The sequence below is a fragment of the Aeromonas bivalvium genome, from assembly GCF_046078285.1.
In the GTDB taxonomy this organism is placed as follows: domain Bacteria; phylum Pseudomonadota; class Gammaproteobacteria; order Enterobacterales; family Aeromonadaceae; genus Aeromonas; species Aeromonas bivalvium.
The window spans coordinates 56,776-103,757 of the sequence record NZ_JBGXBV010000011.1; the positions used below are offsets into that span (position 1 = coordinate 56,776).

Annotated in this window: 42 protein-coding genes and 1 tRNA gene (1 of these 43 running past the window's edge); 24 read left to right on the forward strand and 19 right to left on the reverse strand. The window is 61.6% G+C overall.

Features of this window, described 5'->3' with window-relative positions:
- The 6 genes in view from truD to rpoS are tightly spaced (at most 46 nt apart) and all read left to right on the forward strand, a layout consistent with a single transcriptional unit that may run on beyond the window.
- Positions 1–30: the 3' portion of a tRNA pseudouridine(13) synthase TruD gene (gene truD / locus ACEUCR_RS18510; protein ID WP_408775874.1), read on the forward strand. Its footprint begins 1,041 nt before the window's first position; the window shows 30 of its 1,071 coding nt (coding positions 1,042–1,071); its start codon lies off the left edge, out of view; it ends in the stop codon at positions 28–30.
- Between the two features lie 44 nt (positions 31–74).
- Complete coding sequence (gene surE, locus ACEUCR_RS18515; RefSeq protein WP_408791770.1) at positions 75–821, forward strand: 5'/3'-nucleotidase SurE; 747 nt, start codon at positions 75–77, stop codon at positions 819–821.
- A gap of 4 nt (positions 822–825) precedes the next feature.
- Positions 826–1,443, forward strand: coding sequence for a protein-L-isoaspartate(D-aspartate) O-methyltransferase (locus tag ACEUCR_RS18520; protein ID WP_041995358.1), 618 nt, complete (start codon positions 826–828; stop codon positions 1,441–1,443).
- Positions 1,440–2,021 carry a YqaA family protein gene (locus ACEUCR_RS18525; protein ID WP_041995360.1) on the forward strand — a complete coding sequence of 194 codons (582 nt, stop codon included), beginning with the start codon at positions 1,440–1,442 and terminating at the stop codon, positions 2,019–2,021. The genes ACEUCR_RS18520 and ACEUCR_RS18525 overlap by 4 nt, the downstream gene beginning before the upstream one ends.
- Before the next feature lie 10 nt (positions 2,022–2,031).
- Positions 2,032–3,093: a peptidoglycan DD-metalloendopeptidase family protein gene (locus ACEUCR_RS18530; RefSeq protein WP_111874691.1), complete on the forward strand. Its 1,062-nt coding sequence runs from the start codon at positions 2,032–2,034 to the stop codon at positions 3,091–3,093.
- Between the two features lie 46 nt (positions 3,094–3,139).
- Positions 3,140–4,117 (forward strand): RNA polymerase sigma factor RpoS, encoded by a 978-nt coding sequence (gene rpoS, locus ACEUCR_RS18535; protein ID WP_111874690.1) that lies wholly within the window; start codon positions 3,140–3,142, stop codon positions 4,115–4,117.
- Between the two features lie 97 nt (positions 4,118–4,214).
- On the opposite strand, the gene tsaD is transcribed toward rpoS, so the two are convergent.
- Positions 4,215–5,228 (reverse strand): tRNA (adenosine(37)-N6)-threonylcarbamoyltransferase complex transferase subunit TsaD, encoded by a 1,014-nt coding sequence (gene tsaD, locus ACEUCR_RS18540; RefSeq protein WP_111874689.1) that lies wholly within the window; start codon positions 5,226–5,228, stop codon positions 4,215–4,217.
- 179 nt (positions 5,229–5,407) lie between these two features.
- Between tsaD and rpsU the strand changes: the two genes are divergently transcribed.
- The 5 genes from rpsU (at position 5,408) to ACEUCR_RS18565 (ending at position 10,289) form a co-directional block, all read left to right on the forward strand.
- The gene (rpsU, locus tag ACEUCR_RS18545; RefSeq protein WP_005309452.1) at positions 5,408–5,623 is read left to right on the forward strand and encodes a 30S ribosomal protein S21; all 216 of its coding nucleotides are present in this window, start codon (positions 5,408–5,410) and stop codon (positions 5,621–5,623) included.
- A 14-nt stretch (positions 5,624–5,637) separates the two neighbouring features.
- A complete protein-coding gene (locus ACEUCR_RS18550; RefSeq protein ID WP_041995368.1) occupies positions 5,638–6,081 on the forward strand; it encodes a GatB/YqeY domain-containing protein in 444 nt (147 codons plus the stop codon).
- A gap of 87 nt (positions 6,082–6,168) precedes the next feature.
- Positions 6,169–7,953 carry a DNA primase gene (gene dnaG / locus ACEUCR_RS18555; protein ID WP_408791772.1) on the forward strand — a complete coding sequence of 595 codons (1,785 nt, stop codon included), beginning with the start codon at positions 6,169–6,171 and terminating at the stop codon, positions 7,951–7,953.
- A 168-nt stretch (positions 7,954–8,121) separates the two neighbouring features.
- Entirely contained in the window at positions 8,122–10,032 is a 1,911-nt protein-coding gene (rpoD, locus tag ACEUCR_RS18560) for an RNA polymerase sigma factor RpoD (RefSeq protein ID WP_258955577.1), read from the forward strand.
- Between the two features lie 180 nt (positions 10,033–10,212).
- Positions 10,213–10,289, forward strand: a tRNA-Ile gene (locus ACEUCR_RS18565).
- 389 nt (positions 10,290–10,678) lie between these two features.
- Here ACEUCR_RS18565 and ACEUCR_RS18570 read toward each other — a convergent pair.
- The gene (locus ACEUCR_RS18570; RefSeq protein WP_408791774.1) at positions 10,679–11,605 is read right to left on the reverse strand and encodes a LysR family transcriptional regulator; all 927 of its coding nucleotides are present in this window, start codon (positions 11,603–11,605) and stop codon (positions 10,679–10,681) included.
- Between the two features lie 74 nt (positions 11,606–11,679).
- Here ACEUCR_RS18570 and ACEUCR_RS18575 point away from each other — a divergent pair, with 74 nt between their 5' ends.
- Positions 11,680–12,567 carry an NmrA family NAD(P)-binding protein gene (locus ACEUCR_RS18575; protein ID WP_408791776.1) on the forward strand — a complete coding sequence of 296 codons (888 nt, stop codon included), beginning with the start codon at positions 11,680–11,682 and terminating at the stop codon, positions 12,565–12,567.
- A gap of 91 nt (positions 12,568–12,658) precedes the next feature.
- On the opposite strand, the gene ACEUCR_RS18580 is transcribed toward ACEUCR_RS18575, so the two are convergent.
- From ACEUCR_RS18580 to purH, 5 genes are all read right to left on the reverse strand, one after another.
- Positions 12,659–13,180, reverse strand: a complete 522-nt coding sequence (locus tag ACEUCR_RS18580; RefSeq protein WP_041995376.1) for a cytochrome b/b6 domain-containing protein — start codon at positions 13,178–13,180, stop codon at positions 12,659–12,661.
- Positions 13,161–13,535 carry a cytochrome b562 gene (locus ACEUCR_RS18585; RefSeq protein WP_408791778.1) on the reverse strand — a complete coding sequence of 125 codons (375 nt, stop codon included), beginning with the start codon at positions 13,533–13,535 and terminating at the stop codon, positions 13,161–13,163. Before ACEUCR_RS18585 ends, ACEUCR_RS18580 begins: the two co-directional genes overlap by 20 nt.
- A 285-nt stretch (positions 13,536–13,820) precedes the next feature.
- On the reverse strand, positions 13,821–16,394 hold the full coding sequence (locus ACEUCR_RS18590) for an alpha amylase C-terminal domain-containing protein (RefSeq protein ID WP_408791780.1): 2,574 nt from the start codon (positions 16,392–16,394) through the stop codon (positions 13,821–13,823).
- A gap of 267 nt (positions 16,395–16,661) precedes the next feature.
- A complete protein-coding gene (purD, locus tag ACEUCR_RS18595; RefSeq protein ID WP_111874676.1) occupies positions 16,662–17,951 on the reverse strand; it encodes a phosphoribosylamine--glycine ligase in 1,290 nt (429 codons plus the stop codon).
- A gap of 68 nt (positions 17,952–18,019) precedes the next feature.
- A complete protein-coding gene (gene purH / locus ACEUCR_RS18600; RefSeq protein WP_408748231.1) occupies positions 18,020–19,612 on the reverse strand; it encodes a bifunctional phosphoribosylaminoimidazolecarboxamide formyltransferase/IMP cyclohydrolase in 1,593 nt (530 codons plus the stop codon).
- A gap of 454 nt (positions 19,613–20,066) precedes the next feature.
- Here purH and zntR point away from each other — a divergent pair, with 454 nt between their 5' ends.
- Positions 20,067–20,507: a Zn(2+)-responsive transcriptional regulator gene (zntR, locus tag ACEUCR_RS18605; RefSeq protein WP_041995386.1), complete on the forward strand. Its 441-nt coding sequence runs from the start codon at positions 20,067–20,069 to the stop codon at positions 20,505–20,507.
- A 145-nt stretch (positions 20,508–20,652) separates the two neighbouring features.
- A complete protein-coding gene (locus ACEUCR_RS18610; protein ID WP_041995388.1) occupies positions 20,653–20,892 on the forward strand; it encodes an alternative ribosome-rescue factor A in 240 nt (79 codons plus the stop codon).
- A gap of 90 nt (positions 20,893–20,982) precedes the next feature.
- On the opposite strand, the gene hemW is transcribed toward ACEUCR_RS18610, so the two are convergent.
- From hemW to ACEUCR_RS18625, 3 genes are all read right to left on the reverse strand, one after another.
- Positions 20,983–22,128, reverse strand: coding sequence for a radical SAM family heme chaperone HemW (gene hemW, locus ACEUCR_RS18615; protein WP_408791782.1), 1,146 nt, complete (start codon positions 22,126–22,128; stop codon positions 20,983–20,985).
- Between the two features lie 133 nt (positions 22,129–22,261).
- Entirely contained in the window at positions 22,262–22,858 is a 597-nt protein-coding gene (gene rdgB, locus ACEUCR_RS18620; protein ID WP_041995391.1) for an RdgB/HAM1 family non-canonical purine NTP pyrophosphatase, read from the reverse strand.
- A 120-nt stretch (positions 22,859–22,978) separates the two neighbouring features.
- Positions 22,979–23,668 carry a metallophosphoesterase gene (locus ACEUCR_RS18625; protein ID WP_408791783.1) on the reverse strand — a complete coding sequence of 230 codons (690 nt, stop codon included), beginning with the start codon at positions 23,666–23,668 and terminating at the stop codon, positions 22,979–22,981.
- Between the two features lie 172 nt (positions 23,669–23,840).
- Between ACEUCR_RS18625 and ACEUCR_RS18630 the strand changes: the two genes are divergently transcribed.
- Both ACEUCR_RS18630 and ACEUCR_RS18635 read left to right on the forward strand, forming a co-directional pair.
- Positions 23,841–25,007, forward strand: coding sequence for a multidrug effflux MFS transporter (locus ACEUCR_RS18630; protein WP_162625878.1), 1,167 nt, complete (start codon positions 23,841–23,843; stop codon positions 25,005–25,007).
- 508 nt (positions 25,008–25,515) lie between these two features.
- Positions 25,516–25,803, forward strand: a complete 288-nt coding sequence (locus tag ACEUCR_RS18635) for a hypothetical protein (RefSeq protein ID WP_111874721.1) — start codon at positions 25,516–25,518, stop codon at positions 25,801–25,803.
- Between the two features lie 65 nt (positions 25,804–25,868).
- Here ACEUCR_RS18635 and ACEUCR_RS18640 read toward each other — a convergent pair whose 3' ends face one another.
- Together ACEUCR_RS18640 and ACEUCR_RS18645 are read right to left on the reverse strand one after the other, a co-directional pair.
- Positions 25,869–26,429, reverse strand: coding sequence for a GNAT family N-acetyltransferase (locus ACEUCR_RS18640; RefSeq protein WP_041995397.1), 561 nt, complete (start codon positions 26,427–26,429; stop codon positions 25,869–25,871).
- A complete protein-coding gene (locus tag ACEUCR_RS18645; protein ID WP_392444313.1) occupies positions 26,429–26,983 on the reverse strand; it encodes a GNAT family N-acetyltransferase in 555 nt (184 codons plus the stop codon). Before ACEUCR_RS18645 ends, ACEUCR_RS18640 begins: the two co-directional genes overlap by 1 nt.
- A gap of 354 nt (positions 26,984–27,337) precedes the next feature.
- On the opposite strand from ACEUCR_RS18645, the gene ACEUCR_RS18650 reads away from it, so the two are divergent.
- Positions 27,338–29,107 carry a M4 family metallopeptidase gene (locus ACEUCR_RS18650; protein ID WP_408791786.1) on the forward strand — a complete coding sequence of 590 codons (1,770 nt, stop codon included), beginning with the start codon at positions 27,338–27,340 and terminating at the stop codon, positions 29,105–29,107.
- Positions 29,108–29,160: 53 nt separating this feature from the next.
- On the opposite strand, the gene ACEUCR_RS18655 is transcribed toward ACEUCR_RS18650, so the two are convergent.
- Positions 29,161–30,060 (reverse strand): LysR family transcriptional regulator, encoded by a 900-nt coding sequence (locus tag ACEUCR_RS18655; RefSeq protein WP_041995403.1) that lies wholly within the window; start codon positions 30,058–30,060, stop codon positions 29,161–29,163.
- Between the two features lie 94 nt (positions 30,061–30,154).
- Here ACEUCR_RS18655 and mdtH point away from each other — a divergent pair, with 94 nt between their 5' ends.
- Positions 30,155–31,348, forward strand: a complete 1,194-nt coding sequence (mdtH, locus tag ACEUCR_RS18660) for a multidrug efflux MFS transporter MdtH (RefSeq protein ID WP_111874668.1) — start codon at positions 30,155–30,157, stop codon at positions 31,346–31,348.
- 74 nt (positions 31,349–31,422) lie between these two features.
- On the opposite strand, the gene ACEUCR_RS18665 is transcribed toward mdtH, so the two are convergent.
- From ACEUCR_RS18665 to aspA, 3 genes are all read right to left on the reverse strand, one after another.
- A complete protein-coding gene (locus tag ACEUCR_RS18665) occupies positions 31,423–32,505 on the reverse strand; it encodes a porin (protein WP_408791788.1) in 1,083 nt (360 codons plus the stop codon).
- A gap of 206 nt (positions 32,506–32,711) precedes the next feature.
- A complete protein-coding gene (locus tag ACEUCR_RS18670) occupies positions 32,712–34,031 on the reverse strand; it encodes an anaerobic C4-dicarboxylate transporter (RefSeq protein ID WP_392444310.1) in 1,320 nt (439 codons plus the stop codon).
- Between the two features lie 128 nt (positions 34,032–34,159).
- Positions 34,160–35,602, reverse strand: coding sequence for an aspartate ammonia-lyase (aspA, locus tag ACEUCR_RS18675; RefSeq protein WP_041995412.1), 1,443 nt, complete (start codon positions 35,600–35,602; stop codon positions 34,160–34,162).
- A 444-nt stretch (positions 35,603–36,046) separates the two neighbouring features.
- On the opposite strand from aspA, the gene ACEUCR_RS18680 reads away from it, so the two are divergent.
- Positions 36,047–36,511, forward strand: coding sequence for an FxsA family protein (locus ACEUCR_RS18680; protein ID WP_111874666.1), 465 nt, complete (start codon positions 36,047–36,049; stop codon positions 36,509–36,511).
- A 103-nt stretch (positions 36,512–36,614) separates the two neighbouring features.
- Here the strand turns inward: ACEUCR_RS18680 and ACEUCR_RS18685 are convergent, their stop codons facing one another.
- Entirely contained in the window at positions 36,615–37,940 is a 1,326-nt protein-coding gene (locus tag ACEUCR_RS18685; protein WP_244911330.1) for an MATE family efflux transporter, read from the reverse strand.
- 248 nt (positions 37,941–38,188) lie between these two features.
- Between ACEUCR_RS18685 and ACEUCR_RS18690 the strand changes: the two genes are divergently transcribed.
- The 5 genes from ACEUCR_RS18690 to ACEUCR_RS18710 all read left to right on the forward strand — a co-directional run bounded on the left by ACEUCR_RS18690 (position 38,189) and on the right by ACEUCR_RS18710 (position 42,942).
- The gene (locus tag ACEUCR_RS18690) at positions 38,189–38,482 is read left to right on the forward strand and encodes a co-chaperone GroES (RefSeq protein WP_041995438.1); all 294 of its coding nucleotides are present in this window, start codon (positions 38,189–38,191) and stop codon (positions 38,480–38,482) included.
- 39 nt (positions 38,483–38,521) lie between these two features.
- Positions 38,522–40,159, forward strand: a complete 1,638-nt coding sequence (gene groL, locus ACEUCR_RS18695; RefSeq protein ID WP_041995418.1) for a chaperonin GroEL — start codon at positions 38,522–38,524, stop codon at positions 40,157–40,159.
- Between the two features lie 94 nt (positions 40,160–40,253).
- The gene (locus ACEUCR_RS18700; protein WP_408791789.1) at positions 40,254–40,751 is read left to right on the forward strand and encodes a molybdopterin-binding oxidoreductase; all 498 of its coding nucleotides are present in this window, start codon (positions 40,254–40,256) and stop codon (positions 40,749–40,751) included.
- A 124-nt stretch (positions 40,752–40,875) separates the two neighbouring features.
- Positions 40,876–42,693: a putative bifunctional diguanylate cyclase/phosphodiesterase gene (locus ACEUCR_RS18705; protein ID WP_244911329.1), complete on the forward strand. Its 1,818-nt coding sequence runs from the start codon at positions 40,876–40,878 to the stop codon at positions 42,691–42,693.
- A 102-nt stretch (positions 42,694–42,795) separates the two neighbouring features.
- Complete coding sequence (locus ACEUCR_RS18710) at positions 42,796–42,942, forward strand: hypothetical protein (RefSeq protein WP_244911325.1); 147 nt, start codon at positions 42,796–42,798, stop codon at positions 42,940–42,942.
- A gap of 73 nt (positions 42,943–43,015) precedes the next feature.
- On the opposite strand, the gene rluA is transcribed toward ACEUCR_RS18710, so the two are convergent.
- Positions 43,016–43,672, reverse strand: coding sequence for a bifunctional tRNA pseudouridine(32) synthase/23S rRNA pseudouridine(746) synthase RluA (gene rluA / locus ACEUCR_RS18715; protein ID WP_408791791.1), 657 nt, complete (start codon positions 43,670–43,672; stop codon positions 43,016–43,018).
- A gap of 115 nt (positions 43,673–43,787) precedes the next feature.
- Entirely contained in the window at positions 43,788–46,655 is a 2,868-nt protein-coding gene (gene rapA, locus ACEUCR_RS18720) for an RNA polymerase-associated protein RapA (protein WP_408791793.1), read from the reverse strand.
- Positions 46,656–46,982 lie beyond the last annotated feature (327 nt).

A 46,982-nucleotide genomic window follows, 5' to 3' on the forward strand; every position in this document is an offset into this window, starting at 1 on the left:
GGCAATGATCTGCAACCTGCGCAGTCATGACGATGCGGCAGGCAGCCTTGTTTATGGTTTCAGGAAGGGCATAGATGCGCATTCTGGTGAGTAATGACGACGGCGTGCATGCCGAGGGGATCCACGCCTTGAGCGAGGCGCTGCGCGCCTGTGGCGAGGTGACGGTGGTAGCGCCGGATCGCAACCGCAGCGGGGCGAGCCACTCCCTGACCCTGGAGGTGCCGCTGCGGGTCAGCCGCATCCCGCAAACCGGCTATCACTCGGTCAAGGGCACGCCGACCGACTGCGTGCATCTGGCGGTCAACGAGCTGCTGAGCCCTGAGCCCGACATGGTGGTGGCAGGGATCAATCATGGCGCCAACCTGGGGGATGATGTCATCTATTCGGGCACGGTCGCCGCGGCGACCGAGGGGCGCCACCTCGGCTTCCCCTCCATTGCCATCTCCATGGTGGGCAAGACCCATTTCGCCTCGGCGGCCCATTATGCGGTGCAGCTGGTGAAGGGGCTGATGCAGTTTCCCCTGCCGGCCAACCAGATCCTCAACGTCAATGTGCCCGACCTGCCTCTTGACGAGATCAAGGGGATCAAGATCACCCGGCTCGGCAACCGTCATCGGGCCGAGGCGGTGATCCGCACCGAGGATCCCCGGGGTCAGCCCATCTACTGGATAGGACCGCCCGGCTCCCAGCAGGATGCGGGGGAGGGCACGGATTTCGCTGCCATCGAGCAGGGATATGTCTCCATTACCCCTCTGACCATAGATATGACTGCCTACGACAGTCTGGCGGGTCTGGGGGCATGGCTGGATCTGCAGGGATGAAGGTGTGATAGTGCAACGCCTTTTAAATCAACTCATCGCCCAGGGGATCAGCGATTTTCGTGTGCTCGCGGCCCTGGCCAAGGTACCGCGTCAGCTGTTCGTGGATGAGGCCATGGCCCACAAGGCCTGGGACAATACCGCCCTGCCCATCGGCCAGGGCCAGACCATCTCCCAGCCCTACATAGTGGCGCGGATGACAGAGCTGCTGATGCAAAACGATCCCGCCCACGTACTGGAGATCGGCACGGGCTCCGGCTATCAGACCGCCGTGCTCGCCAATCTGGTGGAGCGGGTCTATACGGTGGAGCGGATAAAATTGCTGCAATTCCAGGCCAGGCGCAGACTCAGGCAGCTGGATCTGCACAATGTGTCGGCCAAGCACGGCAATGGCTGGCTCGGCTGGCCCAGCAAGGGCCCTTTCGATGCCATCCTGGTCACGGCGGCGGCAAGCGAAGTACCGACCGCGCTGACGGATCAACTGGCCGATGGCGGCCGCATGATATTACCCGTGGGGGACAGTCATCAGACCCTGCAACTCATCGAGCGCAATGGTTCCCAGTTGACCAGTCGAGTCCTGGAGCCGGTGCGTTTCGTCCCCCTTGTCGATGGAGATGTTGAGTGAAGTTGTTTTCTCGCCTGTATGTGTTGGTGATGCAGTGGGCCCGCCATAAATATGCCCCCTATTACCTCTCGATCACCGCCTTCATCGAGTCGGTATTCTGGCCCATTCCGGTCGATGTCATGCTGGCGCCCATGGCGCTGGCCAAGCCGGAGAAGGCCTGGCGTTATGCGACCCTGGCGACCCTGTTCTCCGTGCTGGGGGCCGTGGTCGGTTATGGTCTGGGCTATGCGCTCTGGGAGCCGGTGGTGCAACCCCTGGTGGTCTCCGTCGGCTATGAGGACAAGATAGCCCTGGCCCAGCACTGGTTCGAGCAATGGGGCATCTGGGTGATTTTCATCGCCAGCTTCACCCCCATCCCCTACAAGGTCTTTACCGTCACGGCAGGTTTGCTCCATATGGCGCTCCTTCCCTTCATCGTGACCTCCATCATAGGGCGGGGCATGCGCTTCTTCCTGGTGGCGGGTCTGATGCGCTGGGGAGGGGAGAAGATGGAGCGCAAGCTGATGCACTATGTGGATGTGCTCGGCTGGATCTGTATCGTCCTGGCCGTGGCGGCCTATTTCTGGTTTAGTCGTTGAGGATGTCTCTATGAATGGGCACATATGGCGAGGGTGCGCCGCCACCCTCTTATCCGGTTTGCTGGCGGCCTGTTCCTCCAGCACGACGCCGGCCCCGGTGCAGGGCCTGTCCAATGATGGTTTCGTCCGTGGTGTGCCAAGCCGGCAGAGTGGTGCGAGCAAGCCGAGCATCCAGGGACGCAGCTACACGGTCAAGCGCGGCGATACCCTCTACTCCATCGCCTTCAACTCGGGCAACGATGTGCCCTCCCTGGCCAGGCTCAATGGCATCAGCCCCCCCTACGGGATCTACCCTGGTCAGGTGTTGCGCCTGGACGGGGGCGCTGCCATGGCGCCGATCAGCGCCAGCAGCATGAGCAGCGGGGCCGCCCGTACCTATCAGGTCCGCCGTGGTGATACCCTGAGCAGCATTGGTCGCCAGTTTGGCGTCTCCAATCAGACCCTGGCTCAGCGCAACAATCTGAGCGCCCCCTACAACCTGAATGTGGGCCAGACCCTCAATGTGGGCGGGGCGGCCGCGACCAGCATGCCTGTGGTGACGGCGTCGACCAGCCGCCCCCTGACCACGGCCAGTTCAGGTACGACCAGTGCGTTCGTCACCAATAAAAGCGTTGCCCAGCCTGCGTCAAAAGCATACGCTGGCACGGCAGTACAAAATAACAACAGTGTCATACAGAACAATAACAATGCCTCCTCATCGCACCTCGCCTGGCATTGGCCCGCAAAGGGCCGCATTGTGGAAGGCTTCTCTGTTGCGGAGCAGGGGAACAAGGGCATAGACATCGCTGGCACCAAGGGGCAACCCGTCTACGCGGCCAGCGGCGGTAAAGTGGTCTATGCCGGAAGTGCCTTGAGAGGCTACGGCAAGCTCGTGATCCTCAAACATGACGACGACTATCTCTCGGCCTATGCGCACAACGATGCGCTGCGGGTACGGGAAGGGGATGTGGTCAAGGGAGGAGCCGTCATTGCCGATATGGGAAGCACGGATGCGCCGGATGTGCGCTTGCACTTTGAAATCCGGTACCGAGGCAAGTCAATCAATCCTATGGGATACTTGCCAAAGCGTTAACCCCAGAGCGTAGTGCTAACTCTGGTTCAGGTCAGGGAGACACACCATGAGCCAAGAAGAACTGGTTATGCAGGATGCAGAGTTCGATGAGGAACTGGAGGTTGAAGAGGCGGAGGTAGTCGAGGCGGTCGCAGCCGAGCCCGAGGAGGTCCTCTCCGAGGAGCTGTTGGCACCGGATCTGCACAAGGTGATGGATGCGACCCAGCTCTATCTGGGAGAGATAGGATTCTCTCCCTTGCTCACCGCCGAGGAAGAGGTCTACTACGCCCGCCGCGCCCTGCGTGGCGACAAGGCGGCACGCAAGCGCATGATTGAATCCAATCTGCGTCTCGTGGTCAAGATTGCCAGACGCTACAACAATCGCGGTCTGGTTCTGCTCGATTTGATTGAAGAGGGTAACCTCGGCCTCATCCGCGCCGTGGAAAAGTTCGACCCGGAACGAGGGTTTCGCTTCTCGACCTATGCGACCTGGTGGATCCGCCAGACCATAGAGCGAGCCATCATGAATCAGACGCGTACCATTCGCCTGCCCATTCACGTGGTCAAGGAACTCAACGTTTACCTGCGTACCGCCCGTGAATTGTCCCATCGCCTCGACCATGAGCCGACCGCCGAAGACATCGCCTTCGCGCTGGATCGTTCGGTCGATGACGTCAACCGCATGCTCAAGCTCAACGAGAAGATCACCTCGGTCGATACGCCGATCGGGGGCGATCGCGACAAGGCCCTGCTGGATGTGCTCTCGGACGAGCGCGGCATGGGCCCCGAGCTGGAGTCTCAGGAAGATGACATGCGCAGCAGCATTGTCCACTGGCTGGAGGAGCTCAATCCCAAGCAGCGCGAGGTGCTGGCACGTCGTTTCGGCTTGCTTGGCTACGAGCCCGCCACCCTGGAAGATGTCGGTGCAGAGATAGGCCTGACCCGGGAGCGGGTACGCCAGATCCAGGTCGAGGGGCTGCGTCGTCTGCGGGAAATCATGGTGGGCCAGGGGCTCTCCATCGAGGCTCTGTTTCGCAGCAGCTGATGCTTGCACCGTAACAGAACTATGCTGTGCCGTTGCCATCGTCAGAGGGGCGGATGCAAGAAGGGGCCCGCAGGCCCCTTCTTCATGGTGGTGATGTTCAAACGGGATCAAGGGTATCGAGCGGCCAGCGTGGCACCGCCTTGACCTCCAGCGGTTCGAATACCCCAGCTTTCAGGCGTTGCATGCCGGCATAGGCGATCATGGCGCCGTTATCGGTGCAGTATTCGGTGCGTGGGTAGAAGACGTCACCGTTCAGACTCTCCATCAGCTCGGCCAACTGGGCGCGCAGATGGCGATTGGCGCTGACGCCGCCGGCGACCACCAGGCGGTTCAGCCCCGTCTCTTTCAGCGCACGACGGCACTTGATGGCCAGAGTGTCGACCACCGCATCTTCAAATGCACGGGCGATATCGGCACGAGTCTGCTCATCATCACCGTTGGCGGCTATGGTGTTGGCGGCAAAGGTCTTGAGTCCGGAGAAACTCATGTCGAGCCCGGGCCTGTCGGTCATGGGGCGGGGGAAGTGGAAACGTCCCGTGGTCCCCTTCTCGGCCAGACGGGAGAGCAGCGGGCCGCCAGGATAGTCGAGTCCCATCAGCTTGGCGGTCTTGTCGAATGCCTCGCCGGCGGCATCATCAATGGATTCGCCCAGCAGCTGATAGTGGCCGATGCCATCCACCCGTACCAGCATGGAATGGCCGCCGGAGACCAGCAGCGCCACGAAGGGGAACTCGGGGGCCTGCTCTTCCAGCATGGGGGCAAGCAGGTGGCCTTCCATATGATGCACCGCCACGGCAGGTTTGCCCCACGCCATGGCCAGGGAACGACCTATGGTGGCGCCTACCAGGATGGCACCCACCAGACCCGGTCCGGCCGTGTAGGCGATGCCGTCTATGTCATCCTTGCCCAGGCCAGCCTCTAGCAATGCGGCCTGGATCAAGGGGATCGTCTTGCGGACATGATCCCGGCTGGCGAGCTCGGGGACGACGCCACCGTAGTCCGCATGCAGCTTGACCTGGCTGTATAACTGATGGGAAAGGATCCCTTTTTGATCATCGAAGATCGCGATCCCGGTTTCGTCACAGGATGTCTCTATGCCCAATACACGCATTGCTAAAAATTTTCACTGCTAAAATGAGACGGCTATGGTAACCTTCGCGGGTTTTTTAAACCAGAGCGATCTCTGCGGGTTTACTTTCATTCCCTGTCCAGAGTATAATTTCGCACCATTTTAAGACATGCTGATCGAATGATGGTCAGCTAACAATTTATCACTGAGGTGAAAGGCACATGCCAGTAATCAAAGTCCGTGAAAATGAGCCGTTTGACGTTGCTCTGCGTCGCTTCAAGCGTTCTTGCGAAAAGGCCGGTATCCTGTCTGAAGTTCGTAGCCGTGAGTTCTACGAGAAGCCGACTACCATTCGTAAGCGCGCCAAAGCGTCCGCCGTCAAGCGTCACGCCAAGAAGCTGTCTCGCGAAAACGCTCGTCGTATCCGCCTGTACTAATTAGAGTTTCAGCCGTGTCTCTGAAAGATCAGCTCAAGGATCAACAAAAACTCGCCATGCTGGCCAAGAACAAGGCCCGCCTGGGGACGATCCGTTTGTTGATGGCCGAGATCAAACAGCGTGAAATTGACTCCCGTATTGAGCTCAATGATGAGGATATCCTCGCTGTCGTGACCAAGATGGTCAAACAGCGCCGTGATTCCATCAGCCAATATGAAGTAGCTGGTCGCCAAGATCTTGCCGATGTCGAAGCCGCCGAGATCCAGGTGCTGCAGGAGTTCCTGCCGCAACAGCTGACCGCTGCCGAAATTGATGCCCTGATAGAGCAAGCCATCGCCCAGAGCGGTGCTGCCGTCATGGCCGATATGGGTAAAGTCATGGCTGTCTTGAAGCCAAACATTCAGGGGCGTGCCGATGTCGGCGCCGTCAGCGCGTTGGTGAAAACCCGCCTGGCGTAACAGGCTGTGCTCTTGTTGGTCGAAGAAGCCGTGCTTCCCTGGGAATGCGCGGCTTTTTTCTTTTTCTTCTTATGAATCAGGATGGTTATGGCAGGCAGGATCCCGCAATCCTTCATCGATGATCTGCTCGCTCGTACCGATATTGTCGAGTTGGTCGACTCACGGGTGCGATTGAAAAAGGCCGGCAAGAACTACCAGGCCTGCTGCCCCTTCCATAACGAAAAGAGTCCCTCCTTCACCGTCAGTCAGGAGAAGCAGTTCTATCACTGCTTCGGTTGTGGCGCCCATGGCAATGCCATCGGTTTTGTCATGGAGTATGACGGCCTCGAATTTCCCGACGCCATCGAAGAGCTGGCCAGCATGCAGGGCATGCAGGTGCCTCGTGAGCAGAGCCAGGGGGGGGCCGGCAATTCTCAACCGGCCGTCAGCAAGGATCTCTATGAGCTGATGAACCAGATCGCCCGCTTCTACGAGAGCCACCTCAAGAGCGCTACCCACGCGGTGGAGTATCTCAAGGGGCGCGGCCTCACCGGGGAAGTGGTCAAGCGTTTCAACATAGGCTATGCCCCGGGGGACTGGGATCAGGTGCGGCGCCGTTTTGGCACCAGCCGGGAGCACGAGCAGCTGCTCATCACCGGCGGCATGTTGATCCCCCGCGACAGCGGTCCCGGCAGCTATGACCGCTTTCGCGATCGCATCATGTTCCCCATCCGCGACAAGCGAGGCCGGGTCATCGGCTTCGGTGGCCGAGTGCTGGGTGATGGGACACCCAAGTATCTGAACTCGCCGGAGACCCCCATCTTCCACAAGGGGCGGGAGCTGTTCGGCCTCTTTGAGGTGAAGCAGGCGCACAAGGATCCTCGCCGGATCCTGGTGGTGGAGGGCTACATGGATGTGGTGGCGCTCGGCCAGTACGAGATCGACTATGCGGTGGCGGCGCTTGGCACGGCGACCACCAGCGATCATATCCATACCCTGTTTCGCACCACCGCCGAGGTGGTCTGCTGCTACGACGGTGACAATGCCGGTCGGGAAGCGGCATGGCGGGCACTGGACAATGCCCTTCCTCACTTGCAGGATGGCCGCGAGCTCAAGTTCGTGTTCCTGCCCGATGGCGAGGATCCCGATTCTCTGGTGCGTCAGATTGGCAAGGAGGGGTTTGAGGCCTTGCTGGACGAGGCGCAGCCCTTCGCCGATTTCATGTTCGAGCGCCTCGCGCGGGATGCGGCCCTGACCGGCGAGGCGGGCAAGTTCGAGGTGGCCAACAAGGCTGCCGATCTGATCCGCCGGGTGCCGGAAGGCTTCACCCGGGAGGGACTGATCACCCGGCTCTCCAGCATGATGCGCTGGGGCGAGAACCGGCAGCGTATTACCGAGCTGTTTGCCCGTCATAGCCAGCCGAAGGTGGAACAGGCCAAGCCACAGCGCGGCAAGCTGACCCCTCTGCGCCGGGCGCTGGCGCTCATGGTGCAGTATCCCGGGGTGACCGCTGAACTGCCCGCCATGCCGGAGCTGGCCGGGCTCAAGTTGCAGGGAATTGGGTTTCTGCTCAAGCTGCACCAGCAGATCCTGGCACAGCCCGGCATCACCACGGGGATATTGCTCGAACACTGGCGTGGCACCAAAGAGGGAGAGATCCTGGCTCAGTTGGCCATGCACGACTTGTTCGAGATCCAGCTCGAGCGTGAGCCGGACATCTTGGGCGAGTTGCAGGATACCTTCGTCGGCTTCATCAACCAGTTCTTGAAGCAGCGCATCGAAGAGTTGCAGGCCAAGGTGGCCCTGCAAGGACTGAGCGCCGAGGAAACCAAGGAGCTGATGATGTTGATCCGGGAAGTACAGAATGAGAAAAGAAATGACATTGGGGCTTGATATCTGAGTGGTTAGTCCCAATATAAACAGAGTTGCCCGAATCGACGGGAATTAGATGCAAAAACCTATAACCACCTGGCCCCGACAAACAAAGCGGGCAGGGGTTTCTCAGACCGACGCCGCAACCAGACATAGCATGTCTGGCGGTTTTCTATTAGAATTGGCTATTTGCGCACCAGCGCATCGCTCGCGCAACCTAGCAACACCAACCGGATGAGTTCTATGGAGCAAACCCCGCAGTCTCAGCTTAAACTCCTCGTTGCCAAAGGTAAAGAACAGGGCTACCTGACTTATGCCGAGGTGAACGATCACCTCCCTCAAGAGATCGTTGACTCTGATCAGATCGAAGACATCATTCAGATGATCAACGACATGGGTATCCAGGTAGTGGAAAACGCACCGGATGCCGATGACCTTATCATGGCCGAAGGCGGCACCGCCGACGAAGATGCCGCCGAAGCAGCGGCTCAAGCATTGGCCTCTGTTGAATCTGAAATTGGTCGCACCACGGACCCGGTCCGCATGTACATGCGGGAGATGGGTACCGTCGAGCTGCTGACCCGTGAAGGCGAAATCGACATCGCCAAGCGTATCGAAGACGGCATCAACCAGGTACAGAGCTCGGTGGCAGAGTACCCGGAAGCCATCACTTATCTGCTTGAACAGTACGATAAATTTGAAGCCGAACAGCTGCGTCTGTCCGACATCATCTCGGGTTTCATCGATCCCAACGAGGCCGACGATGTGGCGCCGACGGCGACCCATATCGGTTCCGAGCTCAGCGAAGACGACCTCGCCGACGAGGATGAGGACGAAGACGAAGACGAAGACGAAGACGGCGACAGTTCGGATGACGACGGGGACGGTGGTCCGGATCCCGAAGTCGCCCGCGAGAAGTTTGGTGAACTGCGTGCCCAGTACGAAGTCACCCGCCTCTCCATCCAGAATAACGGCCGTGCTCACGACGAAACCCAGGCCGCCATCGCTCAGCTGGCCGACGTGTTCCGTCAGTTCCGTCTGATGCCCAAACAGTTCGACCGTCTGGTCAACAACATGCGCGAGATGATGGAGCGTGTGCGGGTACAGGAAAGGATCATTCTCAAGCTCTGCGTTGAGCAGGCCAAGATGCCGAAGAAAACCTTCGTCGCGGCCTTCACCAACAACGAGTGCGAAACAGCCTGGTTTGAATACCAGAAGCAGGCTGGCAAGTCCTGGTCTCCCCGTCTGGTCGAGATGGACGAAGACGTGCTGCGCGCCATCGGCAAGCTGCAGCAGATCGAAGAAGAGACTGGCCTGTCGATTGCCCAGATCAAGGATATCAACCGTCGCATGAGCATAGGTGAGGCCAAGGCTCGCCGTGCCAAGAAAGAGATGGTCGAGGCGAACCTGCGTCTGGTTATCTCCATTGCCAAGAAGTACACCAACCGTGGTCTGCAGTTCCTGGATCTGATCCAGGAGGGCAACATAGGTCTGATGAAGGCGGTGGACAAGTTTGAATACCGTCGTGGCTACAAGTTCTCGACCTATGCCACCTGGTGGATCCGTCAGGCCATTACCCGCTCCATCGCGGATCAGGCCCGTACCATCCGTATCCCGGTGCACATGATCGAGACCATCAACAAGCTCAACCGTATCTCCCGTCAGATGCTGCAGGAGATGGGTCGTGAACCGAACCCGGAAGAGCTAGCCATGCGCATGGGCATGCCGGAAGACAAGATCCGCAAGGTACTGAAGATCGCCAAGGAGCCCATCTCCATGGAGACGCCCATCGGTGATGATGAAGATTCCCACCTGGGCGACTTCATCGAAGATACCACCCTGGCCCTGCCGGCGGATGCGGCCACCAGCGAGAGCCTGCGCAACGCCACCCGCGAAGTGCTGGCCGGTCTGACCGCCCGCGAAGCCAAGGTGCTGCGGATGCGTTTCGGGATCGACATGAACACCGACCACACCCTCGAGGAAGTGGGCAAGCAGTTCGACGTCACCCGTGAGCGTATTCGTCAGATCGAGGCCAAGGCTCTGCGCAAGCTGCGCCATCCGAGCCGCTCGGAAGTGCTGCGCAGCTTCCTGGACGAGTAGTCCTGAGGCATTGGCCCCGGCCATCCCCCCAAAGCCCCGCCACGCGGGGCTTTGTTTTATTTATGTCAGAGGGATCACGCACTTGGGGAGCGAATGGACAAAATGTCGCCAAGTGATTGATCTGGCTATGGACTAGGGCTTTTCCATCCCCTATAATCCACGCCGCAAACCAACGCATACGGCCCCTTAGCTCAGTTGGTTAGAGCAGTCGACTCATAATCGATTGGTCGCCCGTTCAAGTCGGGCAGGGGCCACCAATTCCAGAGGGCTGGCGAGTTATTACTCGCCAGCCCTCTTTTCGCTAGGATACCTACAGGATATTTCAACCAGCAGGTCATCCACTCCAGAGCGGCTCTCTCCCTCTCCAAACTGTTTTTCTCCTTCAGTGAGAAAATGCACATGCCTCCTCAAGAAGGCATGTGTTAGATGACATTGAAATGTTTTACCACCCCAAGCGCCGGCACGGTTTCAACAATGGACTATCGCCAGTGGCGTGTGAAAGCAATATGCCGAACGTCTCAACAGCGTCTAGAGAAGATTGGGCGATTCACCTCTATAGCAGATAACCCATAAAATAAATGTCTATTCAATGAGTTAGATGACCTTCACGAGTGGCCATCGAACCATGAAGGCAAATCAAGACCTGTTACACGATACGGGCAATTTCAAGAATCTGGTTGCGAAGCCATTTGTGTGCAGGGTCATAGTGTTGTCTCTCATGCCAAATAATAGATGGCGTGAATGGCGGCATATCCATCGGCAGAGCGAGTATTTCAATGCTGACTGACCCGGCAATTCGGTGGGCCAGTCTACGTGGAAGACAGAGAATCAAATCGCTCTTGGCCACCATGTTGGGAGCAACCAGAAAGTGAGGGGTCCGTACCGCAATTCTGCGGGTGAGCCCACGCTGTGCCAGCGCTTCATCCACGGCACTTCCTCCGTGGCCCGTGATGATCACCGCAAGATGCGGCCACGAGACAAAATCTTCGAGTGTCAGTGGTTCGGCGAGGATCGGATGGCCTTGGCGAACCACACAGACCAAATCTTCATCATAGAGTGGCTTGCGGTAAAACCGTGCAGGCAGCCCCTCGAAAGAGCCTACTGCCAGATCCGCGCCCCCCTGAGCAATTAAATCGACGTTGTCACCCGCGGGTGCCGACATGACCAGATCGATCCCGGGTGCCAAGGAGGCAAGTCTAGAGACCAGCTCAGGCATTAATAAAAGGGCCAAGTGATCCCCAGTGGCAATCGTAAATCGCCCCGATGCGCTGCCTGGATGAAATTCTGAAGGGGAGACAATGGCGCGAGCATCATCAAGCAACCTGGTCACCGATGCCGACAACGCGAGCGCTCTTGGCGTTAATTCCCATCCATTGGCCGTTCGCACCAGAATCCGGTCGTTCAACAACCGACGCAAGCGTCCTAAAGCCCGACTCGCGGCGGGCTGGCTAAGCCCTAATCGTGTGCCCGCACCTGTGACGCTGCCTTCTTTGAGCAGGGCGTCAAACAACTTGAGAAGGTTGAGGTCGACCTCACCTATATCCGGCTTGTGCATGTTTGAAATAACCTGCATGCATTTTTCATATGTAGATGAACTCTATAGCATTCCTCATGACGAATCCATCAAGCTTCTTAACGGGAGGAATAATGAGTGCTAACGAATTGTATGTTGTAACAGGTGTCACAGGCCGCACGGGATCTGCTGCTGCAAAGACATTGCTCGATGCTGGAAAGCGCGTGCGGGTTGTCGTGCGAGATGAGCCAAAAGGGGAAGTGTGGGCGGCTCTCGGGGCTGACGTTGCTGTGGCTGATTTCTCTGATTTCGCTGCCCTGTGCAAGGCCTTTTCTGGTGCGGACGGTGCATACATCGTCAGCCCCCCGCAGTATTCGTCAGAGCATCTCTTTTCACAGGCTGGCGCGATGGCTCGCTCCATTGCGAAGGCGGCAAAACTGGCGAACTTGTCCAGGCTGGTTGTTCTCTCGTCAATCGGCGCAGAGCAACCCGAGGGAACTGGCTGGATTGCCATGAATCGTATGCTTGAGGAGTCATTGAGCGATACCAGGCTGCCAGTAACATTTCTTCGTGCAGCCTACTTCATGGAAAACTGGGCGCCGCTCGTTAAAATGGCGGTGCGCCAGCGTCAATTACCCAGTTTTTTGTCGCCGTTGAATCAAGAGTTTCCGATGATTGCCGCAGCCGATATCGGCCGCATGGCGGCCGAAGCCCTCTGTGAAAACTGGGACGGTGTGCGAGTGATTGATCTGGAAGGTCCTGCCCGGTATTCCCCGAACGATATTGCGGAGCACTTGTCTTTGACACTCGGAGAAGCGATATCGCCTTGCTCGATACCTGAGTCAGACTGGGCACAGTCGATCGCGGGTCGAGGTTTTTCATCGGCGGCCATCTGCGGATTTATTGAAATGACTCAAGGGATTAACACTGGCCATATAGCGTTTGATGACTTGTTGAGCGTTGAGCGACGCCAGGGAACCATCACGCTTGATGTGGTGATGGATACATTGGCTGCGGGGTAAGCCTGTATCACTGAATCCCGATGCAACAGACCCGCCATGGGGCGGGTCTGTTGTGGGCCATCACGGCTGCGTCATGGCGTGGCAAAGGGGCTCAGTGCGCCTTGCCCGGCAGCATGCGCCGCAGCAGGTTGCTGCGCTGGCGCCAGGAGGTGAACACCAGGGCCGTCAGGTGCAGGGCGATCAGCCCTTGCAGCCCCCAGGTACACCAGGTGTGCCAGTCATAGGCTTCCAGCTCGAAACCGAGTTCCGTGTTCTGAAACCAGCCGGTGAAGCCGGTGGCGAGCACGGTCAGCCAGATGGCCCAGACCGCCAGCTTGCCGCTGCCATGATGACCGGGGGAGGCGGGTAGCCGCTCGCGCATCTCCCGTGCCTGCTGGCGAAAGTCCTCGCGGCTGGGGAGCAGGGCGCCCAGCCGGGCATCGCCTCTGGCCAGGGTCAGCCCCCACAGCAGGCGCAGCCCGATGAGGGACATGGCGAGGTAGCCCAGCCACTCGTGCCACTCCTCCCCCGACTCGTTGAGCCAGAGGTTGGCGATACAGGCGACGGCCAGCCCCCAGTGCGTCAGACGTACCAGAGGATCCCAGCGAAAGGGATCAGCCCTTCTGCTTGGCATATTTGTGGTACTCCTTCTTCAGGTCATTCACCTTGGCCAGGTGCTCACGGGCCTTGGCCTCGTCACCCGCCTTGAGGGCAGCCAGGCTGGCATCCAGCTCGCTCTGCACCTCGGTGAGGCCCTCCAGAAACTTCTCTTTCTTGGCCGTCGGCATCTGGCGTGTCTTGGCTTCATCGATCTCGGCGCGCATCTGGTAGATGTGTTTCTCCATGGTGGCCGGATCGCTCGCCTTGGTGGCCTGCTTGTAGTTGAAGCCCATCTTCTTCATCGGCTGCTCCAGATCACCTGCCAGGGCGGGCAGGGTGAAGAGGCCGAACATCAGCGGCAGCAGCAGGGGGCGAACGGTATTCAACATGGGATCTCCTTATTCGATAACGACATGCTTAGGTTGCAATTGAGCCCCTGTTTGGGTTCTTACCCTGCATGATGCCATGAGGTACCGTGAACCGTTTGTGAATAGTTGGTTTTTTTGTGACAAAAGGTGACAGGGGGTTAACGGGGTGGCACGACTTGCCGGCAGTGGCGTGCGCCTGGGTGGGGACGACACGCCCTGAATACAGGGCAATAAGAAGGGCCCGCTGGGGCCCTTTGTCATGGTGGCGCATTGGCATCCTGCTCCCGGAAGCATGGCTGCGCCCTGTTACTGGGGGGTCAGGCTGTAGGCGAGGCTCTGGTCATGGAAACGCACCAGATGAAGCCCGGTTGCCTGGGAGCCTATGTCTGCGCCGCCCGGCTCGGCGGTGCCGTCCCCATTGCTGTCACCATAGCCCTGGGTCCAGTCTCCCTTGACGTCGAACTTGAAGCGTTGGCCGCCGTTGGTATCGCCAGCGCCGGTAAAGTCGACGCTGGCCTGCCACAGATGGTCGCCGACCAGGGTCATGGTCGTGTTGCCCCAGCCGTTGACAGTGCCCCGCAGGTTGAGTGTGGGGAAGGTGCTGGCGAAGCCGCCGATCGGGCTCAGGCTGTATTGCAGGGTCTGATCGTTGAAACGTACCCGGTACTGGCCGATGACCGGGGTGAGGATGTCACTGCCGGTCAGCTCGGCCACGCCGTCCTTGTTGGTGTCGCCGTAGTTCTGGGTCCAGTCCCCCTTGACGTCGAACTTGAAGCGCTGGTTGGTCTGACCGTCGAAGGTGACCAGGGCTTCCCACTGATTGTCGGCGACCAGCGTCATGGCAAGGGAGCCCCAGGCATTGGGGGTGCCGCGGAAGTTCAGGGTGGGCAGTACGCTGGCGTAGGTGCCGTTGTCGTCGGTGACGGTCACGGTGGCGCTGGCACTGGCGGTCAACCCTTCCGCATCGGTCACGGTGACCATCACGGTATGGGTACCCGGGGTATCGAACCGGACTGTCTCCGTAGGGGCGGTGCCCCCGCTGGACCAGCTGTAGCTCACCACGCCGCCGTCATCGCTGGAAGCGGAGGCGTCGAACACCCGGCTCTCCCCCGCCTTGACGCTGAGGGTTTTGGGGGAGAGGACGGCGACCGGCGCCTGGTTGCTGGTGAGGGGGGTGACCGTGTAGCGCAGATCGCTCTCGCTCAGGGTGATGCGGTAGCTGCCCGCCCCGCTGACCAGGATATCCTTGCTGCTGCCCTTGTCGGCGATGCCATCCCCTTCGTTGTCGCCGTAGTGCTCGGCCCAGTTGCCGAAGACGTCGAACTTGAAGCGCTGGGCACCGGTGGCGTCACCGTTGCCGGTCAGGGTGAGGGTGGCGGACCAGACACGGTTGGCATCGACGGTCATGGGGGTGTTGCCCCAGGCGTTGTGGGTGCCGCGCAGGTTCATGCTGCTGAACTTGTTGCCCGGCAGGACGGAACCGCCACAGGGGCTGGCCTTGGTGCAACCGGCGATGATGGCGGCCGCCTTCATGGCGGGGACGTTCAGGCTGGCCTTGCCGCTGCCGTCGACGGTGACATAGCCGCCGCTGCAGTAGTCGTTGCCCCCCAGCAGGTTGCAGTACTCGCCGGCCGGCAGGCCGGTCTGCACCGAGGCCACCAGGCTGCCGCTCTCGTTGTTGATGGCGACGAAGCCCTTGTCACCGCGGCCGAAGGCTATCTGGTTGTTGCCGTTGTCCCACCAGTTGCTGACGGGCTGGCCTTCGGTCCGGTTGTGGAACAGGGCCATGTTCATGATGGTCGGTCGGCGCTGTTCGCAGTTCCACTGGCTGTCCGTGCAGGGCGTGCTGCCCGGCGCCCCCTTGTCGGTTTCATAGGTGCCCATGTTTTCGAAGCGATAGCCCGACATCACCTGCTTCCAACCATAGGGCCAGGCCATCATGAAGGTGTTGGCCAGATCGTAGCGGGCGCCGCTCATGAAGGTGAGCATGCCGCCACCGCCGTGGCCCCGCTCGCGGTCGTGGTTGACCACGAAGACGAAGGCCTTAGCGGAGGGGAGCAGGCCCCAGCTCTCGCCCAGGGTCTTGAGGTGCTTGATCTGGCCGTTGAAGTTGGCGGCGAGATCGGTGCCGTATTTGAAGTCGGTGACGGTGTCGATATGGGTGTAGCGGCCCGGCTGAATGTCGGGGGACTCCCCGCCTGCGCCGATCACCTCCAGGTAGGCCCTGGGGCTGCCCGCCTTGTCGAGGATGGCCTTCACATCGGCCGGCGCCATGTGCTTGGCCGCATCGATGCGAAAGCCCGCCACGCCCCAGCCGAGCAGGGTCTTCATGTAGGTGGCGATCTGATCCTGGACGTAGGATGAGCCGGTATTGAGATCCGGCATGCCGTAGAGGGCGCCGTTCCAGACGTTGTTGCTGTCACCGTAGTTGGTGATGTCGCCGCTGTGATGGAAGTCGTTGTAGCCGAACTGGGGATACTGGTACTGCCCCGAGTGGTAGCTGCCGCCGCCGGTGGCGGTGCCCGAACCCGATGCCAGCTGGTTGAAGACGGCGTCGGCATAGACCTTGACCCCGGCCGCGTTGCAGCGGGCGATCATGCTTCTGAGCTCTGCCTCGCTACCGCCGAAGCTGTTGAAATTCTTGAAGCTGACCGGTTGATAGACGGTCCACCAGACCTGGCTGCCCTGCTTGTGCTCGGCAGGCGGGGTGATCTGGACGCCGCCGAACCCCTTGGGCCCGAGCACGGTCTCGCACTCGTTGGCGATGTCGTTGAACTTCCATTGGAACAGGTGAACCATGACCCCTTCGGCGCTGGCAGTGTGGCTGAAAGAGCCGAGTGCCGCCGCCAGCAGGGCGGTTCGAGACAGTGTGCTGTGCATGACGATTTTCCCTTCGATCTTGTTATTGGCTTGTCACAGTCGTTTGTCGAACGGACATCGAACCATCCTCGTTCGAGTAATCAGCATTGATGAAATAGCGGGGCGTGAAAATAGAAGGGAGGGAATAAGTTGAGAAGTGTGAGTGAAAATGCTTTCAACGGCAGAGAAGATCCGCGATCCGGTGACAAAGGCTGAAAGCGGTTTCTTGAGGGGCGACAGGAGGTAAAATGGAAGGGCCCGCAGCGGCGGGCCCTTCGGGGATGGCGGTTACTCGCCCTGCTCGCGCGCGATGGCGCGCCAGCCGATGTCCCGGCGGCAGAAGACGCCCTGCCACTGTACCTGATCGGCCAGCTGGTAGGCGCGGGCCTGGGCCTGGGCTACCGTCTCCCCCAGGGCGGTGGCGCACAGCACCCGCCCGCCGCTGGTGACGACGGTGTCGCCCTCGAAGCGGGTACCGGCATGGAACAGCTTCTCGCCCGGCACCTCTTCTTCTGGCAGGCCGCTGATGGGCAAGTCCTTGGCGTAATCGCCAGGATAGCCGCCGGCCGCCAGCACCACGCCGATAGCGGCGCGGGGATCATAGACGGCCTCCTTGCCTGCCAGCTCGCCGGCGCAGGCCGCGAGGCAGAGCGCCACCAGATCGGATTGCATCCGCAGCATGATGGGCTGGGTCTCGGGGTCGCCGAAGCGGCAGTTGAACTCGATCACCTTGGGGTTGCCTTCGGCATCGATCATCAGGCCGGCGTAGAGGAAGCCGGAATAGCGGTTGCCTTCCGCGGCCATGCCGCGCACCGTCGGCATGATCACCTGCTCCATGGCACGCTGGTGCACCAGGTCGGTCACCACGGGAGCGGGGGAGTAGGCCCCCATGCCACCTGTGTTGAGACCGGTATCGCCATCGCCGACCCGCTTGTGATCCTGGCTGGTGGCCATGGGCAGCACCTGTTCGCCGTCCACCATGACGATGAAGCTGGCCTCCTCGCCGGTGAGGAACTCCTCGATCACCACACGGGCACCGGCGTCGCCGAAGGCGTTGCCGGAGAGCATGTCACGCACCGCCGCTTCTGCCTCTTCGAGGGTCATGGCGACGATCACTCCCTTGCCCGCGGCAAGACCGTCGGCCTTGATGACGATGGGGGCACCCTGCTGGCGCAGGTAGGCCAGGGCCGGCTCCACTTCGGTGAAGTTCTGGTAGGCGGCGGTGGGGATGGCGTGGCGCGCCAGGAAATCCTTGGTGAAGGCCTTGGAGCCTTCCAGCTGGGCGGCGGCGGCGGTAGGGCCGAAGATGGTCTGCCCCTCGGCGCGAAACGCATCCACCACCCCTTTCACCAGGGGGGCTTCCGGGCCGACGATGGTCAGCCCTATCTGCTGCTCCTTGGCGAAGGCCAGCAGGGCCGGGATGTCGGTGGCCTCGATGGCGACGTTCTCGACGCCCGGCTCGAGGCGGGTGCCCGCATTGCCGGGGGCCACGAACACCTGGCTCACCAGGGGGGATTGTTTGGCCTTCCAGGCCAGGGCGTGTTCACGACCGCCATTACCAATTACCAATACTTTCATGTCTGGGCTCTCGCATAGGGATCAGGGGCGGATCCGAGAGGGCTGCCTGGGCAGCCCTCTTCTGATGATCAGTGGCGGAAGTGGCGCATGCCGGTGAACACCATGCACATGCCGTGTTCGTCGGCGGCGGCGATCACCTCGCTGTCGCGCATGGAGCCACCGGGCTGGATGACGCAGGAGATGCCCGCGGCGGCGGCGGCATCGATGCCGTCGCGGAACGGGAAGAAGGCGTCGGAGGCCATGACGGAACCCGCCACGGTCAGCCCCTCATCGGCCGCCTTGATGCCGGCTATCTTGGCCGAGTAGACGCGGCTCATCTGACCGGCGCCGACGCCTATGGTCTGGCCGTCTTTGGCGTAGACGATGGCGTTGGACTTGACGAACTTGGCCACCTTCCAGCAGAACAGCAGGTCTTTCAGCTCCGCCTCGGTCGGCTGGCGCTTGCTGACCACGGTCAGATCTCCCAGGGTGACCATGCCGTGATCCCGCTCCTGCACCAGCAGGCCGCCGTTGACGCGCTTGAGGTCAAACCCTTGCGCCGGCGCCGTCCACTGGCCGCACTCGAGCAGACGCACGTTCTGCTTGGCGGCAACGGCGTCGCGGGCGGCCTGGCTGATGCTGGGGGCGATGATCACCTCGACGAACTGGCGCTCGACGATGGCGGCGGCGGTGGCGCCATCCAGGTCTCGGTTGAAGGCGATGATGCCGCCAAAGGCCGAGGTGGGGTCGGTCTGGTAGGCGCGATCGTAGGCAGCCAGCAGGTCGTCACCGATGGCGACGCCGCAGGGATTGGCGTGCTTGACGATGACGCAGGCCGGTTCGCTGAACTCCTTCACGCACTCCAGCGCCGCGTCTGTGTCGGCGATGTTGTTGTAGGAGAGGGCCTTGCCCTGCAGCTGGATGGCGCTTGCCACCGAGCCCGGCGCAGCCTGCTCTTCGGCATAGAAGGCGGCGGCCTGGTGGCTGTTCTCGCCGTAGCGCATGTCCTGCTTCTTGATGAACTGGGCGTTGAAAGTGCGCGGGAAGCGGGACTCCTCGTCACCTTCCTTGTTGTCGCCGTAGGAGGGCACCAGGGTGCCGAAGTAGTTGGCGATCATGCCGTCGTAGGCGGCGGTGTGCTCGAAGGCGGCAATGGCCAGATCGAAGCGGGTGGCAAGGGTCAGGCTGTTGCCGTTGCCATCCATCTCGGCGATGACGCGCGCGTAATCGGCCGCCTTGACGACGATGGTGACGTCCTTGTGGTTCTTGGCGGCGGAGCGCACCATGGTCGGGCCGCCGATGTCGATGTTCTCGACGGCGTCAGCCAGGGTGCAACCGGGCTTGGCCACGGTAGCGGCGAAGGGATAGAGGTTGACGACGACCATGTCGATGGGGGAGATAGCGTGCTGGGCCATGATGGCGTCATCCTGGTCGCGACGGCCGAGGATGCCACCGTGAACCTTGGGATGCAGGGTCTTGACCCGGCCGTCCATCATCTCGGGGAATCCGGTGTAGTCGGAGACCTCGGTCACCGGCAGGCCGGCGTCGGCCAGCAGCTTGGCGGTGCCGCCCGTCGAGAGCAGAGCCACGCCGCGCTCGTTGAGTGCCTTGGCAAATTCCAGTATGCCGGTCTTGTCAGAAACACTCAGCAGTGCACGGCGAATGGGCCTGGCTTGTTCCATCACTCTATCGTCCTCAGGGTGCGGGGACTTCCATGCAGGCTGTGTAAGCACCATGACACAGAGAGTCCCCAAATAAATGGATGTGGGGGTATTTCGCAAACCACTCTGGGCCCGGCGGGGCAAGAGTGGTTTAGGAAATGCCCGCTTGGTGCGGCGCTCTCTTGTGGGCGCGTATTCTACACAAAAAATGTGAGCCGTGGTGGATTTTTTGTCGCGGCAACCCCTTGTGCCACAAGGGGCTAAACGTTTTTCTGTGGCTTTTTGGTAAACGTTTTTATTTTTAGTGAGTTAGGGGTAAAAGCCGAGGCGGCCAGGGTGCTCCCATGTTGTTTCCGGCCCTTGGCTGGCAATTTGGCGGCAAAGGCGGGATAGTGACAAGGTTTGGCTTCAAATGGATTTTTGAGGGCCTGGGTTCATGACATCGGTCGATGGGGGCCGGATTGAGGGGGGAGACATGTACCGGATTGGAGAGCTGGCCAAGGCATGCGGGGTCAAGGCCGACACCCTGAGGTTTTACGAAAAAAGCGGGCTGATCGCCCCCAGCATCCGCAACGAGTCCGGCTATCGGCTCTATGGCGAGCAGGACAGACGGCGGCTGGAATTCATCATCCGCGCCAAGTCGGTGGGCTTCTCCCTGATGGACATAGGGGAGTTGCTCAACCTCGATACCAACAAGGCCAAGGTGACCTGCCAGGAGGTGAAGGCAGTGGCCGATGCCAAGCTGGTACAGGTGGAGCAGAAGATATTGGAGCTGACCCGTTTTCGGGAGAACCTGAAGGCGCTGTCCGACATCTGCTGCGGCGGCCCCCGCTCGGCCCAGCACTGCGCCATCCTCGAGACCCTGGAGTCCGGCGCCCCTTCCCGCCACGAGCATCATGATCATCGCCATGAATAGGGCCGAGGGGGTAGGGGCAGCCCCCTTGCCCCGGCGGCGATTCGGTGACAGAATCGCCGGGTTTTTGACCGGTTCGGGTTGCCGGGCGCGGCTTGCCGAGGCCGCCTCAACCCCTTGATGAAGAGAGTGACAGTGAGGAGCCATCATGGCCAGGAAGAAGAAGGATGACGTCATCATGGCGTCTGTGATGACAACCCGGGAGCCGGGTTATGCCCATCAAAGGGGCGAGATCAAGGATAACCACCTGCAGGCGCTGCTGACGGATCCGCTGTTTCGCAGCCGGGTCGAGCCGAGCAGGAAGGGCAAGGGGAGCTACCAGCGCAAGGCCAAGCACGGCAAGCGGTGGGAGCCCGGTCAGCAGCAGAGGGTAAGCGTCTGCTGCTGAGCGGGTTTCTGCCGGCCAAGTGGGCCAGATGACAAAGGGGCGCCATCGGCGCCCCTTTGTCATGGTGAAGGAGGAAGGCGCCAAGCCGCCTCATTCATCCATAAAGAGCTCGAGCAGCACGTTGAGGTAACGATGGCCGAGGGCCGTCAGTTGCCAGTGATCCCCATGATCGTCGATCAGCTCCTTGCTGTGGGCGATGTCGAGCATGGTCTCGACCCGCTCCAGGGGCAGACCGGTATAGGCTTCGAACTCCCACTTGGGCACGGGCTCGAACAGGCGGAAGCGGTTCATGAAGTATTCCAGCGGCAGATCCGCCGCCTCCACCTGCCACTGGCTGTCGAGATACTCCCGCGCCGGATCCAGATAGCCCTTGGGGTGTTTGACCTTGGCGCTGCGCAGTACCCGCTGTCCCGCCAGATCCGTCACCTTGCCATGGGCGCCGCAGCCTATCCCCAAGTAGTCGCCAAAGCGCCAGTAGTTGAGGTTGTGGTGGCACTGGTAACCCTCCCTGGCATAGGCCGATATCTCGTACTGGCGATAGCCCCGGGCGGTGAGCAGGGCATGGCCCCGCTCATAGATGTCCCACAGGATGTCGTCATCGGGCAGAGTGGGCGGCTTGGAGGCAAACGCCGTGTTCGGCTCTATGGTGAGCTGATACCAGGAGAGGTGGGGCGGCGCGCAGTCGATGGCCTGCTGCAGATCATAGAGGGCATCGTCCAGGCTCTGATCCGGCAAGCCGTGCATCAGATCCAGGTTGAAGGTGGGAAGTTTGATGGCGTGGGCCAGGGCGGCGGCCTTGCGCGCCTCCTCGGGGCCGTGGATGCGACCGAGCCGGGTCAATTTCTCCTGCTGGAAGCTCTGCACCCCGATGGAGATGCGGTTGATGCCGGCCCGCTGGAAGCCGGCGAACTTGTCCGCCTCCACAGTGCCGGGGTTGGCTTCCATGGTGATCTCGCAGTTCGCCATCAGGGGAATGCGGGCTCGCACCCCGTCAAGCAGCGCCTGCATTGCCTCGACACTCAATAGACTCGGTGTCCCTCCGCCGATAAAGATGGAGGAGAGCGCCCGGCCCTGGGCCCACTTCAGATCCTGGCTCAGGTCCTCCAGCAGGGCGGCCACATATTCCATGTGCGGCAGCGCCCCCTTCTGGGCATGGGAGTTGAAGTCGCAATAGGGGCACTTCTGGACGCACCAGGGCACATGGATATAAAGGGAGAGGGGCGGCAGTTGCAGCATGGGATTTCCACTGTTCAAACATCAAAAGGGGTCGGGTTGCCCGGGTTGCCGATGACAACGGGCCGGGGCGCCGCGAACGAAACGGGGGCCGACGGCCCCCATTGTAGATGACAACGCGGCGAGAGACAGCGCTTTAGTTGACCGCCGCCAGGGCGGCTTTCAGCTTGGCCAGGGCCTGGCCGCGGTGGCTGAGCCGGTTCTTGAGCTCCGCCGGCATCTGGGCGGCGGTGCAATCCTCGTCGGGCACGAAGAAGACGGGGTCATAGCCAAAGCCCTGTTCACCGCGGGGCGCATCCAGGATGAGCCCTTCCCAGCTCGCCTGACAGATGATGGGCGTGGGATCGTCGGCGTGGCGCATATAGACCAGCACGCACCAGAAGCGGGCGCTCTTGAGGTAGTCGGGGGCACCGTTGAGCTCGGTCAGCAGCTTGTCGATGTTCTCCCTGTCGCTGGCCTTATCCCCGGCGAAGCGAGCGGAATAGACCCCGGGGCGACCGTGGAGCAGATCCACTTCCAGACCGGAGTCGTCGGCCACGGCGGGCAGGCCGGTGAGGCGGGCGGCGTGGCGCGCCTTGATGATGGCGTTCTCGACGAAGGTGGTGCCCGTCTCGTCGGCATCGGGCACGGCAAACTCGCTCTGGGGGATCACCTGGATCTTCATATCGGCCAACATGGCGGCCAATTCCTTGACCTTCTTCTGGTTTCCTGTTGCCAGGACAAGCTTGTTCATCGTGCACCTCCGCAAAAATAACCTGCGCATTCTACGGGCAGGCCCGCGCCAATCAAAGGGGCAATTGTCGAGTTTGTGGCGCCCGGGAGCGGGCGCTGCGCCGACGTGCGCCATGCGGGCTCACAGGGTGAGGCCGTCTGGCTCGAGCAGGGTGAGCGCGCCGCCATAGACGGCTCCCGTGTCTATCCAGCAGAGGTTGCCGTGGCGCCACCAGCCAGCACGCAGCGGGGTGTGGCCCATCACCACCAGGTCGATATGGGCGATCCGCGTCTGGGGCTGGGCGGGGTCTTGCAGCAAACGCAGCAGGCGGCCGCGCTCCCACAGGAGAGTCTCCCTGTGCCTGGCCAGGAAAGCCGGGGTGAGTGCATCCCAATCGTCCGCCACCGGATCGGCATGCACCAGGCCGATGCGCCGACCCAGGGCCGTCTGCAGGGTGAGGGCCAGGGGCAAGCGGGCCAGCTGGGGCAGTCGCGCCCGGATCCTGGCCTGCTCCCGGGCTGGGAGGGCATCAAACCAGGTGCCCCCATTGCGGCGCCAGTGCGAGCGGGCCAGGGGATCGGCGCCGATCAGGGCGCTGTGCAGCATGGCTTCGTGATTGCCGAGCACCGCATGAAACCAGGGTTGATCGAGCAGGGCCAGGCAGCCCGGGCTATCGTCGCCCCGGTCGATGAGATCCCCCACCGAGCAGAGCCGGTCCCCGGCCGCCGGATCAAAGTCGAGGCGCGCCAGGGCCTGGTTGAGCTGGGCCAGGCAGCCGTGCAGATCTCCGACGATCAGGGTGCGGCCGGGGATGGCGATGAGAGGGGGCATGGGACCTCTGGGTGTCGGTTATTCAGGTGATGACAGGGTGTCGCGGGGGAGTAATTTCTCATATGGAATAACATTAGTGAGTAAATACCATTTCTGTTCATTTCACTGAGCCAGTAGACTGCCGCCCCACTCCAGTAAGCTTAGGTCTCCCCAGGCCCGTATGAGGTAAGCCATGCCCCTGATCCTGTTACTCGTGCTCTTGGTGCTGTTCAGCCCATTGGCCATCGACATCTATCTGCCTGCCATCCCGCAGATGGCCGAGCAACTGGGGGCCGAGGTGACCCTGATGCAGGGCACCATCACCTGGTTCTTGTTCAGCATGGGACTGGGGCAGCTGCTGGTGGGGCCGCTGGCCGATCGCTACGGGCGCAAGCCCATCGCCCTGTGCGGCGTGCTGCTCTATGGCCTGAGCGCCCTGGGGGCCGGCTTTGCCGCCAGCCTGGGGGAGCTGATGCTGGCCCGGGTGCTGCAAGGCTTCGGCGCGTGCGCCACCTCGGTGGCCGCCTTCTCCGTGGTGCGTGACAGCTATGGTCCCAAGAAGAGCGGCCAGATGATCTCCTATCTCAATGGTGCCATCTGCTTCATCCCGGCGCTGGCTCCCCTGCTCGGTGGCTGGTTGACTGCCCAGGCGGGCTGGTCCGCGAACTTCTGGTTCATGGCGGGTTATGCTGCCCTGGTCGGTTGCTGGCTGGTGTGGCGCATGCCTGAGACCCGTCCCGAGGAGACCCGCAGCGAGGGATCCCTGATCAGCTGGCAGCGTTACAGCCCCGTGCTGCGCTCCCCCAGCTTCCTGTTCAATGCCAGCCTCTGCATGCTGGCGATGGCGGTGATCCTGGCCTATGTCACGGCAGCGCCGGTGCAACTCATGGTCAAGCTCGGGTTGGACATGAACGGCTTCAGCCACTGGTTCACCGCCAATGCCGTCCTCAATATCGCCACCTGCTTCCTGGCGCCACGCTTCATCGCCAGGGTTGGCCCCAGGCGCACCCTGCGTCTCGGCTTGCTGGTGATCTGCCTGTCGGCCCTGATGCTGACCCTGGTGCAACATGTTCCCCATCCCCTGGCCATGATGGGCCCTGTGTTTCTCTCCAGCATCGGGTTTGCCATGGTGCTGGGCGCCGCCGCCGGCATGGCACTAGCCCCCTTCGGTCACTGCGCCGGCACCGCCGCCGCCCTGCTGGGCCTGTTCCAGATGAGCGGGGCCGGAGCCCTGGTGGGGATCACCGGGGCCCTGATGCCGGACCCCCTCAACCAGCTGGCCCTGCACATGTGGTTGCTGCTGCCGCCTCTGCTGGTGCTGCTGACCCGCCGTGGCCGCAGCCTCTGCGTCAATGGCTGAGGTAAAGACGAGAAGACGGGGGCCCAGGCCCCCGTCTTTCAGCTGGCCCTGCACATGTGGCTGCTGCTGCCGCCTCTGCTGGTGCTGCTGACCCGCCGTGGCCGCAGCCTTTGCGTCAATGGCTGAGCTAAAGACGAGAAGACGGGGGCTCAGGCCCCCGTCTTCGTTTGTGCCCCTGATACCGCCCATCCGGTCAGAAGCTGTCTGAGACCGGGTCCCTGCGGGGCGTGATCTTCAGTGGCGACAAGAAGGAGAGGGTTGCCTGAACAGTGAGCAAATTGTGCGTAAAATCGTTTTTTGTTGGTTTTTTGTGTCAAGAAAATGCATTTAAGCGGGTTTATTTATCCAGTGGGTGAGAAAATATCATTGTGATACGCGTTTCTATTGCCCGGGGTTGGCGTTATATTTTGCGCGTCTCTTGACTCCCTTTTTCATCCCAGATTGAAGAGGGGGCAAGATGCCTGTGATGGCAACGATGCCATCTCTCCAATTTCTTGAGGGTATGCACATGAACAAAGTACTGGTAGCCGGTATCCTGGGTCTGATGTTGACCGCCTGTGGTCAGAAAGAAGAAGCGGCGACCCCTGCCGCTGACGTTGCTGCCAAAGTAGAACAAGCCGCCAGCGAAGCCAGCGCCACCGTTGAGCAGGCCGCTGACCAGGTTGCCGACAAGGCCGCCGAAGCCGGTGAAGCAACCAAGCAGGCTGCCGCCGATGCGGGCGCTGCCGTTGAACAAGCCGCCAGCGACGCCGCCGACAAGGTTGAAGCCGCCGTGAGCGATGCCAAGGCCAACTAAGCCGGCTCTGTCTTGAGAGACGGGCCCGGGGATATCCCCGGGCCCGTTTTCATTGCGGCTCCGGTTCAGGAGGCGCGCCAGTCGGGATTGAGCAGGGCGGTCAGCACATGATCCTCCCAGCGGCCATTGATCATCAGGTAGTCGCGGGCATATCCCTCCCGCTCGAAGCCGAGCCGGGCCAGCAGGGCGGCGCTGCGCAGATTGGCCGGCATGTGGCTGGCCATGATGCGGTGCAGTCCCAGCTCGTCGAACAGATAGCCGATTCCCCCCTGCACCACCTCCTGCATCAGCCCCTGGCCCTGATGGGCCTCATCGATCGAGTAGCCCAGGTGGCAGGCCTGGAACATGCCATGGACTATGTTGGTGAAGTTGCAGGTGGCGATCACCCGCTCCCCGCTGCCATCGAGGGCCACCAGGTTGACCGCCTGGCCTGCGAAGAACTGGGCATAGCTCTCCCGCAGTCGGGTGAACCAGCAGGCCAGGGTGTAGAACTCGGGGTCGCGCCTGGGCTCCCAGGGGGCCAGGTGCTGGCGGTTGCGCAGGTAATAATCGAGCATCAGATCCGCCCGCTCGGGGGGCAGCACGGTGAGCCGGGTGCGCGCCGTCGTCAGGTGAGGCAGGGCCATCAGGCGTCCCTCTGTTGCAGCCATTCGTCCCGCAGCAGGCCGTACAGGGCGTGATCCAGCACCCTGTCCCCCAGCCGCTCGGCCCGGCGCACCATTCCCTCCTGACGCATGCCGAGCCGCTCGCACAGGGCCCGGCTCGGTTCGTTGTCGAGGGCGGCACTGATCTCCACCTTCTCCATGGCCATCTCCTCGAAGGCGTGATGGATGAGGGCGCGGCAGGCGCGCGTGACGATGCCGTTGCCCTGCCAGCGTTCCGCCAGCCAGTAGCCCAGGGTCACCTTGCCCAGGCTGTGGTCGATCTGGTTGTAGCTGATGATGCCGACCAGGTCTCCCTGGTATTCGATGGCGGTGGTGAGGGACTCGCCCCGGGCGAAACCCTCGATGGCATGGCGGATGAAGGTGGCCGTGTCGTCGCGGCGCTGGATGAGGGGAGGCCAGGGCAGCCACTGGGCGAGGTAATCCCGGTTCTGCCGACACAGGGCGTACAGTTCGGTCGCCATGTCGGGCTGCAAGAAGATCAGCGCCAGTTCGTCATCCAGCTGCCAGGTGAACATAGGGTCTCTCCATCCATGCCATCAGGTTGTGTGGTGCCAATGTAGCCAATTGGCCCGTGGAGTGCCATGGGGTCGTCATCGTCTGCCGGTGTGCGAACCGGTATGGCGCAGCACAGGGGGGACCCCTGTGACAGAGATGCCGAATATGGGGGGGCATTTGGCCCCGGACTCTCCGCCAGTGGCACAAGATGCTGAGCCGGGCGTCTTCATGGCCCCCAGGAAGGCTCATCAGCAGATCCTGCTACCCCTTTGTGCTGCCTTGTCAGTTTTGACAGGGCGCAATCGGCCGGGCGCTCGCTAGCTTAGAAGCGCCGGGAGTGGCCCGGCATATCATCGATTTTAAGGAAAGCTGAGATGAACAGAGTCTATTTGGCCGTCGCGCTGGCCTGCTGGGGCGGTATTGCCCTGGCGGCCGAGCAGGTAACCATCACCCAGATCGCGGGCATGCAAGGGGCGCCGAGTGGCGCGGCCGGAGTGAGCGCACTGGCAGGGGAGGGGGAGTATCGCCAGGTGCGGGCCGTCACCCTGCCCAATGGTCAACAGCGGGTCCGCTATGAGCAGACCTGGCACGGGATCCCGGTCTGGGGTCAGGTGCTGGTGGCCGAGCAGTCCCTCGGCGGTCAGGTCAGCAAGCTGTCCGGTCAGATGCTGCGCCAGATCGAGGGCGATCTGAGCAGCCCGAAAGCCAGCCTCTCCCCCGCCGACGCGGCGGCCAAGGCCCGCGCCGGGGCCAAGGGCAGCAACGAGCGGGTCAAGCTGTTCGTGGTGCAGGATGAGGCAGGCCAGGCCCGGCTGGTCTACTTGGTCTCCTGGCTGGCGGCGAGCGAGACGCCGAGTCGTCCCTTCGTGATGGTGGATGCCAACAGCGGCGTCGAGCTCAAGCGCTGGGAGGGGATCAACCATCAGAACGCCGGTGGTCCCGGGGGCAACACCAAGACAGGGAAGTATTTTTACGGTGCCGACTTCGGCCCCCTGGTGGTCGATGCCAACTGCCGCATGAGCAGCACCAATGTCGATACCATCAACATGAACCATGGCACCTCGGGGGGCTCCATCCACCAGTTCACCTGCCCGGAGAACACGGTCAAGGAGATCAACGGCGCCTACTCCCCCCTCAACGATGCCCACTACTTCGGCAACGTGGTGTTCGACATGTACCGCAACTGGTACAACACGGCGCCGCTGAGCTTCAAGCTCAAGATGCGGGTCCACTACAGCCGCAATTACGAGAACGCCTTCTGGGACGGCAGCCAGATGACCTTCGGCGACGGCGCCACCACCTTCTATCCCCTGGTGAGCCTGGACGTGGCCGCCCACGAGGTGAGCCACGGTTTCACCGAGCAGAACTCGGGGCTGGTCTACTCTGGCCAGTCCGGCGGCATCAACGAGGCCTTCTCGGACATGGCCGGGGAGGCGGCGGAAAACTACATGAAGGGCAGCAATGACTGGTTGGTGGGGGCCCAGATCTTCAAGGGCAACGGCTCTTTGCGCTACTTCGAGGATCCGACCCGGGATGGCAAGTCCATCGGCCATGCCAGCGATTATCGCAGCGGCATGGATGTGCACCATAGCTCAGGGGTCTACAACCGCGCCTTCTACCTGCTGGCCAACACAGGCGGTTGGCATACCCGCAAGGCGTTCGAGGTGTTCGTGCTGGCCAACCGCCTCTACTGGGGCCCCAACACCAGCTTCGATCAGGGAGCGTGCGGGGTGACCAAGGCCGCCACGGATCTCGGTTACAGCGTGAGCGACGTGGCGGCCGCCTTCAGCGCGGTCGGGGTCAATGCCAGCTGTGGTGGCACCACGCCCCAGCCGGGCAGCGTGCTGCAAAACGGGGTACCGGTGAACAATCTCACCGCCGCCAAGGGGGGCAAGCTGAACTTCACCGTCGAGGTGCCCGCCGGCAGAAGCCAGCTGGTGGTGACCAGCAGCGGCGGCAGCGGGGATGCGGATCTCTACGTGAAGTTCGGCGCGGCGCCCACGGTGACCAGCTATGACTGCCGTCCCTACAAGAGCGGCAATGGCGAGACCTGTACCCTCAATGCCCCCAAGGCGGGGACCTGGCATGTGCAGCTGAGCGGTTACAGCGCCTTCTCCGGCGTGACCCTCAAGGCCAGTTACTGAGCCTGAACGGGATAACGGGATAAAGAAGAGCGCCGGACTTGTCCGGCGCTTTTTTATGTAAGGTCCCCCGCCCAGCGCCGGGCCAGGGTGCGGGCGGCTTCGAGTACCCGCTCCTTCTCCGGGTTGGGGCGCTTGCCGCCGCGCCAGGCCATCATGACGTCCCAGTGATCCGGCGGCAGATCCGTCACATCCAGCTGTACCAGGCGGCCGAATTCCAGATCCCGGGCGATGGCCAGGGCGGGCATCAGGGTGATGAAGCCGTGCTCCAGGGCCAGCTCCCGGGCGGCGCTGGCGGGCTGGATGGCATGGAGGGGCCGGGTCACCTGGCGCAGCAGCCTCAGCTGGATCAGCAGCTCGTCACAGCCAGTGCCCCACTGCTGGGGGGCGAGGCGCTCGTTGGCGATGTCTTGCAGGGTCAGTCCCTGGCGGCCGGCCAGAGGGTGGGTGGCACAGGCCACCGCTATGATGGGGGAGCGGTAGAGCAGCTCGAGCTGGATGCCGGCGATGGCGGGACACTTGAGGATGAAGCCGACATCCGTCTCCCCGGTCAACAGCTCCTGCATGATGATGCCCGAGTGATCCGTGCTGCAGCGGATCTCGAAGCTCTCGTCCACCAGGGCCAGCAACAGGGGGCCGAACACCACTGTGGTGAGGGAGGGGAGGCAGGAGAGGCGGATGCGTGGCAGCAGGGGGGTTCCCTGCAGGGCGAGCTGGCCGGCCGCCAGGGTGGCGAGGGCGGTATTGACCGCCGGCAGAAACTGTTCGCAGGCCGCGGTGGGGGTGGCGCCACGGCGGTGGCGGCGAAACAGCGGCTGGCCGAGAGCCTGCTCCAGCACGGCGATACGCTGGCTCACCATGGGTTGCGACCAGCCCCTCACCGCGGCCGCCTTGCTGAAGCTGCCCCGGTTGACCACATCCAGCAGCAGTTGCAGATCATCGAGCGTCATAGCCATAAAATTTTCCAATATGAAATATAGCCAGTTGTCGGCTACCACTATATCTCTGCCCCTCGCAGAATAGCAGCATCAATTGGGGACTGAGGTGGCTATGGTGGAGCGGGCACGGCGGCTGGGACGCTGGTTTTTGGCATTGGATTCCTTGCTGGTGATCCTGGGGTTTTTCGTGGTGATGCCCATGATCAGCCTGAGGTTCGTCGATCAGCTTGGCTGGGCGGCCGGGGTGGTGGGGCTGGCCCTGGGCCTGCGTCAGCTGACCCAGCAGGGGCTCGGCATCTTTGGTGGCTCCCTGGCGGATCGCTTCGGGGCGCGGCCGCTCATCGTCGGCGGCATGCTGCTGCGGGCCCTGGGGTTCGCCAGCCTGGCCTATGCCGAGAGCGGTCTGGCCCTGATCCTCTCCTGCATCATCTCAGGCCTGGGGGGCTGCCTGTTCGATCCGCCCCGGGCGGCCCTGGTCATCAAGTTCACCCGTCCCCACCAGCGCGGGCGTTACATCTCGCTGCTGATGATGCTGGAGAGTGCCGGTGCCGTGCTCGGCGCCCTGCTCGGCAGCTGGCTGCTCAACTTCGACTTCGAATATGTCTGCCTGCTGGGCGCCGGGCTCTTCGTCAGCGCCGCCCTGTGCAACTGGCTGATCCTGCCTGCCTACAGGATCTCCCTGCGTCCCACGCCGATCAAGGCCGGGCTTGGCCGGGTGCTGGCGGACAAGGGGTTCTGCCGACTGGTGCTGATCTTGAGCGGCTACTATGCGCTCTGGGTGCAGGTGATGCTGATCTTCCCCATTCTGGTCAAGCAGATGGCGGGCAGCAGCACGGCGGTAGGCTGGATGTACAGCCTGGAGGCGGCCCTCTCCCTGGCGCTGCTCTATCCCCTGGCCCGCTACGGCGAGCGTCACTTCCGGCTTGAGACCCGGCTGCTGGCGGGCATCTTGCTGATGACCACCGGCATAGGCCTGGTGGCGTTTGCCACCAGCCTGGAGGCGATCTTCGTGCTGCTGGCCTGCTTCTATCTCGGCATCATCATAGTGGAGCCGGCCCGGGAGACCCTGATGACCCGGCTGGCCCACCCCGGTGCGCGGGGCAGTTACATGGGCTTCAGCCGACTCGGCCTGGCCCTGGGGGGCATGACGGGGTATGTGGGTGGGGGCGCGCTGCACGACTATGCCAGCGTTCAGGGTCAGCCCTGGCTGCCCTGGCTGGTGCTCGGCACCGTCGGCGTGGTGACCCTGCTGCTGCTGGCGCACTGTTTCGCCCACCGCCCTGAGCTGACCCGGCTCCGGGCATGACCGCGAGGCAAAAAGAACCGGCCGCTGATGCGGCCGGTTCGGGACTGGGTGTCGGCGCGAGGGCCGATCCTGTGTCAGAAGTTGTACTGCAGGGCGACACCGACCACGTCGTCTGAGACCTGGCCCAGCTTGCTGTAGCCATCGCTGCCGTCTTCGTCGAGCAGGTTGATCTTGTAATCGACGTAGGCGTTGAAGTTGTCGGTGAAGTTGTACCAGGCACCGACACTGACGTATTCGGTCAGGGTATCGTCGATGTTGGCGCCGCTGCGATTATCCTTCACGTCGGTACGCAGGTAGGCGACGGACGGCTTGAACTTGGGTGTGACGCTGTATTGGGCCACGGCTTCATAGCCATCGCTCTTGTCGGCAAATCCGCTCTGGCCGTTCTTGCTGACGAAGACATGATCCTGACCGTGGGCATAGCTGGCCGCCAGGTAGAGATTGCCCGAGGCGTACTTGATGCCGGCGCCATACAGCTGGGCGTCGTCATCGCCACCGAAGGCGGCGAGTGCCTTCTGGTCGCTGGTCTTGGTGGCCATGTTGTAGGCGGCACCCAGCGAGAGACCCATGTCGAAGTCGTAGTTGGCGGACAGGGCGTAGCCCTCGTCGGAGCCCTTCATCCACTTGCTGTCCTTGTCGTTCCAGGGATCGTTCTTGCCGGTGAACTGGGCACCCAGGGTCAGCCCCTGATAGGTGTAGAGATACTGGGCCAGGCCGTTGGTGCGACCGGTGCCGAACACGTCAGTGTCCTTGCCCAGGCCGTCGCCCCCCCACTCCGGCAGCACGTCGGTATAGTTGTTGACCGCCTTGGCGAACAGACCATCCTGACGGCCGTAGCTGAAAGTACCGAAGCGATCGTGCTGGATACCGACGTAGCCGTAACGCAGCTCGTCGTTGTCGGAACCCGAGGTCGGCAGGTTGTATTCGGCGAAGGCGAATGCCTTGGCCTCGTCATCGATGCGGGTCTCCCCTGCGACGTGCAGACGCAGGTAGCTCTGGTCGCCTTCCAGATCGTCATTGCTGGTGCCGTAGTACATGCCTTGTACGCGGCCGCCGATGCCCAGCTTGGTGCCATCTTGATCATACAGGGTGGCAGCCTGGGCGGTACCGGCCAGCATCAGGCTGGAAACAGCCAGGGTCAATGCGCTCTTTTTCATTGTCTATTCCTCTGGGGTAAGTACTCTCCAGGTCCACGCAGGAGCCTGAATGATCGGTATTTTCCGATGTGGCCATTCTAGGAGGGGGAACCTTGATGGGAGCTGAAGCCGGGGCTTGTTCGCCCGAACGGTCACCGTTTTTGTGACGCAGTACGACAAAAAAAAAGCGGCCCGCAGGCCGCTTGATCACCGAAAGGGGATCGGGGTCAGAGCATGAGACCGCCGAAGAAGAAGCCCAGGGTCACGGCCATGGCGATGGTGGCGACACCCGGCACGAAGAAGGGGTGATTGAATACCGCCTTGCCGATACGGGTGGAGCCGGTGTCGTCCATCTCGACCGCGGCCAGCAGGGTCGGGTAGGTGGGCAGCACGAACAGGGCACTCACGGCGGCGAAGGAGGCAATCGCGGTCAGCGGGCTGACACCCAGCGCCAGGGCGGCCGGCATCAGGGCCTTGGTGGTGGCACCCTGGGAGTAGAGCAGCATGGAGGAGAAGAACAGCACCACGGCCAGCAGCCAGCTGTAGTTGTTGAGCAGATCGCCGGCGACCATCTGTATGGTGTCCATGTTGCCCTTCACGAAGACGTTGCCGAGCCAGGCCACCCCCAGCACGCAGATGCAGGCGGACATGCCGGACTTGAAGGTGGGCATGTTGGTCACCTGGGTGGCGTCCAGCTTGCACACCAGGGTCATGATGGTGGCGGCGGCGAGCATGATGCCCATGATGGCGCCATCGCGGGGGATGGGCGGGTGGGCAATCAGGCCTACGTTGCCGGAGATGGCGGTGGCATAGGCCATGACGGCGACGATGGCGGCGACGAAGATGCCCACAGACAGCTTGGCATAGGGTTTTAGCTCGATCTGGCTGGTGCCGCGCAACTTGATCAGGCCTTTCGCTTTACGCTCCAGATAGACCTCATCCTGCTCCAGGGGCTTGCCCATCAGGTTCGCCACGAAGGCGCCCAGGATGCAGGCCAGGAAGCTGGAGGGGATGCAGATGGCCAGCAGGGTCAGGTAGTCGACGCCAAACGGTTCCAGCATGCCGGAGAAGGCCACCACGGCCGCGGAGATGGGGGAGGCGGTGATGGCGATCTGGGAGGCAATCACGGCGATGGAGAGCGGACGGGACGGGCGAATGCCCTGCTCCTTGGCCACCTCGGCGATCACCGGCAGGGTGGAGAAGGCGGTGTGACCTGTCCCGGCCAGCATGGTCATCAGGTAGGTGACGACCGGGGCGGCGAAGGTGATGTGCTTGGGATTCTTGCGCAGTGCCTTCTCGGCCAGGGAGACCAGGTAGTCCATGCCGCCGGCCAGCTGCATGCAGGCGATGGCGCAGATGACGGACGCGATGATCATGATCACGTCCCAGGGGATGTAACTGACCAGTTGATCACCCGGGATCTGCATGCCCAGCCCCCAGGTCAGCACCAGTACCCCCAGGCCACCGGCGAAGCCGATGCCTATGCTGCCTATCCGGGCCCCCAGATAGATAGCGCCGAGCACGACGGCCAACTCGATTCCAATCATAGTGAACACTCCATTATTTTTTAGTTTTGAAAATGGGGTCTGGCACAAAGCCATTTCCTGATGGGCCGGGTGAACCGGCCGCTCGGGAAATGACTTTCAGGGCCGGGAGTATCCCGGCCCTGACTCGCTTATGCGGTGACGCCGCGCTGGAAGCGTTTGGCCTTGTATTGCGGGTTCATCAGGTTGTCGATGGAGAGGATCTCGTCGAGCTGTTCCGGGGTCAGCAAACCGCGCTCGAGCACGACTTCACGGACGTTCTTGCCGGTCTGGGCACAGATCTTGCCGACGATATCCCCTTCGTGGTGACCGATGAAGGGGTTGAGGTAGGTGACGATGCCGATGGAGTTGAGCACGTGGTTCATGCAGATCTCCGGGTTGGCGGTGATGCCTTCCACGCACTTCTCGCGCAGGGAGACGCAGGCATTCTTCATCAGACTCAGGGATTCGAACATGGCCTGACCAATCACGGGCTCCATCACGTTCAGCTGCAGCTGACCCGCCTCGGCGGCGAAGGTGATGGTGACGTCGTTGCCGAATACCTTGAAGCAGGCCTGGTTGACCACTTCCGGGATGACCGGGTTGACCTTGGCCGGCATGATGGAAGAACCCGCCTGCATCTCCGGCAGGTTGATCTCCTTGAGCGCGGTGCGCGGGCCGGAGGAGAGCAGACGCAGGTCGTTGCAGATCTTGGAGAGCTTCATGGCCAGACGCTTGACGGCGCCGTGCAGCATCACATAGGCGCCGCAGTCGGAGGTCGCCTCGATCAGATCCTCGGCGGGCACATAGGCACGACCGGTGATCTCGGCCAGGCGCTGGATGGCCAGGGCGGAGTACTCGGGCGGGGTGTTGAGGCCGGTACCGATGGCGGTCGCCCCCAGGTTCACCTCCAGCAGCAGCTCCTGGCAGCGCTTGATGGACTTGATCTCTTCACGCAGGGTGACGGCGAAGGCGTGGAACTCCTGGCCCAGCGTCATGGGCACGGCGTCTTGCAGCTGGGTACGGCCCATCTTGAGCACGCCGCTGAACTCCTTGGCCTTGGCATCGAAGGCGGTGATCAGATCTTCCAGGGCATCCAGGGTGGTGTCCGTGCTGTTGACCACGGCGACGCGAAAACCGGTGGGGTAGGCATCGTTGGTGGACTGGCACTTGTTGACGTGGTCGTTGGGGTTGATGACGTCGTAGCGGCCCTTCTCCATCCCCATGATTTCGAGGGCGATGTTGGCTAGCACTTCGTTGGTGTTCATGTTGACCGAGGTACCGGCGCCGCCCTGGTAGACGTCGATCGGGAACTGATCGAAGCACTTGCCGGTGTTGAGCATGAGGTCGCAGGCTTCGACAATCTTGTCTGCGATTTCAGGACGTATGGTACCCAGCTCGCCGTTGGCCAGCGCGGCCGCCTTCTTGGTCAGCACCATGCCACGGACGAACTCGGGGACGTCAGAAATTTTCTGAGTGCTCAGCTTGAAGTTCTCGACCGCCCGCAGGGTGTGGACGCCATAGTAGAGTTCATTGGACACTTCTTTGGTGCCCAGCAGATCTTCTTCAATGCGGACGCTTTTGATGTCGCTCATTGTCATGCCTCAGAAATCAGATAAATGGAAAATGATCCTCACCGAGTGGTCGCGAGTTCCTTGCGCACATTTCATCCTGAAGCACCACACATCGAGTGGGGCGGTAGGGGAATGGCTCCCCCGATTACTGTCGGCAACCTTACCCCATTGGGGGTAAATCTAACTAGACGCAGATCACTAAATTTGAAGGATTCTCAAATTTTTTGCGCCCATTAAACTGATGTTGCAATTGCCCCATTTACTGTGACAGAACAGGGCACTTACGCCCAGCCATGACGGCAGAAAATTTCCCTGAAATCACGAAGGGATCGCGCTTTGACTTGAAAATGCGCCGAGCCACCCCATCTATGGAACAGGAATGCCATTTCTTTGACCCGCACAGGGTGGAGAAGGCGAGCGCCAGTGTGGACTGGCCTATCTCTATCAAGTCGCACCGAGGTCAACATGGGTAAGTTGTTTCTGCTGTTTATCGGTCTCTCCCTGCTGGAGCTGACCGTCATGATCCAGGTGGGGACCGTGATCGGCGCCCTGCCGACCGTGGTACTCATAGTGCTGACCGCCATGGTGGGCAGCGCCCTGGTAAGACAACAGGGGCTCAAGACCCTGCTGGAGGCCCAGCAGCGGATGCAGCTGGGGGAGATGCCGGCTCGCGAACTGCTGGGGGGCATGCTGCTCGCTCTGGCGGGGCTGCTGCTGATCGTCCCGGGTTTCGTCACCGATCTGCTGGGGTTGCTGCTGCTGTTGCCGCCGTTGCGGGGCCGACTGGCCGATCGGCTGGTCAAGGGGGTCAGGGTGCAGGGGGCCATGGGGGGCTTCCCACCCCAGGAGGGTTTTGGATCCTCCCCTGAGCCCACCCTGCACGATCGTCCCGGCACCACCATAGAAGGGGAGTTCGAGCGCAAGGAGTGATCCTCGCGCCGACGGGCACGTTTGACCCGGCAGGGACAGGATGAAACACAACGGGGCCGCGACAGCGGCCCCGTTGGTCATATGGCTTCGCGCTCCCCCAGCCTTAGCGGCGGCAGAGCCGCTCGAAGTGGTGGTGGGCATAGAACCAGGCCAGACCCCCTGCCGCCAGATTGGCGATCAGTATGCCCAGATAGACCCCCTCTTCCCCGCCCAGCCGGGCGCCGAGCCAGGCCCCGGGCAGCAAGAACACAAATAGTCTCATGCCATTGAACAGGAAAGAGATGCTGGAGGCTCGCACCCCGTTGAGGGAGGAGGCCAGCAGCATCACCATGCCCTGAAAGCCGTAGCCGATGGGCACCAGATGCAGGTAGAGGACGATGAGGCGCACCACCTTGGGGTGGTCGCTGAACAGGGTGGCGATCAGAGGGGCGAGCAGCCAGGTCAGGGCATAGATGACGAGCTGGAACAGCAGGGCGAAGCGCATGCAGAGCAGCAGCGCCGCCCTGGCCCTGGCCGGATTGCTCGCGCCGCAGTTCTGGGACACGAAGGGCGCCAGCACCGAGGAGAGGGCCATCATGACGATGAGCAGCAGAGCCTCGACCCGGGACGCCGCCCCGTAGGCGGCCACCACCTCGGTGCCGAGCCCGGCGAAGATGGCCATCAACACGGCGTTGGCCAGGGGGTTGAGCATGTTGGTGAAGGAGGCGGGCACGGCCACATGGAGCAGGGCGCGCCAGTGGGCCAGCAGGGCGCGACGGGGCGAGAGGCGCCAGCGCAGCAGGCCCTCCCGATGACGCAGTATGTAGAGGCTGACCAGCATGGCCATCAGCCAGGAGAGGGAGGTGGCGATGGCCGCCCCGCGAATGCCCCATTCGGGGAAGGGACCTATGCCGAAGATGAGCAGGGGATCCAGCACCCCGTTGACCAGCCCCGCCACCGCCATCACCAGGCTCGGGGTCTTGGTGTCCCCGGTGGCGCGAATGGCGGCATTGCCCACCATGGGCAGCACCAGCATGGGTACCGTCAGGTACCAGATCAGCATGTAGTCGTGGATGAGGGCGATCAGGGCCTCTCCCGCCCCCAGCAGACGAAACAGGGGGTTGATGGTGAGGGCGCCCAGCAGGGCGAGGGCGCAGACCAGTACCACGGCGAGAAACAGGCTGTCCGTGGTGAGGTGGGCCGCCTCTTCGTGCTTGCCCTGACCCAGGGTGTGGCCGATCACGGCACTGAGCCCGGCCCCCAGCCCCATGGCCAGGGAGGTGACCACGAAGGTGACCGGGAAGGTGAAGCTGATGGCGGCAAGCGCCTGGGTGCCCAGCATGCCGATGAAGAAGGTGTCGATCAGGTTGAAGGCCAGGATGGCGACGATGCCGAGGATCATGGGACCAGTCATACGTAGCAGAACGGCAGGCATGGGGGCGGTCAGCATGGGGTTGGGTCGGGTCAAGGGCGCGTCTCTTAACGGCTGGGGACTGAGGTCTGGTTTGCACTGGGACAAACCTGGGTCCATGACGGGGCACGGCGATCCATCGAAGGCGTTCATAGTACGTGAAAAATTTTTTTTTGTATCCGCCCTTGAAGGGGAGGAATAAGTGCCCCACATCTGGGACATATGCAATTTGGCCAGGAATGGCCATTCCTCAAGTAACAAAGTGACTCATTTTGGGAGAGTTATCGATGAAAATTCGTCCACTGCACGACCGCGTCATCATCAAGCGCATCGAGGCTGAAGCCAAATCCGCCGGCGGTATCGTCCTGACTGGTACTGCGGCTCAGAAGTCCACCCGTGGTGAAGTTCTGGCCGTGGGGACTGGTCGAATTCTGGATAATGGCGAAGTGAAAGCCCTCGCAGTCAAGGTCGGCGACCAGGTGATCTTCAACGAAGGTTACGGCGTCAAGACCGAGAAGCTGGACGGCCAGGACGTGTTGATCCTGTCCGAGACCGACATCCTGGCGATCGTCGAAGCCTAATTTTTCCTTCCCCCGAATTGATTAAAGGATTCAAGAATCATGGCAGCTAAAGAAGTTAAGTTTGGCAACGAAGCCCGCATCAAAATGCTCGAAGGCGTCAACATCCTGGCCGATGCCGTCAAGGTGACCCTGGGCCCCAAAGGCCGCAACGTGGTACTGGACAAGTCCTTCGGTGCTCCGACCATCACCAAGGATGGCGTCTCCGTCGCCCGTGAAATCGAACTGGAAGACAAGTTCCAGAACATGGGCGCCCAGATGGTCAAGGAAGTCGCTTCCAAGGCCAACGACGCCGCCGGTGACGGCACCACCACCGCCACCGTGCTGGCTCAGGCCATCGTCAACGAAGGCCTGAAGGCCGTTGCCGCCGGCATGAACCCCATGGATCTGAAGCGTGGTATCGACAAGGCCGTGGTGGCCGCCGTTGCCGAGCTGCAGACCCTGTCCCAGCCCTGCGCCGACAGCAATGCCATCGCCCAGGTGGGTACCATCTCCGCCAACTCCGACGAGAAAGTGGGCAAGCTGATTGCCGAAGCCATGGACAAGGTCGGCCGTGATGGCGTCATCACTGTCGAAGACGGTCAGGGCCTGGAAGACGAGCTGGCCGTGGTGGAAGGCATGCAGTTCGACCGTGGCTACCTCTCCCCCTATTTCGTCAACAAGCCGGAAACCGGCGCCGTCGAGCTGGATGATCCCTTCATCCTGCTGGTGGACAAGAAAGTCTCCAACATCCGCGAAATGCTGCCGGTGCTGGAAGGTGTGGCCAAGGCGGGCAAACCCCTGCTGATCGTCGCCGAAGACGTGGAAGGCGAAGCCCTGGCGACCCTGGTGGTCAACACCATGCGTGGTATCGTCAAAGTGGCTGCCGTCAAGGCGCCTGGTTTTGGCGACCGTCGCAAGGCCATGCTGCAAGATATCGCCATTCTGACCGGTGGTACCGTGATCTCCGAAGAGGTGGGCATGGAGCTGGAGAAGGCGGCACTGGAAGATCTGGGCCGTGCCAAGCGCATCGTCATCACCAAAGAGAACACCACCATCATCGATGGCGTGGGTGATGCAGCCCTGATCGAGAGCCGTGTGGCTCAGATCCGTCAACAGATCGAGGAGACCTCCTCCGATTACGATCGCGAGAAGCTGCAAGAGCGCGTGGCCAAGCTGGCCGGCGGTGTTGCCGTGATCAAGGTAGGTGCTGCCACCGAAGTCGAGATGAAAGAGAAGAAAGCCCGCGTCGACGATGCCCTGCACGCCACTCGCGCCGCTGTGGAAGAAGGCGTGGTGGCCGGTGGTGGTGTCGCCCTGGTGCGCGTAGCCGCCAAACTGGCTGGCCTGCGTGGCGACAACGAAGATCAGAACGTGGGTATCAAGGTTGCCCTGCGCGCCATGGAAGCACCGCTGCGTCAGATCGTCATCAACGCCGGTGAAGAGGCCTCCGTCATTGCCAATGCCGTGAAGAACGGTGAAGGCAACTACGGCTACAACGCTTACAGCGAGCAGTATGGCGACATGCTGGCCATGGGTATCCTGGATCCAACCAAGGTCACCCGCTCCGCGCTGCAGTTCGCCTCTTCCATCGCCGGTCTGATGATCACCACAGAGTGCATGGTCACCGAACTGCCGAAGAAAGATGCCCCTGCCATGCCGGATATGGGCGGCATGGGTGGCATGGGCGGCATGATGTAATCGCACCTTGCCATCAAACGGCTCGCATTGGCGGGCCGTTTTTTTTTACTGCGGTTAAACTGGTTGTATTGATAATAAAATCATTGGTGTATCTATGATGAAACTCGCTGTTTTCGCCCTGCTTACCGGCCTCATGAACCCGGCCATGGCCATGGAGGCGCCCAAGGGGCCCGTCATCCTGACCGTGACCGGCAACGTCAATGCCGAGCACGGGCAAGAGGGCAGGGTCGCACTGGATCTGGCCCTCATTCAGTCCCTGCCACAGCACGAAATAGTCACCAGCAACCCCTGGGTCGACAAACCCCATCACTACAAGGGGCCCAAGGTGGCGGATCTGCTGGCGGCGCTCAATGCCAGGGGCAAGACCCTGACCCTGACTGCCCTCAACAGTTTTCAGATCAAGGTCGATTGGGAGAGGGTGCAGAAATACGAGCCCATACTGGCCTGGCAAGACGACGGCATCACCATGCGGGTACGTGACAAGGGGCCGCTTTGGTTTATCCTACCCTTGGATCAATATCCGGAGCTCAAGCAGTCTGCCTTCACCGACATGATGATCTGGCAACTGAGTGCCATCGATATCCAGAACTGACGAGGGGACTGGGCGGGTGAAAAGAAAGAGTTGGTCGATATTGCTCATTCTCTATCTCTCCATACTCTCGTTCACCGGGAGCACGCTCTACTGCCTGGTGCAGATCCAGAATGCGACCCGGATCATGGAGAAGTACACCTACGATGTCTCCTGGGCCTTGATGCAGTTGCAACTGGAGCTGGGACGTTTTCTCAACTCGGTCGAGCTCTACCATTATGGCGGCATCGACCATGACACCCTGATGCTGCGTTACGACATCCTGTGGAGCCGCACCCCCGTGCTGCTGAGCGGCCAGCTGCGCGAAAGCCTGCGGGACAAGCAGAAGGCCCTGCGTCTGGTGCAGCTGATCGAGAGCACCATCCGCGAGCTTGAACCCCGGATCATGGAGCTCAAGCGCGGCAGCGGTGACTACCAGCGCGTCATGATGCGACTCTCCCCCTTGCAAGAGCCGCTCTCCTACTCTCTCGCCTCCGTGATGCAGCAGAACATCAAGGTCTACACGGGCAATGACCAGCACTTCGGCACCCTGCGCAATGCCTTGCTCTTCATGGTGAGTGGTCTGCTGCTGTCGGTGATCATGCTCAGCATCCTGCTGATCCGTGAAGGGCGGCGTCATTACCGGGAGGCTCGCCTCGATACGCTGACCGGACTCTCCAATCGCCTTGCCCTGCTGGAGCAGATGGAGGAGTGCGCCAGCCGGGATCAACCCTTTGGCCTGGTGCTGGTCGACATCAATGAGTTTCGCGATATCAACAGCAAGTTTGGCTACAACATCGGCGATCTCTTGCTGCAAGAGCTGGCACGTCGGCTGGCATCGCTGTGCAACGAGAGTGAATGGGCCGCGCGGCTGGTGGGGGATCAATTCGCTATCATCCAGCGAGGCAGCAGCGACCTCAAGCAGGTGCGCGAGCTGGTCTCCCGCCTGCTCCATCTGGTCAAGCAGGATATCTTGCTGGATCACTACCCGTTTCGTCTGGAGGTGGGGATCGGCATCGCCTTCTTCCCGATGGACAGCGAAGAGACCCAGGATCTGCTGAGCCGGGCCGAGCAGGCCCTCTTCCACAGCCGCAAGACCCATGTCCCCTATGTCATCTACGACAAGTCACTGCAAAACGAGACGGCAAGGCGCAAGCATCTGGCTTCCGACATGGTGGTGGCCCTCGAGCGCAATGCCCTCGAGCTCTACTACCAGCCCATCGTCAATCTGGAGACGGGGCGTTGCGAGGCGGTCGAAGCCCTGCTGCGCTGGCGCCACCCCGAACTGGGCTTCATTCCCCCCAACGAGGTGATCCAGGTGGCCGAAGAGTTCCAGCTGGCCGAGAAGCTGGGGGGCTGGGTGCTCAACAGTGCCTGTGCCCAGCTCTATCAGTGGCAGCAGCTGGGGCTGGTCGATCTGCAGATGTGCGTCAACATCTCCCCCGGCATGTACCAGCGCAGCCTGCTGAAGCTGGTCGCCAAAGCCTTGATGGATCATCATATTTCCGCCGCCCACCTGGTATTGGAGGTGACGGAGGACACGACGATGAACGAGGTGAAGAACTCGCTGCAACTGATGCAGGACCTGGATCAGCAGGGGGTGCAGCTGGCCCTTGACGATTTTGGCACCGGCTACTCCTCCCTCAGCTATCTGCAGAAGCTGCCGGTGAGCAAGGTGAAGATCGACCGCTCCTTCATCCAGGGGATCGACAGCTCCACGGAGGCGACCGAACTGGTGGCCAACATCTGTCGACTCGGCTCCATGCTGGGCAAGACGCTGGTGTGCGAGGGGATAGAAACCCAGGCCCAGCTCGATGTGTTGCGCAGCCTCACCGATATTCATCTCTATGGTCAGGGTTACCTGTTCAGCCGTCCGGCCCAGGCCGAGGCGGCCTATCAGACCCTGCTGGAGATGGAAGAGCGATGGTTGGGAGGCAAGGCCCCCGGCAAGGCATGCAACAGTTGAGAGATTGCTGCTCATGTTTCTGTCGCCATGGCCGATAGCCTGAGGGCAGGAGGAATGCAAATGGAAATATCCGGTTCTACATCTGCATCTTATGGAAGTGCCATGATGGTCGCCAGCCTGGCGAAGAAGCAACAGGTGCAGGAGGGGCAAACCGCCCTGGCCCTGTTGCAGGGCGCAGCGCAGTCCGCTCCCGCCCCCAAGAGCACGGCAGGCAGCACCCTGGGTGGCAACATCAATATCCACGTATGATGCCCAGCAACAAAAAGCCTCGGTCTTTCGACCGAGGCTTTTCTTTATGTGGGACTCTGCTCTGGCAGGCGCCTCAGCAGGAGAAGGGGGCCTGGGCCTCGAAGGTCATCAGCTCGCCGCTGCGGGGGTGGCTGATGGTCAGACTGGCCGCATGGAGATAGAGATGGGGGGCCGCCGCCAGGGCCTGCGGGTGGGCATAGAGGTTGTCCCCGAGGATGGGATGCCCCAGCTCCAGCATATGGACCCGCAGCTGGTGTGAGCGACCCGTGATGGGGGTCAGCTTGATCAGGCTGTTGCCGTTTTCCACCTTCAGCGTCTGCCACAGGGTCAGGGCATGGCGCCCCTCCTCGAAGTCCACCTTCTGCTTGGGCCGGTTCGGCCAATCCACGCACAGAGGCAGGTCAATCTCGCCGGACTGCGCCGCCGGCTCGCCCCAGACCCAGGCGAGGTAGTGTTTCTCGGTCTCCCGCTCGCGAAATTGCCGGCTCAGCTCCCGGTGGGCATTGGGGTTGAGCGGGATCACCAGTACCCCGGTGGTGGACATGTCGAGGCGATGGGCCGCCGCCGCCTTGGGGTGCTGCTGCTTCACCCTGTGCAGGACACTGTCTTCATTCTCGGGACCGCGCCCGGGGACGCTCAGCAGGCCGGTGGGCTTGTTGACCACCATGATGTCCTTGTCCTTGAACAGGATATCGAGCCAAGGTTCCAGAGGCGGTGAGTATTCAAACATAAAGGTCTCGCATCAGAAGGTGGGGGCAAGCCCCCATCAGTTATGGGTAACCACAATCTTAAAGGGCATGACATCCAGCTTGAGCAGGTTCAGATCATGCCTTTTCAGTATCGCGTCAGTTATGGGTCACCACGATAAAGCGGATTGCATCCAGCTTGAGCTGGGTCTGATCGATCAGATGGTGCAGCTCCGCTTGCAGGTCGCGCAGATAGTCGAGTTCGCTGTCACGGACGTTCGGGTTGACGGCCTTGAGGGCCTCCAGCCGGTCCAGATCGTGTTGCAGGGTCTGCGCCATCTGGCCACGGGCCTCGTCGACGATGGCGGCCTTCAGGGTGTCTGCGATGATCTGGCCCTTGCCGATAAGGCCATGGATCACCGGTTGGGATGCGGTGACCAGTTTGCTGCCCAGATGACGGTTGACCGGGGTCAGCTGGCGGTTGAAGGCATCGAATGCCACCTTATCGCCCAGGTTCTGACCGTTCTTGTCCATCAGCAGGCGGATTGGGGTTGGCGGCATGAAACGGTAGAGCTGGGGGTGGGCCGCCGACTCGGCCACGAAGATCAGCTCCAGCAGGATGGAGCCCACCGGCAGCGCCTTGTTCTTGAGCAGGGCAACCGAGGTGGCCCCAATCTCGGAACCCAGGATCAGATCTATGCCGCCCCGCATGATGGGGTGATCCCAGGAAAGGAAGAACATGTCGTCCCGGGAGAGGGCGGTATCCCTGTCGAAGGTGACCGTCATGCCATCCTGGGGCAGGCCCGGGAAGCTGGAGACCAGCATGTGATCCCCCGGGGTCAGCACCAGGGCGTTTTCGCCCCTGTCATCCTGATTGACGCCGATCTCGTCGAACATCTTGAGGGCGAACGAGATCATGGCTGTGTCGTCATCTTCGGCGGCCAGTGTCTCGACCAGCTGTCTGGCGGCGTCGCCACCGCTGGAGTGGATTTCCAGCAGGCGATCGCGCCCCTGCTCGAGGCGCGCCTTGAGCGGTTCGTGCAGCTCGCGAGTTCGGCCAAGCAAGGCGTCGAGTTCGTCGGTGTCACCGCTGTTGGCGGCCAGCAGCTCGAACAGTTGATCCCGCACCGCTTCGAATACCGGGCGGGCCGTGGGGCAGGTCTGCTCGAAGGCATCCAGGCCGTCATGGTACCAGCGCAGGAGTGCAGGCTGGGCACTGCCCGCCAGGTAGGGGACGTGGATTTCGACCGTGCTCTGCTGGCCAATCCGGTCCAGGCGACCGATGCGCTGCTCCAGCAGATCCGGGTTGAGGGGCAGATCGAACAGCACCAGGTGGCTGGCAAACTGGAAGTTGCGCCCCTCGGAACCGATTTCGGAGCAGAGCAGCACCTGGGCGCCGCCCTCGGCCTGTGCGAAATAGGCGGACGCCTGATCCCGCTCCAGGATGGACATGCCTTCATGGAAGACGGTGGCGCGGATCCCTTCGCGGGTGCGCAGTGCCTCTTCCAGGGCGAGGGCGGTGGCCGCCTCCGAGCAGATCACCAGCACCTTCTGCTGGCGTGCGCCGAGCAGCAGCTCCAGCAACCAGTCGATGCGGGGATCGAATTGGGTCCAGCTGGCGCTATCGCCCTCGAACTGCTGGTAGATCTTCTCCGGATAGAGGTAGCGCAGGGCACGTGACTGCAGGTCACCCCCATTGCCTCCCATCATGCTCATCACCTTGATGGCGGTCTTGTACTGCTCCGGCAGCGGCATGGGATAGACGTTGAGGTGACGCTCGGGGAAGCCCTTGATATTGGCGCGGCTGTTGCGAAACAGCACCCGGCCGGTGCCGTGCTGGTCCAGCAGCTTGGCGACTGCCTGCTGACGGGTGGCTGCATCGCTTAAGTCCAGCCCATCCAGCTGGCTGGCGAGGATCTGCCTGGCCTCATCGCTCAGGGTCTCGCCATCCAGCAGTTCCTGGGCTGCCGTGGCCACCTGGCCATAGGCCTGCTCCTCGGCGAGGAAGGCGTCGTAGTCGTAGAAGCGCTCGGGATCGAGCAGACGCAGGCGGGCGAAGTGGCTCTGGTGACCCAGCTGATCCGGGGTGGCTGTCAGCAGCAACACACCCGGCACCTGTTCGGCCAGGGCTTCCACCATCTCATAGGCGCGGCTAGGTGCCTCCACGCTCCACTCCAGGTGGTGGGCCTCGTCGACAACCAGCAGATCCCACTCGGCTTCCAGCACCTGTTCGAAGCGGCGGCGCTTCTTGCGCAGGAAGTCGAGGCTGCAGATCACCAGCTGTTCGGTCTCGAAAGGATTCTCCGCATCGGCGAAGGCCTCGATGCAGCGCTCCTCGTCAAACAGAGAGAAGTGCAGGTTGAAGCGGCGCAGCATCTCGACCAGCCACTGATGCTGCAGGGTCTCGGGCAGCAGGATGAGCACCCGCTGGGCGCGGCCGGAGAGCAGCTGTTGATGGATGATCATGCCTGCTTCTATGGTCTTGCCCAGACCCACCTCATCGGCCAGCAGGACGCGGGGCGCATAACGATGACCCACCTCATGGGCGATATAGAGCTGATGCGGGATCAGGCTGACCCGGCCACCGGCCAGACCGCGAGTCGGATTGCGACGGCGCTTGTGCTGATTGATCAGGGCTTCGTAGCGCAGGGTAAAGCGGGACATCCGATCGATCTGACCGGCGAACAGTCGTTCCTGCGGCTTGTTGAACTTGATGAAATTGTTGAGAAACACTTCCTTGAGTGCCACGGGTTCACCGTTGTCGGTGCGTGTGCCTACATATATAAGGAGGCCATCCTTTTCCTGCACTTCGTCGACGGTCAGGGTCCAGTCCTCATGGCTGGCAATCTGATCCCCTACATTGAAACTGACCCGGGTGACCGGCGCCTCTTCTTTGGCATACATGCGGTTTTCACCGGTTGCCGGAAACAGCAGGGTCACCATGCGCCCTTCGACGGCCACAACTGTTCCCAACCCCAGATCCGTTTCCGTATCACTAATCCAACGCTGGCCAAGTGCAAAAGGCATTAAACTCTCCAAAGCCCAACAAGAGTGTGTGAATCACAAAGGGGCGCTATGTTACCCGAAGGCGTGAACGCGATCATCATGGATATGGCGGGCAACAAAGATACCCGCTCCCCCATGTATGCATGTGGAGCCAGATTGCCCCTGACCGGCCTGTCCCTTGGGTTAAACGCTCGATAAATGAGTGTTTTGCTGTATTTATCAGCGAACGAACCTTTTCTGTCATCTTTTTGTCATTCTTCCCTTGCCAGCGGGCGCGCCATCCCTATAATGCGCCCCTACCAGCACGGCGGAACACGCCGGACTGATGAGTCAGCTTCCTTGCGAAGC

Coding starts and splice junctions, on each gene's coding strand:
- ACEUCR_RS18665 (WP_408791788.1), bottom strand. CDS start 32,505: ATGAAAAAGAGCGCATTGACCCTGGCTGTTTCCAGCCTGATGCTGGCC.
- aspA (WP_041995412.1), bottom strand. CDS start 35,602: ATGAGCGACATCAAAAGCGTCCGCATTGAAGAAGATCTGCTGGGCACC.
- ACEUCR_RS18630 (WP_162625878.1), top strand. CDS start 23,841: ATGCCCCTGATCCTGTTACTCGTGCTCTTGGTGCTGTTCAGCCCATTG.
- ACEUCR_RS18530 (WP_111874691.1), top strand. CDS start 2,032: ATGAATGGGCACATATGGCGAGGGTGCGCCGCCACCCTCTTATCCGGT.
- ACEUCR_RS18710 (WP_244911325.1), top strand. CDS start 42,796: ATGATGGTCGCCAGCCTGGCGAAGAAGCAACAGGTGCAGGAGGGGCAA.
- ACEUCR_RS18680 (WP_111874666.1), top strand. CDS start 36,047: ATGGGTAAGTTGTTTCTGCTGTTTATCGGTCTCTCCCTGCTGGAGCTG.
- rdgB (WP_041995391.1), bottom strand. CDS start 22,858: ATGAACAAGCTTGTCCTGGCAACAGGAAACCAGAAGAAGGTCAAGGAA.
- rluA (WP_408791791.1), bottom strand. CDS start 43,672: ATGTTTGAATACTCACCGCCTCTGGAACCTTGGCTCGATATCCTGTTC.
- ACEUCR_RS18625 (WP_408791783.1), bottom strand. CDS start 23,668: ATGCCCCCTCTCATCGCCATCCCCGGCCGCACCCTGATCGTCGGAGAT.
- ACEUCR_RS18650 (WP_408791786.1), top strand. CDS start 27,338: ATGAACAGAGTCTATTTGGCCGTCGCGCTGGCCTGCTGGGGCGGTATT.
- ACEUCR_RS18685 (WP_244911330.1), bottom strand. CDS start 37,940: ATGCTGACCGCCCCCATGCCTGCCGTTCTGCTACGTATGACTGGTCCC.
- ACEUCR_RS18670 (WP_392444310.1), bottom strand. CDS start 34,031: ATGATTGGAATCGAGTTGGCCGTCGTGCTCGGCGCTATCTATCTGGGG.
- ACEUCR_RS18690 (WP_041995438.1), top strand. CDS start 38,189: ATGAAAATTCGTCCACTGCACGACCGCGTCATCATCAAGCGCATCGAG.
- rpsU (WP_005309452.1), top strand. CDS start 5,408: ATGCCAGTAATCAAAGTCCGTGAAAATGAGCCGTTTGACGTTGCTCTG.
- mdtH (WP_111874668.1), top strand. CDS start 30,155: ATGGTGGAGCGGGCACGGCGGCTGGGACGCTGGTTTTTGGCATTGGAT.
- ACEUCR_RS18590 (WP_408791780.1), bottom strand. CDS start 16,394: ATGCACAGCACACTGTCTCGAACCGCCCTGCTGGCGGCGGCACTCGGC.
- ACEUCR_RS18705 (WP_244911329.1), top strand. CDS start 40,876: ATGGAGAAGTACACCTACGATGTCTCCTGGGCCTTGATGCAGTTGCAA.
- ACEUCR_RS18645 (WP_392444313.1), bottom strand. CDS start 26,983: ATGTTCACCTGGCAGCTGGATGACGAACTGGCGCTGATCTTCTTGCAG.
- ACEUCR_RS18570 (WP_408791774.1), bottom strand. CDS start 11,605: ATGCAGGTTATTTCAAACATGCACAAGCCGGATATAGGTGAGGTCGAC.
- purH (WP_408748231.1), bottom strand. CDS start 19,612: ATGGAACAAGCCAGGCCCATTCGCCGTGCACTGCTGAGTGTTTCTGAC.
- ACEUCR_RS18700 (WP_408791789.1), top strand. CDS start 40,254: ATGATGAAACTCGCTGTTTTCGCCCTGCTTACCGGCCTCATGAACCCG.
- ACEUCR_RS18640 (WP_041995397.1), bottom strand. CDS start 26,429: ATGGCCCTGCCTCACCTGACGACGGCGCGCACCCGGCTCACCGTGCTG.
- zntR (WP_041995386.1), top strand. CDS start 20,067: ATGTACCGGATTGGAGAGCTGGCCAAGGCATGCGGGGTCAAGGCCGAC.
- rpoS (WP_111874690.1), top strand. CDS start 3,140: ATGAGCCAAGAAGAACTGGTTATGCAGGATGCAGAGTTCGATGAGGAA.
- ACEUCR_RS18635 (WP_111874721.1), top strand. CDS start 25,516: ATGAACAAAGTACTGGTAGCCGGTATCCTGGGTCTGATGTTGACCGCC.
- purD (WP_111874676.1), bottom strand. CDS start 17,951: ATGAAAGTATTGGTAATTGGTAATGGCGGTCGTGAACACGCCCTGGCC.
- ACEUCR_RS18610 (WP_041995388.1), top strand. CDS start 20,653: ATGGCCAGGAAGAAGAAGGATGACGTCATCATGGCGTCTGTGATGACA.
- dnaG (WP_408791772.1), top strand. CDS start 6,169: ATGGCAGGCAGGATCCCGCAATCCTTCATCGATGATCTGCTCGCTCGT.
- ACEUCR_RS18585 (WP_408791778.1), bottom strand. CDS start 13,535: ATGTTGAATACCGTTCGCCCCCTGCTGCTGCCGCTGATGTTCGGCCTC.
- tsaD (WP_111874689.1), bottom strand. CDS start 5,228: ATGCGTGTATTGGGCATAGAGACATCCTGTGACGAAACCGGGATCGCG.
- groL (WP_041995418.1), top strand. CDS start 38,522: ATGGCAGCTAAAGAAGTTAAGTTTGGCAACGAAGCCCGCATCAAAATG.
- surE (WP_408791770.1), top strand. CDS start 75: ATGCGCATTCTGGTGAGTAATGACGACGGCGTGCATGCCGAGGGGATC.
- hemW (WP_408791782.1), bottom strand. CDS start 22,128: ATGCTGCAACTGCCGCCCCTCTCCCTTTATATCCATGTGCCCTGGTGC.
- ACEUCR_RS18580 (WP_041995376.1), bottom strand. CDS start 13,180: ATGCCAAGCAGAAGGGCTGATCCCTTTCGCTGGGATCCTCTGGTACGT.
- ACEUCR_RS18655 (WP_041995403.1), bottom strand. CDS start 30,060: ATGGCTATGACGCTCGATGATCTGCAACTGCTGCTGGATGTGGTCAAC.
- rapA (WP_408791793.1), bottom strand. CDS start 46,655: ATGCCTTTTGCACTTGGCCAGCGTTGGATTAGTGATACGGAAACGGAT.
- ACEUCR_RS18575 (WP_408791776.1), top strand. CDS start 11,680: ATGAGTGCTAACGAATTGTATGTTGTAACAGGTGTCACAGGCCGCACG.